This window comes from Sandaracinobacteroides sayramensis (assembly GCF_022014495.1).
GTDB classification, from domain to species: domain Bacteria; phylum Pseudomonadota; class Alphaproteobacteria; order Sphingomonadales; family Sphingomonadaceae; genus Sandaracinobacteroides; species Sandaracinobacteroides sayramense.
Window position 1 is genome coordinate 1 of sequence record NZ_JAKLSQ010000031.1, and the last position, 49,795, is coordinate 49,795.

Here is a 49,795-nt window from a genome sequence, read left to right on the forward strand (position 1 = left end):
TCCGCTGGCGCCGCGCTTGAGGAAAAAGCTGGACCCCGGGTCAAGCCCGGGGTGACGAAGGAGAGTATCGGGGGGGGGGGACGAAGGAAAGCAGGGGGCGAAGGAAAATATGCAGCCCGGCCTAATGCTTCTGCTGGGTCATCTTGTCGACCCAGGCGATGCCGATCGCCGAGACGATGAACATGCCGTGGATGATCGTCTGCCACATCACGCCCGTCTCGGTGACACGGCCCGTGGGCGTGCCCATGGCGCCGGCCTCGATGAAGGTGCGCAGCAGGTGGATGGAGGAAATGCCGATGATCGCCATCGCCAGCTTCACCTTCAGCACGCCGGCGTTCACATGGCTCAGCCATTCCGGCTGGTCCGGATGCCCCTTCAGCCCGAGGCGCGAGACGAAGGTCTCATAGCCGCCGACGATCACCATGATCAGCAGGTTGGAGATCATCACCACGTCGATGAGGCCGAGCACCACCAGCATGATCTGCTGCTCGGTGAAGGTAAAGGTGTGGCTGACCAGGTGCCACAATTCCTTCAGGAACAGAAGCACATAGACGACCTGCGCCACGATCAGCCCCAGATAGAGGGGCAATTGCAGCCAGCGGGAGCTGAAGATCAGCAGCGGCAGCGGGCGGAGCGGGGCGTTGGGGTCGGTCTCAAGCATCGGCGGCGCTTTTAGAGAGGGCGAAGGGATCGGGCAACCACTCCAGCCACCGCTGCATCTATTGGCGCAATCCAGGACTCATGTTAGAAATATGACTTGCTTGGTCTTGCACCGTCCATGGGGGAGAGTCGGGTGAGCCTGTCCTGGAAAACCGCCTTGCTCGCGGGAGCGGGGCTTTTCGCCGCGAGTTTTGCACCGGCATCAGTATCGCCTACCCTGCTGGCTGCGCTCGATCCCGGGCGCCTGGCCGACTGGACCTGCGGCTCGCGCGCCGCCGGCGCTTCTCTCGCCCGCGCGCTGCTGCTCGCCAGCGCGGCGGCCGCGCCCGCGAGCGAGCCGGCGGCCATTTCACTTTATCCTGATCTCGCCGCCTCGCCTTTCAAGGTGACCACGGGCGACCCGCAGGCCCGGCGCTATTTCAGCCAGGGGCTGCTCCTCGCTTACGGCTTCAACCATGCCGGCGCGGTTCGCTCCTTCCGCGAAGCCCAGCGCCTGGATCCGCAATGCGCCATGTGCTGGTGGGGCGAGGCAATGGCGCTGGGCCCCAACATCAACGCGCCGATGGACGCGCGCGACCAGACGTCCGCGCTCGTCGCGCTGGAGCGGGCGATGGCGCTGCGCCACCGCGCCGCGCCGCATGAGCAGGCGCTGATCGAAGCGCTCGCGCAGCGCTATTCGCGCGATCCCGGAGCCGACCGCGCCGCCCTGGACGCCGCCTATGCCGATGCCATGCTCGCGGCAGCGCGGCGCTTCCCCGCGGACGACGACATCGCCGTGCTGGCCGCCGAAGCCGCCATGGACACAACCCCCTGGAATTATTGGGAAGCGGATCGGAAAACGTCCGTCGGCCGCAGCGGCGAGGCTGTGCGGCTGGTCGAAGCCGTGCTTGGCCGCAACCCCGATCATGTGCAGGCGGCCCACCTCTATATCCATCTGCTGGAAGCCAGCGACCCGGCGCGCGCGGAAGCCGCCGCCGACCGCCTGGCCAGGCAGCTGGCGCCAAGCGCCGGCCATCTCGTGCACATGCCGGGGCATATCTATGCCCGGCGCGGACGCCATGCCGATTCGATCCGGGTGAATGTCGCGGCGGCGCGCGCGGACGAAGCCTATATCCGCCGCAACGGCGATCGCGGGCTGCTGGCCTATGGCTATTATCCCCACAATATCCATTTCATCGTCGCTTCGGCGCAAATGGCGGGCGACATGGCCACCGCCATCGGCGAAGCCCGGCGCCTGCGCACCGTGCTCGATCCGGCGACTTCGGCCGAGATCGCCTGGATCCAGGCGATCGACGCGGCGCCCTATCTGGCGATGGCGCAGTTCGCGCCGCCGGAAGAGATTCTGGCCCTGCCCGCCCCCGACGCGCGCCTGCCCTATGCCATGGCGATGCGCCACTATGCGCGCGCCATCGCCCATGCCCAGCTTCGCGACCGCGCCGCCTTCGAAGGCGAGCTGGCGGCGCTCGAACGGCTGCGCGATTCCGACGCCTTCGCGGGCATGATCGCGCAGGAGGTGCCGGTGCCGGACCTGCTGGCGCTGGCCGAAGCCGTCGCCCGCGGCCGGCTGGCTTCGGCCGAAGGCCGGCATGGCGAAGCGGCGGGGCACTATCGCCGCGCCGTCGCCATCGAAAGCGGCCTGCCCTATCAGGAACCCGCCTATTGGTATTATCCGGTGCAGCAGTCGCTGGGCGCGGCGCTGTTCCTGGACGGCCGCGCCGCCGAAGCCAGCGAAGCCTTTCGCGCCGCGCTGGCGCAAACCCCAGACAATGGCTGGGCGCTTTACGGCCTGGCGCGCAGCGAAGCCGCGCTGGGTCGCAAGGCGGAAGCGGCGGCGGCCAGGCAAGCTTTCGCAAAAGCCTGGCTGGGCGATCCCGACTGGCTGCGCATGGAGCGCCTTTGAAATCACGCCCGCAGGCCGGCAATCCGCCGACCGCAAGCCTATCGCTTGCGCCCCATCCGGCCGAACTTGCCTGCGCGCGTGCCGGGGCGGCCGGCGGCGGCCCGTCCGCGCACAGGGGCGGCGCTTTCGGTCTTGATCCCCAGTTCATCGGCTTCCAGCCGGCGGATCTCGTCGCGGATTCGCGCCGCCTCCTCGAACTCCAGGTCGGCGGCGGCCGCCTCCATCTTCTTTTCGAGATCGGCGATATAGGCCTTCAGATTATGGCCGACGAGGTGCGGCGTCTCCTCGTCGATCTCCACCGTCAGATGGTCTTTCGCCGAGACATGGGCGACGATGTCGGAAATCGCCTTCTTCACCGTGGCGGGCGTGATTCCATGCGCCTCGTTATAGGCGACCTGCTTCGTGCGCCGCCGCTCCGTCTCGGCCAGCGCCCGGTCCATGCTGCCGGTGCGGTGGTCGGCGTAGAGGATCACCCGCCCCTCGACGTTGCGCGCCGCGCGGCCGATGGTCTGCACCAGCGAGCGTTCGGAGCGCAGGAAACCCTCCTTGTCGGCGTCGAGGATGCAGACGAGGCCGCATTCCGGGATGTCCAGCCCCTCGCGCAGCAGGTTGATCCCCACCAGCACGTCGTAAACCCCCATGCGCAGGTCGCGGATCAGCTCGATCCGCTCCAGCGTCTCCACGTCGGAGTGCATGTAGCGCACGCGCAGCCCCGCCTCGTGCAGATATTCGGTCAGGTCTTCCGCCATCTTCTTGGTGAGGGTGGTGACGAGCACGCGATAGCCCTTGGCCGCCGTCGCCTTCGCCTCGGCGATGAGGTCGTCCACCTGGTCTTCGACGGGGCGGATCTCGACCGGCGGGTCGACGAGGCCGGTGGGGCGGATCACCTGCTCCACGAAGACGCCGCCGGCCTGCTCCATCTCCCAGTCGCCGGGAGTGGCCGAGACGCTGACCGTCTGCGGCCGCATCAGCTCCCACTCCTCGAACTTCAGCGGGCGGTTGTCGATGCAGCTCGGCAGGCGGAAGCCATATTCCGCGAGCGTCACCTTGCGCACCCGGTCGCCGCGCGACATGCCGCCGATCTGCGGGATGGTCACATGGCTTTCGTCCACGAACAGCAGGGCGTTCTCGGGCAGATATTCGAACAGCGTCGGCGGCGGCTCGCCCGGCAGGCGGCCGGTCAGGAAGCGGCTGTAATTCTCGATCCCGGCGCAGGAGCCGGTGGCGGCGATCATCTCCAGATCGAAGTGGGTGCGCTGCTCCAGCCGCTGATATTCCAGCAGCTTGCCTTCGGCTTCCAGCTCCTTCAGCCGCTCGGCCAGTTCGAATTTGATCGCTTCCGTCGCCTGCTTCAGCGTCGGGCCGGGCGTTACATAGTGGCTGTTGGCATAGACCTTCACGCTGTCCAGCGTGGCGATGCGGTTGCCGGTCAGCGGGTCGAACTCGGTGATCGCCTCGATCTCGTCGCCGAAGAAGCCGATGCGCCAGGCCATGTCCTCATAATGGCTGGGGAAGATTTCCAGCGTGTCGCCCTTCATGCGGAAGCTGCCGCGGGCGAACGCCATTTCGTTGCGCTTATATTGCAGGGCCACCAGCTTGCGGACGATCTCGCGCGGGTCGACCGTCATCCCCTTCTTCAGGCTGAAGGTCATGGCGGAATAGGTTTCCACCGAGCCGATGCCGTAGAGGCAGGAGACGGAGGCGACGATCAGCACATCGTCGCGCTCCAGCAGCGCGCGGGTGGCCGAGTGGCGCATCCGGTCGATCGCCTCGTTCACCGACGATTCCTTTTCGATATAGGTGTCGGTGCGGGGCACATAGGCCTCGGGCTGGTAGTAATCGTAATAGCTTACGAAATATTCCACCGCGTTTTCGGGGAAGAAGCCCTTGAACTCGCCGTAAAGCTGCGCCGCCAATATCTTGTTCGGCGCCAGCACCAGCGCCGGGCGCTGAAGCTGCTCTATCACCTTCGCCATGGTGAAGGTCTTGCCCGATCCGGTGACGCCCAGCAGCACCTGGTCGCGCTCCCCGGCTTGCGCCTGCGCCACCAGTTCGGCAATCGCCGCCGGCTGGTCTCCGGCCGGGGCATATTCGCTGTTCAGCACGAATCGCCTGCCGCCTTCGGCCTTTTCCGGCCGCTCGGGCCGGTTCGGCACATAGGTTTCGCTGAGCGGAATGTCGGCGAGGCTGGTGCGAATCGCGATGGACATGGCGGCGAATGTAGGCGTTCGCCCTTCGTTCCACCAGAGGGGCCTGTCAGGGAAGCGGGAAAGCGAGTTGCGGCAATCCGCACTCTCCCCAAATGCCATTCATGGGCCTAAAGGCGTTTCCATGCCCGCCCCGTTCGACATTCCCTGGTATCTCGGCATCGCGCTGTTCGTCGCCACCGTCGCGGCGATGGAGGTGGCGGCGATCCTCGGCCACAAATATGTGATGCACGGTTTTGGCTGGTTCCTGCACAAGTCGCACCATGTCGCGCGCCACGGCTTCTTCGAGTGGAACGATCTTTACGGGGTGATGGGGGCGGCGGCGGCCATCGGCCTGTTCTGGTTCGGCGTGGAGGAGCGCGGCGGCACATTCTATGTGTGGCTGGCATCCGGCATCACTGCCTATGGCGCCATCTATTTCGGCTTCCACGATGTGATCGTCCACCGCCGGGTGGAGACGGGCTATGTGCCCCGGTCCCGCTACATGAAGCGGATCGTGCAGGCGCACCGGCTGCACCATGTGGTGGAAAGCCGCGACGGCACCGTTTCCTTCGGCTTCATCTGGGCGCCGCCCATCGACGAACTGAAGCGGCAACTGGCCGAGAATGCCCGCACCGGCAAGGCCATCGTGCGGCAGAACCCCGTGGGCCGCAACATGCAGGGCCCCGCCTAAAGTTTTAAGTGCAGAAACTGGTTGAAGTCGCTCGGCTGATAGTCGGCGAACGCCTCGCCGTTCACGAAACCCCGGCGGCGATAGAGCGCCAGCGCCGGTTCAAACCCCATTCCGCTGCCGGTTTCCAGAGACAGCCGTTCGCAACCGCTGGCCTTAGCTTCGGTGATGATCCGCTCCAGCACAGCGGCCCCGGCCCCGCGGCGCAGGAAGTCGGGGTGCGTGCGCATCGATTTCACTTCGCCGCCGCCGTCGGCCAGCAATTTTAAAGCGCCGATAGCGGCGATCCGCTCGCCCTCCCACGCGCTCCACACGCGGATGCCGGGCGCCTGAAGGCCAGAAAGATCCAATGCGAAACTGTGCCCCGGGGGTGAACCGGCGTGCATGCCTTGCAGGTGAAAGTGCAGCAGCGCCTGCGTTTCGGCGCCCGAAAGATCGTCCGCCACGATGCGGAACGTCATTGCAGGTCAGGCGTCCACAGGCCGGTGCGGTCGGAAGGCGTCGAAACCCGGATGTTGCGCTTCCAGATCGCTTCGGGGGCGGCCAGAGCGACCGCAATCAGCTTGTCCCGCCGGCGGGTGCGGGTGCGGCCTTCCAGCGCGCTGGGGCCCTGCCCTCGCACCTTGCGGCCGATATCTCCATAAATCTGCGCGGCGGAAAGCACCGCCCAGGCTTGCCGGTTCCGCAAGCTGGGCACCCCGTGCGCGGCCGAGGCCTCATAGCGCTCGGCCAGATCCACCAACCGCGTCACCACCCGGTGCAGCGCCGCGCGGTTTTCCGGCAAGGCGTGCGTCTCGGCGGTCAGCCCTTCTTCCGCCAGCCAGTCGGCCGGCAGATAGCAGCGCCCGCGCTCGGCATCCTCCGCCACGTCGCGGGCGATGTTGTTCAGCTGGAAGGAAAGGCCCAGATCGCACGCGCGGATCAGCGTCGGATGGTCAGCGGGCGGAACCCCCATCACCACCGCCATCATCACGCCCACGCAGCCCGCAACATGGTAGCAATAGGTGAGAAGGTCGGCTTCCGTCACCACCGGCTGCCAGTTCACGTCCATGGCGAAACCGTCGATCAGGTCTTGCGCGTAACGCTCCGGCAGGCCGGTTTCGGCGGCCACGCGCGCCAGCGCATCGAAGGCCGGCTCACCGGTTTCCTCGCCGTCGAGCGCCTTGCTGGTATAGGCCTGCAAGCGCTCCAGCCGTTCGGCGGGCGTGCTGCCCCACTTTGCCCAGTCGTGCGCGCCCTCGCCCAGATACTGGCCGTCGATCACATCGTCGCAGTGGCGGCACCAGGCGTATAGCAAGGTCGCCCGGTCCCGCGTGGCGCCGTCGAACAGGCGGCTGGCCAGCGCGAAACTCTTGGAGCCCCTGGCGATCGCCTCATGGGCCGCGGCAAGAACGGCGTCCGTCATGGCGCCCCTCCTAGGCCTGCCCGGCCACGGCCTCAAGCCTCGGCCCGCCGTTCGAGGGCCATTGCGCCGGGTCGCCGGCGCCCAGATCTTCCAGCATCAGCTTGGCGGTGGCCTTGGCCGAGCCGACGACGCCCGGAATCCCCGCGCCCGGATGCGTGCCGGCGCCGACGAAATAGAGGTTCTTCAGCACCGAATCGCGGTTGTGGGTGCGGAAATAGGCCGACTGCCACAGCACCGGCTCCAGGCTGAAGGCGGAGCCGAGATGCGCGTTCAGCTCGGTGCGGAAATTCTCCGGGCTGAACCAGCTCTTGTGCACCAGATCGGCGGAAAGGCCCGGAATCAGGCGCTTTTCCAGATAGCCGAGAATCCTGTCGGCGTAGCGGGGCGCAACCTGGTTCCAGTCGAGCGGGGCCTTGCCGAGGTGCGGCACCGGGGAAAGCACATAGAAGCCGCTATGGCCTTCGGGCGCCATCGCCCGATCGGTCGCGGTCGAGTGGTGCAGGTAGAGCGAGAAATCGTCGGCCAGCGCCCCGCCGGAATAGATGTCGTCCAGCAGTTCTCGGTAGCGCGGGCCGAACAGGATCGAATGCTGCGGGATGTCGGCGCGGAAGCCCTTCAGCCCGAAGTAGATGACGAAGAGCGAAGGCGAAAAGCTGCGCCGCGTCATGGACTTCGCCATCTTCCGTCCGCGCGGATGGTGGCCCAGCAGCTCCTGATAGCTGTGCACCACATCGCCGTTGGAGGCGACGCTGTCCGCCTTCAGTTCCGTGCCGTCCGCCAGCGTCACGCCCAGCACATGCCCGGCCGCCGCCTCGATCCGGGCGACCTTGCGGCCGATGTGCACGGTGCCGCCCAGATCCTCGAACAGCTTCAGCATCCCCCTGACCAGCGCGTGCGTGCCGCCGCGCGGGAACCAGACGCCCCATTTCTTCTCCAGCGCGTGGATGAGGGCGTAGATGGACGAGGTCTTGAACGGGTTGCCGCCCACCAGCAGCGTGTGGAAGCTGAACGCCTCGCGCAGTTGCGGGTTTTCGATATAGCTGGCGACGACCGAATAGACCGAGCGCCAGGCCTGATATTTCATGAGGTTGGGCGCGGCCTCGATCATCGAGCGGAAGTCGAGGAAGGCCTCGTGGCCGAGCTTTTCATAGCCCTCGGTGAAGACGCCTTCGGAATAGGCCATGAAGCGCCTGTAGCCGTCCACGTCCTTCGGGTTCATGGCGCCGATCTGCGCCAGCAGTTGCGCGTCGTCGTTCGAATAGTCGAAGACCGGCCCATCCTCCCACATCAGCCGGTAGAAGGGGGTGACGGGGATCAGCTCGACATAGTCGGAGAGTTTCCGGCCCGAAAGCGCGAACAGCTCCTCGACGCAGCTCGGGTCGGTGACGACGGTCGGCCCGGCGTCGAACTTGAAGCCGTCCACTTCATAGACATAGGCGCGGCCGCCCGGCTTGTCGCGCGCTTCGACGAGGGTCGTCTGGATTCCGGCCGTCTGCAGGCGGATGGCGAGCGCCAGCCCGCCGAAACCGCTGCCGATCACCACTGCCGTTCGCTGCATGGACCCTTCAACCCTTCTGTCGTCTTCGTTCGCCGTCATGGCTGACGGGGCGGCGCGTGCAACAGGCCCCGGATCGCCCGCCCGATCGGGATGGGCGGTTTGCCGATCAGGATGCGCGCCTTGTCCGCCCATGTGCTATGGCCAGCGTAGAAGCGCGCGACAAGCCCGGCGTCGAGGCCATAGAAGCGTTCCAGCACCTGCCGCCGCTCGTCAGGGTAGGCGGCGCGGAACAGCATCTTCGTCAGCAGCCGGTAGAAGCCGCGCTCTTCCCAGGTGCGGATGGCGTAATCCCGCGCGGCGCGGTCGATGGCCGGGCCGGAGAGATCGGGCAGCGCCGACAGGTGCAGCGCCAGACGCACCGCATCCGGGAAGCTGTAGCCGGTGACGGGGTGGAACAGCGCCGCCGCCATGCCGACGGGGGCGACGCCGGGCGGATATTGCGCCAGATGCGCGCGGATGTCGCCGGCGATGGCGATCGGCAGCACGCCATCCTCGTCGCGGATCAGGCGTTTGATCTTCCAGCCCTGTTTCGCCGCGTAGCGCCGCACCCGCTCGGCCACCGCCTCGCGGTCGAGGTTGGCGCCGTCGGCGTAATAGGTGTCCTCGATCAGCGCCGTGGTGGGGGTGAAGGGCAGCGTATAGAGAAAGCGGTAGCCGTCCTCCTGGTCCACCGTCGCGTCCATGATGATCGGGCCGGACAGGCCGTGCGGCGCTTCCAGCTCCACTTCCAGCCCGACGAACTTCTGGTAGCCCAGCTCCAGATGCGCGGCCGGCCCCTGGCCGCGCGCGTCGATCACCGCCCCGGCCTTCAGCACCTTCTGGTTGGCGAGCGTCACCCGCGTCGGCTCGACCGTGACGACCGGCACGCCCAGCCAGCGGCGCTCGGGCGGCAGCGCTTCCAGCAGCGCCGCGTGCAGGCGTTCCGACGTGGCGGACTGGTAGGCGGCCGGCAACTGCCGGCGATAGCCGGGGAAGCGCACTTCATAATCCGGCCAGCGATGGGCGATGAGCGGCGCGGCGATGGCCGCGCCTTCCGGCGGCACATCCTTTTCGAAGCTGGACCAGGTGTGGTTGCCGCCGAAGCGCTCGCCCGCCTCCACCAGCCCCACGCGCACCTCCGGCCGGCGCCGCCTGAGCGCCAGCGCGATCAGCCCGGCGGAAAGGCCGCCGCCGACCAGCAGGATGTCGGCGTCATGGGGTGGGCAAGATGTCACGGCGTCTGCCTCTAGCGGCGCCCGGCGCTTGCCGCTAGGTGCCTGCGATATGCAACCGCCACAGACCGCGCTGATCGTCTCGCTCGTCGGCATGTGCCTGATCGTGGCGCTGCGCTATCTGGCGGTCTCCGGCCTGTTCGCCTGGAGCGCGAAGCGCATCCGCCCCGATGTCTATGCCCCGGCCGATCCGAAGAAGGCGGCAAGGCTGGCGAAGCAGGTGCGGCGCGAAATCCTCTGGTCGCTGTCGGCGGCGGTGCTCTACGGGCTTCCGGCCGGGCTGGCCGCGCACCTCTGGGCGACGAAGGGCTGGACGCGCATCTATGGCGATGTAAACGCCTGGCCGCTCTGGTGGATTCCGGTTTCGATCCTCCTCTATCTCGCCATCCACGACGCCTGGTTCTACTGGACGCACCGGGCGATGCACCATTGGCCCTGGCTGTTCAAAAAGGCGCACGCCGTGCACCACGAAAGCCGCCCGCCCACCGCCTGGGCGGCGATGGCCTTCCACCCCTGGGAATCGCTTTCCGCCGCCTGGCTGATCCCGGCGCTGACCTTCCTCATCCCCATCCATGTGGCGGCGCTGGGCGTGGTGCTGACGGTGATGACCTTCTTCGGAGTCACCAACCATATGGGCTGGGAAATCCTGCCCGCCCGCTGGGTGCGCGGCTGGCTGGGGCGGCACCTGATCTCCGCCTCGCACCACCATGTCCACCACGAGCGCTACAACAGCAATTACGGCCTCTATTTCCGCTTCTGGGACAAGCTCTGCGGCACCGACAGGGGCCTGTCGGAAGAATTGATCGTGGCGCGGGAGAAGTCCAGGTCGAGAAGCCATGGAAGCAATTGATCTGTTTTCCGTCATCCCGGGCTTGACCCGGGATCCCGCTTCTTGCTTCCGCCGGCCGGAAAGCTGGACCCCGGGTCAAGCCCGGGGTGACGAAGGGAAAAGCCTCGACTGACGATGGGAATATGAGTCCTAGAGCGCCGCAGCCGCGATAGCCGCCGTCACCGCGTCGATCCCGGCGGTGGCGTCGATCCGCACGAAGCGCGGGTCCTCTTCCGCCATCGCCGCGAAACCGGCGTGGACACGGCGGTGATAGTCCAGCGACAATTGCTCGAAGCGCTGCTCCTGCGGCAGCGTCGCATCCTGCGCGGCGGCGCGCTTGGTGGAGCGCTTCAGCCCCAGTTCCACCGGCACGTCCAGCCACAGCACCAGATCCGGCCAGAGGTCGCCGGTCGCAAAGGCGTGCAGCGACAGGAGCGTCTCCAGCGGCACGCCCTTGCCATGGCCCTGATAAGCCAGCGTCGAATGCACGAAACGGTCGCAGAGCACCGTCCGCCCCGCCTCCAGCGCCGGGCGGATCAGCCTTGCCACATGGTCGGCGCGGGCCGCCGTCACCAGCAGCACGTCCGTCTCCACCGTCCAGCGGCCGGTGGCCCCCTGCACGAAGAGGGCGCGAATCTCCTCCGCGCCCGGCGTACCGCCCGGCTCGCGGGTGACGACGACGGTTTCGCCGCGCGCCTTCAGCGCCTCGGCGAGGCGAGCGATCTGGGTGGATTTGCCGGCCCCCTCCCCGCCTTCGAAGGCGATGAAGCGCCCCGTCACCTGACCAGCCTCGCCTCGCGGTAGCCGGCGGCCTGCACGTCGAACAGCACATTGCCGGCCTGCGCTTCCTGCAACGGGCCGATCCGCACCCGCCAGAGGCCGCCGGGCGCCGGATGCGCGGCGGCCGGGCCGAAGTCGGTGAGGACGGAGGCGAGCGCCCGCGCCCTGCCCTCGTCCGAAAGCGCCGCCACCTGGATGAAGCGCGCGGCCGGATCGGCGATGGCGCCGGGCGGAAGCGCGACCGGGATCGGCGAGGGCGCGACCGGAACCGGCGCCGCCACGAAATCGGAAGGCGGCGGCGGGGCCACTGGCGCCGCGCTGGCGACCTGCACGGCGGATTGCCTGGGCGGTTCCGCCCGCGCCCAGTCGCCTTCGGGGAAGACGCGCTTCACCCGCACCCGCGCCAGCCCCGGCCGGTCCACGCCGAGGATTTCCGCCGAGCGCTTGGAAAGGTCGATGATGCGCTCGCCGACGAACGGCCCCCGGTCGTTGATGCGCACCGTCAGCTTGCGCCCATTGTCCAGATTGGTCACCTCCACCCAGCTTGGCATGGGCAGGGTCTTGTGGGCGGCGGTCACATCTTCCTGGTTGTAGATCTCGCCATTGGCCGTCGGCTTGGCGTGGAAGGTGGGGCCATACCAGCTCGCCACCCCCTCCCGGTCGTAATTGCGGTCGTCCTCGGGGAAATAGCGCACGCCGAACACTTCATAGGGCGTGCCGATCTTCACCCCGGGCACGGAGGGCTGGGACGGCTTCGCGGGCGGTTTCGGCGCCGCCACCTGCGGCTTCGGCTGCGAGGCGCAGGCCGCCAGCAGCAGGCCAAGCCCCAGCGCCAGAAGCCGGCCGGGGCGCGGAAGCTCAGCGGAAAGCGGGCTGGAGCGCATTGCCGAGCAGCGCCACCGAAAGCGCGTAGAAGTTGGAGCAATTATATTCCATGATCGCGCGATAGCTGCGCGTGGCGAGGAAGGCGCCCTCGCCGGCGCCGTCCGGCTCGATCAGGCTCATCTCCACATCGTCGGCGGGCCAGACGGCGTTCAGCGGCACGAAGCCCTTCGCCTTCCAGTCGCGGGCCGGCAGCCAGACGGAGTGGCGCTCCAGTGGGCGGATGCAGCTTGTGGGCTTGACCGGATTGGCAACCGTCGCCCGGTCGAACCCCTGCGGCACGCCGACGCGGAAGCCCCAGGGAACGCCCGGTTTCCAGCCGTTCTTCGCCAGATAATTGCCGATCGACATGAAGGTGTCGGCGGTGGAATTCCAGATGTCGGCCTTGCCGTCGCCGTCGCCGTCCGCCGCATAGGCGAGGTAGGAGGAGGGCAGGAACTGCGACTGGCCGAAGGCCCCGGCCCAGCTTCCCTTCAACTGATCGCGCGAGACCCGGCCCTCGCCCACCATCCGCACCAGCGAATCGAGCTCGCGGGTGAACAGCGCCTCGCGCCGGCCGTCGTAGGCAAGGGTGGCGATGGCGGACGGCAGGTCGAAGCCGCCCATCACCCGGCCATAGCTGGTTTCCATGCCCCAGATGGCGACGATGATTTCCGGCGGCACGCCCGTCTGCCGCGACACCTTCAGCAGCGTGTCGCGGTTGGCCCGCGCCCGGGTGAGGCCATCGTCGATCCGCTGCTGCGTCAGTTGGCGGCCGAGGTAATCGGCGAAGATGTTGCGCCGGCCGCTGTCGTCCGGCTGGTTGCGGTCGAGCTGCACCGCGCGCGCGCTGTAGGTGGCGTTCGACAGCGTCGCGTCCAGCCATTCCGGCTTCAGCCCGCGCGCGACGGCGCCGGCCTTGTAATTCTGCAGCCAGACGGGAAAGCCATCGGCCGGCGAGGTGACATCGGCCCGGGCCGGCGTCGCCAGCAAAAGAGCGGCTGGCAGCAGGGCGGCGGAGAGAAGAAGGCGGCGCATGGCCTTCCTCTGCCACAGCGGGACTCGCGCGGGAATCCCCTTTTGCCGGCAAATGCTTCGCCGCCTGGCTCGGAAAACGGCTCGTCCCGCCTGAGGCTCCGTCCGTCCCCTTTGTGCGCCGCAGCAGGGCGGGACGGGCTAACATGCGCGCGATGGCCCATTCCGAAACCCTGTCGCCGGCCCCTGCCCTTTCCCCCCTTGCCCCGCCGCCACGCCTTGCGCTCGACCGGATCGCCCTGTTCCTGGATTTCGACGGCACGCTGGCGGAAATCGTGCCCACACCGGACGAGGCCCGGCTGGACGCCGCGCTCGGCCTGACGCTCGCCCGCCTGTCGGAACGGCTGGACGGCCGGCTGGCGATCCTCTCCGGGCGGGACGTGAAGACGCTGGCGCGGCTGACGGGGCTTCCCGGCCTCCCCATGGCCGGCGTGCACGGGCTGGAACGCCGACGCGCTGGCGGCCGGCTGCAGCGGCCGGCGCCCGCGGGCGGAATGGAAGGCGCCCGCATGCGCCTCAACGATCTGGTCGCCCGCGAGCCCGGGCTGCTGCTGGAGGACAAGGGGCTGTCGCTGGCGCTGCATTATCGCGGCGCGCCGGGGCTGGCCTCCGTCGCCCACAGCCGCGCCCGGCTGGTGGCCGAGCAGTTCGGGCTGGCGCTGCAGACCGGCAAGATGGTGATCGAGCTGCGCCAGCCCGGCGCCGACAAGGGCATGGCGCTGAACGCCTTCATGGCCGAGCCGCCGTTCGCGGGCGCCCTGCCCTGGATGCTGGGCGACGACGACACCGACGAGAGCGCCTTCGCCGCCGCCGTCGCCGCCGGCGGCGGCGCGGTGCGCATCGGCCCGGCCCGCGCCGGCACGGCGGCGACGCATGGCCTGGCGGACGTGCCGCAAGTGGCCCGCTGGCTGGAGGAACTGGCCCGATGACCTCCGCCACAAGGTCCGGCACAGGTGGGCTCGGCACAGGGGAGCCCGGCTGGGGCACGCTGAACCTCGCCCCCATCGGCAATTGCACCGTCGCCGCCCTTGTCGACCGGCAGGCCCGCTTCGTCTGGGCCTGCCTGCCACGCCTCGACGGAGACCCTTTCTTCCCCGCCCTGCTGCGGGGCGAGGACCCCGCCGGCGACGGCAGCGCCGGCCACTGGTCGATCGACCTCGACGGCTACGCCTTCAGCCGGCAGGACTATGTCCGCAACTCCGCCGTGCTGCGCACCATCCTCGTCTCCGACCGGGGCGACGAAGTGGAGGTGGTGGATTTCGCCCCGCGCTTCGCCCGGCAGGGGCGCGTCTACCGGCCGACCGCCTTCGTCCGGGTGATCCGGCCGCTGGCGGGCGCGCCGCGAATCCGCGTGCGGCTGCGCCCCATGGCCGACTGGGGGGGAAGCCTGCCCGAAATCACCTCCGGCTCCAACCATGTCCGCTATCTGGCGAGGCCGCAGCCGATGCGGCTGACGACGGACATTCCCGTCGGCCACATATTGGACGAGCGCTGGCACCGGCTGGAAGGCCCGCGTGTGATGTTCCTGGGGCCGGACGAGCCGTTCAGCGGCGACCTCTCCCATGGCATCCGCCAGATGTACGACGCGACCGTCGCCGACTGGCAGACATGGGTGCGCGGGCTGGCCCTGCCGCTGGAGTGGCAGAAGGTGGTGATCCGCGCCGCGATCGCGCTGAAGCTCTGCGTGCATGAGGAAACCGGCGCCATCGTCGCGGCGCTCACCACGTCCGTGCCCGAGGCCGCCAATTCCGGCCGCAACTGGGACTATCGCTACTGCTGGATCCGCGACGCCTATTACACCGTGCAGGCGCTGAACCGGCTGGGCGCGCTGGACGTGCTGGAAAATTATCTGGGCTTCCTGCGCAACATCGTCGATTCCGCCGCCGGCGGGCATATCCAGCCGCTCTACGGCATCGGCTATGAAGCCGCCCTTCCCGAGAGCATCGCCCCCGCCCTTCCCGGCTATCGCGGCATGGGGCCGGTGCGCGTCGGCAACCAGGCGCACGAGCATCTGCAGCATGACGCCTATGGCCAGATCATCCTCTCCTCGGTGCAGGCCTTCTTCGACGAGCGGCTGTTCCGCCCCGGCAACCTTGCCGATTTCGAGGCGCTGGAGCAGGTGGGCGACCGCGCCTTCGCGCTGCACGACCAGCCGGACGCCGGGCTCTGGGAATTCCGCACCCGCGCCCGCATCCACACCTATTCCGCGCTGATGTGCTGGGCCGCCTGCGACCGGCTGGCGAACGCCGCCGGGGTGCTCGGCCTGCCCGAACGGCAGGCGCACTGGGCAGCGCGCGCCGACACCGTCCGCGCCCGGATCGAGGCCGAGGCCTGGAGCCGGGAAATCGGCAGTTTCTCCGCCAGTTTCGGAACAGCGGAGATCGACGCCAGTTTGCTGCAGATGATCGACCTGAAATTCCTGGACGCCGCCGACAAGCGCTTCACGGGCACCTTCGCCGCTGTCGAAAAGGCGCTGCGCCGGGGCGACCATATGCTGCGCTACATCGAGCCCGACGATTTCGGCCAGCCCGAGACCGCCTTCAACTTCTGCACCTTCTGGCTGATCGAGGCGCTGCACCTCTCCGGCCGGACGGAGGAGGCAAGGCGGCTGTTCGAGACGACGCTGGAGCGGCTGACGGCGAGCGGCCTGCTGTCCGAGGACAGCGACATCGAGACCGGCGAATTGTGGGGCAATTTCCCGCAGACCTATTCGCTGGTCGGCCTCATCAACTGCGCCGGGCTTCTGTCCCGCCCCTGGACCTCCGTCCGATGACGGGGCGAAGACGGCTGGTGGTGGTGTCCAACCGCGTGGCCGCGCCGCGCGCCGGCAGCCCCGGCAACCAGGGCGGGCTGGCGGTGGCGCTGGAATCCGCCCTGAAGCAGACGCGGGGCATCTGGTTCGGCTGGTCCGGCGAAACGGTGGACGAGTTCAACGGCCATATCCGGCTGGAGCGCAACCAGGGCATCACCACCGCCACCATCGACCTGACGCCCGAGGATGTGGCGAGCTATTACGAAGGCTATTCCAACCGCACGCTCTGGCCGCTGTTCCACTACCGCATCGATCTCGCCGAATACGACCGGCAGTTCGAAGCCGGCTACGCCAGCGTCAACCGCCGCTTCGCCGAGACCCTGGCGCAGTTGCTGGACCCGGACGACATCGTCTGGGTGCACGATTATCATCTGATCCCGCTGGCGCGGGAATTGCGGGCGCTGGGCGTGTGCAACCGCATCGGCTTCTTCCTGCACACCCCCTGGCCGCCGGTGCGCCTGCTGACCACGCTGCCGGACCACCGCCAGCTCGTGGAGGCGCTGTTTTCCTACGACCTCCTCGGGTTCCAGGCGAGCGAATGGCTGGACAGCTTCACCGACTATGTGACTCGCGAGGCCGATGGCAGGCTGGGGCCGGACGGCGAGGTTGCGGGCTTCGGCCTGAAGACCGAGGCGGCGCTGTTCCCGATCGGCATCGACGCCGCCGCCTTCCGCCGCGCCGCGCAAAGCCCGGAGGCGCGGGCGATGGCGAAGCGCATGCGCACCTCCATCGCCGGCCGGCACATGCTGGTGGGGGTGGACCGGCTGGACTATTCTAAGGGGCTGGAGGAGCGCTTCCTCGGCTATGAGCGCTTCCTGTCCGAAGACCCGGAGTCGCTGAACCGGGTGTTCCTGCTGCAGATCGCCCCGCCGTCGCGCGAGGGGATCGGCAGCTATCAGGAAATCCGCGACAAGCTGGACCAGCTTTCCGGCCGTATCAACGGCGCCCATGCCGAGGTGGACTGGGTGCCGCTGCGCTATGTGAACCGGGGCTATTCCCGGCGGGAGCTGGCGGGCATCTTCCGCACCGCCCGCGTCGGGCTGGTGACTCCGCTGCGCGACGGCATGAACCTCGTCGCCAAGGAATATGTGGCGGCGCAGGATGCCGCCGATCCGGGGGTGCTGGTCCTCTCGCGCTTCGCGGGCGCCGCCGAGGATCTGGCGGAAGCGCTGCTAGTGAACCCCTTCAGCCAGGAGGACATCGCCGATTCCATCCGCCAGGCGCTGGCGATGGAAAGACCCGAACGCATCCGCCGCTGGGAGGCGCTGATGGCGCGGGTGGAAACGAACGACGTAGCGCACTGGCAAAAGGCCTTCCTCAGCCGGCTGGCCGGATAAGCGCCGCCGGGAGAATTCCGGTCTGGCGCCGGCCGCCCCATATCGCTATCCCGCTAACCGCTTGCCCCCGCGCCGGGCCGGCGCATGGACAGGTGGCCGAGTGGTTTAAGGCAGCGGTCTTGAAAACCGCCGTGGGGGTGACCTCACCGTGAGTTCGAATCTCACCCTGTCCGCCATTTCAGTCCCTGAGTGGGCACTGAGTTTACGCCACTTCCCGCCACGAGCGTCTATAGCAGCCGGGACTTCGATCCCATGATCCTGACTTCGCCTTCTGCGACCTCAACGCGCTGTGCGAGCGCGCGCATGTGGTCCCGACGATAGCCGCCGCCTTCCGGCCGGATACGTTCGCGGGCGGTCGTGGCGAACTTGCGCAGCATCTGCGGCGTCACGGTTTGTCGCGTCAGTCTCGGATCAGTTGCGCTGCCGCCTCGCCGGCACTGTCCATATAGCTTGGGTCGCGGTGGAGCAGGACGACGGCGAAGGCGCCATCCAGCAGCAGCAGGACCTGGCGCGCCAGCAGGCGGGCGTCTTCTGGCAGGCGAGATTCCTCGAACACCGAACACAGCCAGTCCTCGACCCGCTTCTTGTGGGCGCGGCCAGCCAGGATCGCAGGATGTCCCGGCAGGTGGATGAGTTCGACCGAGGTGCGCAGGAAGCCGCACCCTTTCCATTTCGGATGCCGCGCGGAAGCGGAAAGCTGGCGGAAGATGCCTTGCACCTTGTCGGCCGTAGTCCCTTCGGTTTCTGCGAACCAGCGTTGGAACAGGGCGAGATTGGGCTGATCGCGCGTTTCCAGATACGCGGCGATCAGATCGTCCTTGCTGCGGAAGTGATAGTAGAGCGTCCGCTTGGTGAGCCCGGACTTCTCGGCAACGGCGTCGACGCTGACGGCGCGGATGCCATCGGCGTGGAACAGCTTTCCAGCGGCGTCGAGGATACGCTTTCGGGTGGGGACATCGGTTCTGGCCATGCCCCAATGTATACCGACCAGTGAATATACTCAATCGGCCGCTGCATCTATCGTATCGGCATGCGAAACCTGTCTTCACATCCCACAGCCATGGAAGGACGACCGGTCGAAATCGTCTGCCGGGACGGAGTTCGGCTTTCCGGCCATTTCTGGCGTGCCGGGCGCGCCAATCCCATGGGGATAGTCATCGTGAATCCCGCGACCGGAGTTCCGGCGCGCTATTATGGCCGTTACGCCCGCTTCCTTGCAGAGCACGGATTCGATGTTCTCACCTACGACTATCGGGGCATCGGATCGTCGAGGCCTAAGACCCTGCGCGGTTGCGGTTATCGCTGGCGCGACTGGGGCGAGCAGGATTTTGAAGCAGCCATAAGCTTCGCCGAGCATCATGGCCGTGGCGGCAAGCTGGTCGTCGTCGGGCACAGTATCGGCGGTTTTCTGCCCGGCCTCGCGCCCAGCGCTCACCGGATTGACCGAATGCTGACGGTCGGTGCGCAATATGCCTGGTGGGGTGATTACGCCTCGCATCGCCGGCTTGCCCTGTTCCTCAAATGGCATGTGGCGATGCCCGCATTGACATTTGCGTGCGGCTATTTCCCCGGCCGCCGGCTGGGTTGGCTTGAAGACCTGCCGGCGGGCGTCGCTCTTGAATGGAGTTTTCGCAGGTCGCGTTTCGAGCGCAGCCATCCGCGCGCGGAGAGAAGTCGCGCGCTGGACCGCATGTCGGCCGTTACAGCGCCGATCCTGGCGGTGGCTGTTTCCGACGACGAGCTTGGAACAGCGGCCGCCATCCGCCGCGCGCTTAACTATTATACAGGGGCCGCAAGAAGCGCGGTCCTGCTTCGGCCGCCAGACTACGGCCGCGACAGGATCGGCCATTTCGGCATGTTCCACGACAGTCACGCCGCCGGCTTCTGGCTCGATACGCTCTTGTGGCTTGGCGATGGTCGCAATCCCTGGCCAGGTCACGTCATCCATCCCTGAAACGGAGGCTGTCCATGCACCGTCTTTACCATTCGCCGGGAGCCTGCTCCCTTGCCGTCCACATCGTGCTGGAGGAGATCGGCCAACCCTATGAGGCCGAAATCCGTTCGGCCAGGAATGGCGAGGGCACGACGACGGCGGACTATCTGGCACTCAATCCGAAAGGCCGCGTGCCGGCGCTGACAGGCGTCCCCGGCGGCTCCGGTGGCGCATCGGACCTTTTGACCGAAGCGGTCGCCATCCTGATGTTTCTGGCCCGCCGCAATCCCGAAGCCAGATTACTGCCCAGCGATCCGGCCGGCGAAGCACGGTGCCTGGAATGGCTGAGCTGGATGTCCGTCGATCTCCACGGCATCGGCTACGGCCAGCTTTGGCGTCCCCATCGGTTCGTGCCCGACGCCGCGCTCCATGAAGCGGTAAAGACCAGGGGAATGGAGAATATCCGCACGGCCCATGACCATATCGACCACATCCTGTCCGATGGCCGTGATTGGGCGGTTCCGGGCCGATACACTGTCGTCGATGCCTATCTTGTCGTGTTCTGGCTCTGGGGCCGTCGCATCGGCCTCGACATGGAGGCGGAGTGGCCGAACTGGGGGCGGCTGATGCGCAAGGTGCTGGAACGGCGGGCGGTGAAGCAGGCGCTCAGGCAGGAAGGCATCGCCTGAGATCAACAGGATGAGGCCCGATCCGGGAGTCGTGCCGGAGTGAGATGCTCGAACAGGCGCCGCGCGGCAGGGGTCAATTGCGCGTCGCTGCGAATACAGGCGGACAATCGGCGCGTCGCACAATCGTCTGCAACCGGATCAGCCCTGTCGTTTTCCGCCATGGATTTCCGATCTGCCTTCTGTCGCTTGGATGCGAAATGGCGCGCGTGTCTCGACATGCTCTCGTTTGCCCTTCCTGCACCCCCCATCCAGGCATGCGGAGACTGAACCACCCGTATCGGCCCGGAGAACCCGCACCACGCATCCCTAGGCTGCGGCGCGCTTCACCATCTCCCTTTTGGTTGGGAGGCCATGGAGACGGCGCCGCAATAGTCTCCTGCATCGCGTTCTCACATTGGGGTGTCGGCATGGCAAAATCTGTTCTCTTCGTTCTCACATCGCACTCGGATCTCGGCGCATCCGGCCAGAAGACCGGCACCTGGCTGGAGGAACTGGCCTCCGCCTACTACCGTTTCCTGGACAGCGGCCATGAAGTCGCCCTCGCTTCCGTGTCGGGCGGTGCGGCGCCCCTTGATCCGGCAAGCCTCGAACAACCCTGGCTGACCGAGGCCGGGGTTCGATTCCAGTCCGACCCGGCCGCAAGCGGCGCGCTGGCGTCGACCGCTGCCCTCGCCGACATCGATCCGGCGCAGTTCCACGCCGTCTATTATGTAGGCGGTGCCGGGGCGGCCTGGGATTTCCCCACCGACCCGGACGTTCGCCGCGTGGCGGAAGCCGTCTACCGCCAGGAGGGTGTGGTGTCCGGCGTCTGTCATGGGGTGCTCGGGCTGACGACCGCGCTCGATCCGAACGGGCATCCGCTTCTGGCCGAACGCCGGGCGACGGGCGTCAGCAACAAGGAAGAAGAATTGACGGGGTTCGACAAGCTGGTTCCGGTGCTGCCGGAAGCGCGGCTGGTGGAACTGGGCGCGAGCTACAGCGCCGCAGCCGAGCCGTTCGGCGCCCATGTCGTCAGCGACGGCCGGGTGGTGACGGGGCAGAACCCCGCTTCGGCGCCGCTGGTGGCGGAAACGGTGATCGGTCTGCTGGCGGAACCGTCCGCCTGATGCCAGACTGACCGAAACAGCAAATCCTTGGGGGGGGTAGGAGCAGACATTACGCGGGAGGGAAGCGATGACGAGGATTCTCAGCCTTTCACAGCCGTCGGCGGGCCTTCAGGCCGCGCCGACGGCGGCGAAGCTTCGCCCTCCCCGCCGGCAGGCCTTTCACATCGAACGCCCGCACATCCTGGCGGAAATGCAATCGCCGCCAGGGGCGGTCACGCTGCTGACCGGCCCGCCGGGCTGCGGCAAGACGACCGCGCTCGCCGACCATTTCGCCCTGGGCAAGGCGCAGGGGCGGCGCATCCTGTGGCTTTCGCTGGGGCGGCAGGAAGACGATGTCGAAGGCATGTGCGATTCGCTTCTCCTCGGCTTTTGCGGCGGAGAGATCGGCATGGAGGCGAATCTGCGCCCGCCGGAAAACACCGACATCTATGTGGACGGGCTGGAAGCCATCCATGATCCCGGTGCGCTGGCGCTGATCGAAGGCTTCCTGCTGGACGTGCCGGCCAGCAGCCGCTGCTATGCCTCGGTGCACAATCTGCGCGGAGGCGAGTTCCATTACGGCCGCTTGCGCGGGCTGGTCAGGAGCGTGCCGCACGCCCTGTTCCGGCTGTCGGATGCGGAGGCGATGCAGATGCTGGGCCCGGAATGGCACCCATGGGACATCCAGAAGCTCAACCAGATCTGCGATGGCTGGGCGGCCGGCCTGCGCTTCATGGCGCTGGACCCGGCGGCGGCGCGCAAGCTGCTGAACGACGATCGTGGAAAGGCTTCCATACCGGTCGAGATGGCGGGCTATTTCGACGATGTCGTCTGCGCCTCGCTGAGCGAGGAGGAACTGGCGGCGCTGATGGACGCCAGCGTTCTGGAGCGCTTCACCGCCGAGGCGCTGACCGGGGTGCCGGATTGCCGCTGCACCTGGCGGCTGATCGAGGATCATGTCCGATCCGGCATATTCGTGCATTATCTGGACGAAGCCCGCCGCTGGGTGGCCTTCCACCCCGCCTTCGGCCGGCACATGCGGCATCGCCTGCGCTGCCTGGATCCGGCGCGCTTCGATTCCCTGCAGAAGTTCGCCGCCTCCTGGTTCCAGAAGAACGGTTTCGCGGTGGAGGCGATCCGCCACGCCTCGCAACTGACCGATCCGGTGCTTTCCGCCCGGATCATGGAGGATGCCGGCGCGCTGCTGGCGGAACTGGGCAACGGCCCGTTCCTGAACTGCGAAAAGCCGATTCCGGTCGAGCAGGCGGCAGGCCTTCCGATGGCCTTCCTCAGCCAGATATATCTGCAGGTGCGCACGGGGCGAATCGTGGAAGCGCGGCAGGCCTTCGAGCAGGTGCGCACCCTGACCCGGGGTTTCACCGATTTCGGCCAGGGAACGAATGCCGGCACGGAGGCGGTGTTCGCCCGCATCATCGAGACCGTCCTCGACATCACCGAGGATCGCGCGGTCGACAATGAGCGGATCGCCACGCTCGAGGACATGCTGACGCGATATGTCGGCACCAACCCGGTGACGGCGGCCAGCGTCGCCTCGCTGCTGGCCATCTCCTATATCGAGCTGTGCCGATACTCCGAGGCCGCGACCGTCTGCGACATCGGCATGAACGCGCTGCGCGAGCTCGGCTCCACCAAGGTGGCGATCTTCCTCAGGATCCACCAGGCCGCGGTCGCCCTTGCCTGCGAGACCGTCAGCAAGGCCGTGCTCTATATCGAGGATGGCTGCCGGCTGGCGCATGCGGAAAGCGACTTCGGCCGCTATGAAGTCCTCACCACGCAGATCCTGCGCGCGGAACTGCATTATGAAGCGAACGAGCTGGAAATGGCCCGGGCGCTTCTGGACCAGTCCGTGCCCGAGCTGAACGGAATCGGCGGCTGGCTTTCCCTGCGCGCGTCGGCCTTCACGGTGGCGGCTTCCATCGCCGGGATGGAAGGCGGCTATGAAGCGGCCGACGACTGTCTCCGCCAGGGCGAGCAGTTCGCGCGCCTCATGAACCTGCCCCGGCTGGAGCAGTTGCTGCTGATCGCGCGGATGCGGGAATACACCCGCGCCGGCATGTGGCGCGAGGCGACCGCGCTTCTGGAGCGGGCCGACTATCGCAACCTCATCGACCGGGAGAATATGTCGTTCGCCGAGCTGCGCTTCCAGCTTCCGGCCCTGCTGGAAACGGCGCGCTTCCTGGTGGAGCTGGGGCGGCCCACCGAGGCCGCGGCCTATCTGGAGCGCGTGAACAAGGCCTTCCTGGAGGAAAGCGACGTTCGGCTGCGCTTCACCTTCCGGCTGCTGGCGATGCGGATCGCCTTCAGCGTCAGGCGCTACAACGCCGCGGTCGAGCATATGCTGGTGGCGCTGGAGCTTGCGGTGAGAGCCGGGCTGCTGCGCCGCGCCGTGACCAACCGGGCGGCGATACTGGAGGTCTACGACTGGTCGGTGCGCAACGGCCGGAAGCATCCCGTGCCGGTCTCGCGCTTCGTGAACGACGTGCTGCGCGGCGCCGACGCCAGCGAATGCGGCAGCGTCATCCTCAACCGTCGCCCCCGGCATGGGCCGGCGGCCGTCACGCCCAATTTCACGCTGAGCCCGCGCGAAACGGAAATCATGGTGCTGATCGCCGAAGGCTATATGACCAAGGAAATCGCGACGCGGCTGGTCATTTCCGAAGGCACGGTGAAGACGCACCGCAAGAAGATCCATGAGAAGCTGGGCGTTCTGAGCAAATCGCAGGCGATCGCCCGGGCGAGGGAGTTGCTGATAATCTAGCCTATCCACCCTTTCGCCGAGTGGCGCGGGTGCCGCGCCTCCTCTTGTCATCGCCCGCATGGCAAGAAGCAGCACGAACCTCGACCCGATGGCGCTGGGACGCAGCCTGTGGCAACGGACGGCGCCCCCCTTCGAGCGGGCGGGCGGGCATTTCCATGAGGCCGCCGCGGAAGTCGCCATTGTCGGCGGCGGCTACTCCGGGCTCTCGGCGGCGCTGCATCTGGCGATGGACGGGCGCGACGTGGCGCTGGTCGAGGCGGAGGAACCCGGCGCCGGCGCTTCCGGGCGCAACGCGGCCGGATGGCTTCCGCAATATCTGGACCGGACCCCGGCCGATGTCGAGAAGCTGCTGGGTGGGGAGCGCGGTCGGGCGCTCAACGCGATGATCGCCGAATCCGCGCGGCTTGTGCCGAAAATCGTCCGCCGCCACCGGATGCAGATGGACATGCGGCAATCCGGAATCCTCGTCGCTTCCGGAGAGCCGGCGCAGGCCGGGGCCGCGCGCGAACTGGCCGCCGCGTGGAACGCGCGCGGCGGCGCCGTGCGTTTCACCGGCACGGCCGAGGTGCAGCGCCTCGGGGGCAGCGACCGCTTCGCCCATGGGCTGATGTTCGAAGAAGCGGGAACGCTCAATCCGCTGGCCTATGCCCGGGGGCTGGCCCATGCCGCTTCGCTTGCCGGCGCCCGGCTTCACTGCGGCGCGCCGGCGCTTCATCTGCACCCCGCTGGCGATGGCTGGCGGCTGGAAACGGCGGCCGGGCGCATCCGGGCCCGGCATGTGCTGATCGCGACGGAGGGCCATGAAGCCAATGACAGCCTCTGGCCCGGGCTTTCGCGCGCCTGCTATCGCCTGCCGATGGCGGTGGTCGCCTCGGAGCCGGTTCCGGCGCTCGTCAGCCGGCTGATGCCGGCGGCGGTGCCGATCGCCGACGGCAACAAGGCCAATCCGCTTTGGATCATGGCCGATGCCGAAGGCCGCCTCGTCGCCTCCCTGCCGCCGCCCCGTTCCGACGACCTTGCCGCCGGAGCAGTCGCCCGGCATGTCGAGGCGAAGCTCAACCGCCTGCACCCCGGGCTTCCGGCCATTCCATGGTCGCGCTTCTGGATGGGGCATGTGGCCCTGTCCGCCGAGCGTATCCCGGCGCTGCGCGAACTCGCCCCCGGCGTGCACGCGATCGGCGGCTACTCCGGGCAGGGGATCGGGGCCGCGACGGCCGCCGGCCGGGAATATGCGCGCCTGATCGCCGCCGGCGGCGACCCGGCCGCAAGCCGCCTGCCGCTGCTGCCGCTTTCCACGGTGCCGATGCGGCGCGCCGTCCCCTGGCTCTACCGCCATGTCCTGGCGCCGCTCGGCCGGGCAACCGACCGGAGCTATCGCCGGCCGCCGGCCGCCGCCGTGGAGGACTGACCCTGACTGGCCGGCGACGGGCCTCCCCCCCTCCCGCCGGCCGTCCCCCCTTTGGTTGGCTTTCTGGGCCTCGCCGCGCACCTCATGTTTTGCCCATCGACAAAGGCGATGAGGGTAAAGCCATGCACGGAACCGGTAGCGACGAGAAAGACAGGATCTACCCCCGCGAGCCCATTCCGGTCGCGGAACGCAGGCGCGTCACCAGCACGGAGGTGCCGCACGAAGGGCATGGCGGGCTTTTCAGCCAGTCCTGGTTCCCGATCGCGCTGTCGTCGGAAGTGCCGGTCGGCGCCATCGTCGGCAAGGACTTCCTGGACGGCCGGGTGGTCGTCTATCGCGGCGCCGACGGCGTGGTGCGGATCCAGAGCGCCTATTGCCCGCACATAGGCGCCGACCTTTCCGTCGGCACGGTGGTGGAGAACCGTGTGCAATGCGCCTTCCACCGCTGGGAATATGATGAGAACGGCATGTGCGTGAAAACCGGCGCCGGCCTGCCGCCGCCGCGCGACGCCTGCCTCTTCACCTTCCCGGCGCAGGAACGCTTCGGGATGATCTATGTGTTCAACGGCACCGAGCCATTGTGGGACCTGCCGGATTTCGAATATGCCGACGACGAGCTCGTCGCCAGCCCGTTCGTCTCCGAGCTCTACACCTGCGACCCTTGGATCTTCGCCTCCAACACGCCCGACACCCAGCATATCGCCGTGGTGCACGGCTTCCGCTTCAAGGCGAACGACCCCTCCGAGGCGATCAACTGGGAAGAGTGGGGCTTCCGCATGAAAATCGACGCCTGGCACCAGAACGACGAGGAACTCGCCTGGGAAGCCGGCATCTACGGCAGCAGCATCTTCCTGCAGCAGGGCCTGACCGACGGCTGGTGGATGGGGATCGCCGCCGGCTTCTCGCTGCCCCGCCCCGGCACGCACCATGTGTTCCTGTCGGTGCTGGTCCGGAATGTGGAGACGGAAGGCGGCAAGAGCATCGCCGAACGGCTGGAATATGGCCGGATGCTGCTGGCGCGCACGGCGGCCGAAGACAAGCCCATCCTGGATTCGATCCACCACCGGGTCGGCTATCTGACGAAGGCCGACACGGCGTTGGCCAAATATTTCAATTTCATGAAGAAATACCCGCGCGCGCACCCTTCGCGCGACTTCATCAACTGATCTTTGCAACCGAGCGAAAGCGACAGCCATGCCCATCGACGCGCCCGACGATATCAAGCGCATCATCAAGGAACGCAGCGACATCTTCGAACGCCATTTCGCCGCCGGCGACGCCGCCGCGCTGGTGCGCGACTATTATGTGCCGGATTCGATGGCGCCGCTGGTCTCGGCCGGCGACGGTCCGGCGATCCTTGGCCATGCCGCGATCACCAGCCTGTTCGAAGCCTTCACCGCCGGCTTCGAGAAGGCCCGGCAGGTGCCGCGCTTCATCAGCGCCGGCACCGACCTCGCCTATGAAGTCTCCAACTCCTATCTGACGCCCAAAGGCGGCGGGGACGAGGTGGAGTATCGCTATGTCGCCACCTGGCGGCGCTGCGACGATGGCTGGCGGGTGGAGGCGGACTTCTTCGCCCCCGGCCCGCTGGTCTAGCCGCCATGGCCGAGTTCGAGACCGCCGCCCGCTTCGAGGCGCCGGCCGCCGCCATATGGCCGTTTGTCAGTTGGGACGGCATGCCGTGCCTCGTGGAGGGCGGCTTCTTCACGGCGGCCGATTTCCCGGCCGGCCCGGAAATCCGCCCCGGCGCGCTCCGCCGTGTTTCCACGGCCAATGGCGTGTTCGTGGAACGGCTGGAGGAATATCGGGCGGAGGATCATTATTACCGCTACCGCCTGATCGACACGGGGCCTTTCCCCCTCACGGACTATGTGGGCGTGGTGGTCGTCACGCCGGCCGGTTCCGGCTGCTGCCTGAAGTTCGGCCACAGCGCCACGCTGGTGGATACAGACGCCGCAAGCTGGCGGGAAAGCTGGCTGGCGATCGAAAACCAGGTGTTCGACTTCATCCGCGGGCGTCTTGCCTGAACGGGCGTTTGCCGGCGGGCCAGCCCGCCGGCAAACGCCGCTTCAGGCTTCTTCCGCCCGCAAGCGGTCCAGCGTGCGGCGGACGAGAATCCCGGCCTGGTCGGTCTTCAGGATCAGCGGCTGCATCTCCCAGAAATCGCGCCCGGCCATCCGCGCCTGCACGGCCGCGATCATCGGCTCATCCTCTTTGCGGAAGGCGTGCTCGGCGATAGCCTCCAGCGCCTTCGTCACCTCGTCGTTGCCCGGCGCGAAGGTGCGGAACAGCAGGTAGCGGTAGACGCTGTTCGCCTCGTCGACCGGAGTCAGCATGTGCACGCTGCCCAGAAAGCCCCCCTCCGCGCGCGGGCGCCCCGTCAGCGTCACCCCCACTTCCAGATAATAGGCGCCCGGGGCGTCCCAGCGCATCTCGTTCCAGTAGTCCACCCGGTCGCCGGCCTGCACCACAGCCGGCAGCACGAACAGCGTCGGCGCGGCGCCATCGGGGTTCCAGCGGTTGGAATAGAGGCGATTGCCTTCCTGCCAGGTCCGCAGCGTGCCCGTGGCGATGGATTCATTCCCGAGCGTCGTCGGGTGCAGGAACTGGCCGTGGGTCAGGTCCATCAGATTGTCGAGGATCAGCTTGTAGTTGAGCGGCTGATGCATGATTTTCTCGCCGGACATCGTGTAGATGTCGATCTGGTTGAGCCAGGGGAAATCCGGGATCAGGCTTTCGTCCGCCCGCTCCGGCTCGCCCATCCAGATCCAGATGAAACGGTCGCGCTCCACGACCGGATAGGACCGCACCCGCGCCGCGCCCAGCCGCTTGCCGGGGTCGAAGGGGTTGTGGGCGCAGCGCCCCTCGGCGTTGAAGCGCAGGCCATGATAGGGGCATTCGATCGTGTCGCCGACGATCTTTCCCATGTGCAGCGGCGCGAAGCGGTGGGGGCAGGTGTCGGAAAGGGCGATCGGCTGGCCGGCCTCGCCGCGGAACAGCAGGATATGCTCCCCGATGATCCGGGCATGGAAAGGCTCGCCACGCAACTCGCTGCCCCAGGCGGCGGCATACCAGCAGTTCCTGACGAAACCCATCCCTTTCCCCTTTTCCTGTAGCCCTGCCGGCCGGCGGCGAACGCCGTTTCCGGGAGGATGATCCAGATTTTCCGGCAAGGCTGCCGCCGCCCTCGCCTGCCGTCCACTAAACCAAAGGGAGGAGCCGGCTGCCGGCGAACCTCTCCCCCTTTTTGTTGACTGGAGCGCTCCACTTTCCGGTGGCGTCATTGCCGGCATATTGCTGCGCGGCATCATCCGAAGGGCATCATAAGCTCCGGGGATGCAGAGGCGGGCAAGGGGAGGTGTCGGAAAAAACGCCAAGTCAGGGAGAGCTGGGGTGAATCATATCTGGATTTCGTCGACCGCAATGGCGCTTGTGGTCGCAACGGCGCCCGCGCATGCGCAACCGGCAGGTGGCGGGGAAACCGACGGCAGCCGGAACGCCGAGCAGGATCTGGTGGTGACGGCGCGCAGATGGTCGGAAAGCATCCGCGAAATCCCCGACACCATCCAGGCCTTTTCCTCCGCCTCGCTGGAGCGCGCCGGAGTCGAATCCATCTCCGACATGACGCAGATGGTCTCCGGCTTCCGGGTGGTCGAAGCGCAGCAGCCCGGCGTCGTTCTCATCAACATCCGCGGCATCGGCCAGGTCAGGAACGGCGAATCCCCGATCGCGGTGGTGGTGGACGGCGTGCAGCAGAATTCGCCCAACCAGATCACACAGGACCTGCTCGACGTGGAGCGGATCGAAGTGCTGAAAGGCCCGCAAGGCTCTCTCTACGGCCGCAACGCCATCGGCGGCGCCATCATCATCACCACCAAGCCCCCCGCCGAGGAATTCGGCGGCAGCGCCGAGGCCGGCTATGCGCAGGGGAATGAGTTCAGCGCCCGCGCGACGGTTTCCGGCCCGCTCGGGGAAAGGATGGGCTTCCGCCTCGGCGGCAGCTACCTGAACCGCGACGGCCAGATCTACAACAGCACGCTCGACACCAAGGTCGATTACAACGAAGTCTGGGCGGTGCGCGGCAGCCTGGTCGCCAATCCGGTCGACGCCGTCACCGTCGACCTGCGGGGCAGCCACTACAATCAGGAAGCCGGCGCCTCCTGGTATCGCCCCGGCCCCGCCAATGCCCCGCGCGAGCCGGTGATCGGCAACCTGCTGGGCTGGGCCGAGCGCAAGCTGACCGACATCTCCGGCAAGGTGGAAGTCGATCTGGGCGGGCCGACGCTGACATCCATCACCGCCTATTCCAAAGTGAAGTCCGACCTGTTCGAGGAGCTGGACTGGGAGCCGCTCGATCTCGTCGCCGCGACCCAGCTTCTGGATGTGGAAGCCTGGAGCCAGGAGTTCCGCCTGACCTCGGACGACAGCGGGCCGCTGCGCTGGATGGCGGGGCTCTACTATCTGGACACGAGACGCTTCCTCGACACCACCGTCTATATGCAGCCCGACCTCACCGGCCTGCCCGCCCCGATCGCCGCCTCCCGCCTGGCCACGCGCGACCGCAACCGCGCCTATGCCGCCTTCGGCCAGCTCACCTACAAGCTGACGGATGCGCTGGAGCTGACCGCCGGCCTGCGCTACGATATCGACCGGCGCAAGCAGCATGACCTGACTCCGCCCACGCCGACCGCGCCGACGCAGTTCAAGGCCACCTACCGGTCGCTGCAGCCGAAATTCTCCCTCGCCTACAGCTTCGACGACGGCACCCTCGCCTATGCCACGGTGGCCAAGGGCTTCCGCAGCGGCGGCTTCAACTCGAACGATGTCGTCACCCGGGAATTCCGCAAGGAAGAGCTGTGGAGCTACGAGCTGGGCTTCAAGACGGCCTTCGCCGACAACAGGCTGTATCTGAACGGCGCCCTGTTCTTCATCGACATTTCCGACCGGCAGGTGGCGGGCCTCGACCTGACGACCGGCCCGGCGCAGTTCATCGCCAACCCCATCCCGCGCTCGACGGTGCGCGGCGCCGAGATCGAGCTCAACGCCCGCCCGCTCGAAGGGCTGGACCTGTCGTTCGGCGGCAGTTTCCTCAGCACCAGGATCAACGAATATGACCAGTCGGTGTTCGCCGGGACGGCCGCCAACGGAGACTTCACCGGCAACCGGCTGAACCAGGTGCCGCGCTATTCCATCAACGCCGCCGCCCAGTATACGGCGGAACTGGGCGGCCGCAGCCGCCTGATCTCCCGCATGGACGTGACCGGCTGGGGCGGCGATTATTATTGGGAGATCAACAACGCCGACCTGCAGAACCCGGTGTGGCTGTTCAACGCCCGGCTGACCTGGGAAATCGGCGACGTCTCGGTGACGGCCTTCGCCCGGAACCTGTTCAACCGCCGCTACGACCTGGAGTTCGTGCCGGTCGAATTCGCTGGCACGGTGACCGGCGAGGATGTCGGCGGCGCCGCGCCGCCGCGCCAGCTCGGCGCCAGCTTCAAATTGCTTTTCTGAACCGGCAGGAAGGACGAACAAGATGGGACTGCTCATTCTGGCCGAACGGATCGAGGCCCCGGCGGACGCGGTGTGGCGCTATGTCGGCTGGCACGGCGTCGCCGAGCTCGACCAATATTCGGGCGGCCTGTTCCGCAGGATCGAATTCCATGGCGACGAGCCGTCGGTGGGGATCGTGAAGATCATCCACCCGATCGAAGGCCTGCCGATCCATGAGCGGATGGACGCTTTCGACGCCGGGACCCGCACCTATCGCTACAGCCTGCTGGATGTGGGCTCGCTTCCCGTCACCGATTATCGCGGGCTGGTGAAGGTCACCCCGGCCGGGCCGGACGCCTGCCATCTGAAGATCGAATGCCAGTTCACGGCGGTGGGCGTGACGGAGGAGGCGTGGAGCGACACCTGGTTCGCCATGGAGCGCGGCCTGCTGGCGGAAATCCGCGCGCGGGTGGAAAAAGCGCCCGCCTGAGCCCTTCCCTTCCGCCTGCCGTCGCCCCGGCGCGGCCGTCATCCCGGCAAGGCTGTCACCAGGCAAGGCTGTCAGAAGGTCTTGGTGACCGTTGCCGTCACCTGCCGCGCCTGGCCGAAGAAGCAGCCCATCGGCCCGGTGCAGCGTCCGGCGTAGCGCTTGTCGAAGATGTTGCTGCCGTTCACCCCGAAGCGCCAGCCCGGAATGCTGTAGTGCAAGGCGGCGTCGAACAGGGTCACGCCCGGGCTGGTATAGACGTCCGGCGTCCAGACGGAGGGGATATTGCCCGGCGTTTCGCTGAGATGGCGGATGCCAAGGCCACCGCCGGCGCCGGCCAGCGTTCCCGTGGATTTGGTGTAGTCCACGAACAGCGAGGCCTTGTGGCGCGGCTGCGCCGGCAGGCGCGCGTCCTGCTCCAGCACGATGTTGCTTTCGGTGATCCGGGCGTCGGTGTAGCTGTAGGAGGCGTTCACGCTCAGCTGCTCGCGGATGCGCGTCACCAGCTCCAGCTCGAAGCCCTTCGATTCCACTTCGCCCGTCTGCACCTTGCCGCCAGGGCGGTTCACCTGATCGGGATCGTCGGTGACGACGTTCGACTGCCGGATATGGAAGACGGCGGCGGTGGCGAACAGGCGGATGTCGTCGCCCAGCCCGCGCGCGTCATATTTCACCCCGGCCTCCCACTGGCGGCCGCTGGTGGGGGAGAAGGCCTCGCCCGCGAACGTCGCGCCGACGACCGGCTGGAACGACGTTCCGTAGCTCAGATAGGGGGCGATGCCGCTGGCGTCGTCCACATAGGTGAGGCCGGCGCGCCAGGTGAACTTGTTCTGCTTCTTCTCCAGATCCTTGGTGTAGTCGCTGATCCGGGTCCAGTCGTGGCGGGCGGAGAGCGTCAGGATGAAATCGCCTACCTTCGCCTGGTCCTGCACATAAAGGCCGGTCTGCCGCAGCCGCTGGTCGCTGAAGATGGTGTTTAGCTCGGGAACGGCGATCGGCGCCTGGCTGTAGACGGGGTTGAACAGGTCGATCGTCGGCACGTTCATGTCGAAGGCGAAGGCGGCGGTCTCCCGGTAGTTGCGATAGTCCAGCCCCACCAGGAAGCGGTGCTCGACGATTCCGGTCTCCAGATTGCCGTCGAACCGGCTGTCCACCGCAAACTGGGCCACATCGTCCTGATAGGGGTAGTTGGCGCGATAGACGGTGCGGTTGTCGGCATCCAGCGCCGTGCCATAGATGATCTGCTGATATTCATGATATTCGCTCCAGCGCAGATTCTGCGTGAAGCGCAGCGCGCTGGAAAAGCGGTGCGTCAGCTCATAGCCGGCGGACCATTGGCGGCGGCGGTAGAAATTATAGTCCGGCTCGCCCAGGTTCACACCGCGCGGCACCCTGCCCACCGGGTTCGGAAACAGCACGCCCAGCGCCGGCAGGAAGCCGTTGGTGTCGCCCTCGATCTTGTCCCACTGGTAGAAGCCGAGCCCGGTGATCTTCGTGTCCATCCCCAGCTCGTAGCTGACGGCCGGCGCCACATAGGCGCGCTTCGCCGTCACATGGTCGGTCTGCCCGTCGCGGTCGCGGTAGAGGCCGGTCAGCCGCGCCGAAAGCCCGTTCGCGATCTCGCCCGTCACCGTGCCGGCGGCCTGCTTGAAATCGTCGGTGCCATATTTCACCTGCACCTCGCCGCCGGTGCGGGTGGAGGGGCGGCGGCTGGTGAGGTTGTAGATCCCGCCCGGTGGCGTGGTGCCGTAGAGCACGCCCGACGGCCCCTTCAGGATATCCACCGCCTCGAAGCCGTAGAGCTCGGCGCCGACATTGGCAATGGTGGCGCTGATCGGCGCGCGCAGGCCGTCGATATACTGGTCGGGAATGAAGCCGCGCAGCGTCAGGAAGTCGAAGCGCATGTCCGGCCCGTAATTCTCGCCGACGATGCCGGCGGTGTAGCGGACCGCCTGCTGCACGTCGACGAAGTTCAGCAGGTCGATCTGGTCGCGGGAGATGACCGACACCGACTGCGGAGTCTCGATAAGCGGCGCGGTGGTCTTGCTGGCGGTGATGGCGCCTTGCGGCACGAAGCGGCGGGCGGTGACGACGATGGCGCCATCGTCCTGGCGCACCGTCTCGATCCCCACACCCTCGTCGCTCGCGGCCGCTTCCGCCTCCTGCGCATGGGCGACGGCGGGGCCGACGAGGGCGACGCCCGCCAGAAGCGCGGCCATGAAGCCCAGATTTCTGCAAAGAACCGGCATTTGCGCAAACTCCCTGATCGTCCAGCCCTTGTCGGCCCGGCTGGCGCCTGCCACTGAGGTAAGTGATAATCAGTTGCAACAATCTGGCCCGGGATATGGCCTGAATCAACCAGAATATGGCCCGGGCTGACGAGACGGCCGGGGATCGGCAGAGCAGGAACGATTTCGATGACCAGCAACGCCACCCTTGCAGATGCCGCGCCCGCCGCGCCGGAAAACTGGTCCCCGCGCGCGCTCTACACCGTCGCCTGCCTCGGCATCACCGCCGGCGTGCAGATGAGCGACATGGGCCTGCAGGCGCTGTCGCTTTCGTCCATCCAGCAGAGCTTCGGAATCAGCGACTCCTGGCTCGGCGCGCTGCAGGGGCTGGCCGGCGTGCTGGTGGGCAGCGCCATCGCCATTCCGCTGGCCCGCTTCGCCGACCGCTTCTCGCGCAAGCGCGTGCTCCTCTGCCTGATCGCCGCCTCCACGGCGATGATGGTGCTGAGCGCGCTCGCCCCCAGCTTCCCGCTGTTCTTCCTCGGCCGCTCCGCCGCCGGAATCACCGAATTCGCGATGATCCCGCTCGTCTATTCGATGATCCCCGACCTCGCGCCCGAGCGGCACCGGGTCGCCACCAACCTCAGCTTCGCGGCGCTGATGGCGCTGGGCGCCAGCGGCGGCTTCTATTTCGGCGGCGCCATCATCGCCACGGCCGACGGGCTGTTCGGCCTGCCGATCGAGCCCTGGCGCAAGGGCTTCCTGCTCTTGTCCTTCGCCGGCCTGCCGCTGCTGCTGCTCGCCGCCTTCACGCTGGACCCAGCGCGGCGCATCGTCAGTTCGGACCCGAAGACGACCGGCGCGCTGACGCTGTTCCTGCGGCAGCGCTGGCAGGCGGTCGGCCTGTTCGTCGGCGTGGCGGGGGCGCTGATGGTGGCGGTGCAGGCGCTCAACCAGTTGATCACGCTGGCGCTGGAGCGCGAGTTCCACGCCGAAGTCGCGCGGATCGGCCAGGCGATGGGCATGATCGTGCTGGTGACGACCATCGGCTGCCTCCCCATCGCCTGGTTCCTGGACAGGCTGCTGTCGCGGCGCTTCGGGCGGGCGGCGCGGCCGCTCATCATGGGGCTGAGCGCCGTCGCCGCCATTCCCTTCGCTTTCCTGCTGCTGGCCGCGCCAACGCTGGAACAGGCGCTGATGGCGGTGGCGGCCTTCATGTTCATGACCTGCACGGCGAACGCCCTCGTCCCCACCATGCTGCAGGATCTGACGCCCGCCACGCTGCGCGCCCGCAGCTTCGCGATCTGGAGCTTCGTCGTCTCCATCTTCAGCGCCACGGGGCCGCTGCTGGCCGGCACGCTGTCTGACCGGGTGACCGGCAACCACCTGCTGAACGCCATCACCCTGACGGCGATCCCGGCGCTGGCGATTTCCGCCACCTGCGCCGTGCGCTCGTTCCTCAGGGCGCGGGCGGAGGGGTAGCGCCGCCGACGCAGTGCCGGGCGAAGGCCCAGAGAGTGGAGACTTCGGCGAAACGGCTGTCGAGGTCCCCGCTCGACTGGTGGCCGCTGTCGGGGTGGAGCCACAGCAGGGCCGGGCTGCCGCCGGCCGCGCGATGGCGGATGTTGGCGATCAGCTTCCCCGGCTCCCAATAGGGCACGCGGTCGTCCTTCAGCCCTGCCGTGCACAGCAAGGGCGGGTAAGCGCCGGGGCCGACATTCTCGTAAGGGGAAATGGAGGCGATATAGTCATAGGCTTGCGGGTCCGAGAGCGGATCGCCCCAGTCGGGGCGGAACAGCGGCACCAGCGGGTGTTCGGCGTCGCTCATGGTGTTCAGCATGTCGACGAAGGGCACCTGCGCGATCACCCCGGCCCACATCGACGGCTCGATGTTCATCGCCCCGCACACCAGCAGCCCGCCGGCCGAGCCGCCATGCGCCACGATCTTGCCCGGCGCGGCGAGGCCGGCTTCCTGAAGGTGCCGGGCGCAGGCGATGAAGTCGGTCATGGAATTGCGCTTCCGCATCCGCCGCCCTTCCAGGAACCAGCGCCGGCCCTTTTCCGAACCGCCGCGCACATGGGCGATGGCGTAGCGGAAGCCCGCGTCCACCAGCACGGTCGCCGGCAGGGAGAAGAGCGGCTCGCTGGAGAAGCCATAGGCGCCATAGCCCGTCAGCAGCAGCGGCGCCGGGGCGTTCTCCATGTCCCGGCGCGACAGCAGCGTGATCGGCACCATCGCCCCGTCCAGCGCCCTCGCCTCCAGCCGCTCGACGACATAATTTTCCGGGTCGAAGCCGCGCAGCCTTTCCTGCCCCACCGTGCGGCGGGCGCCGGTTGCAAGCTCGATGTCGATCCAGCGCGGCGGGTTGGCCGGCGTCTGATGCACGATGCGCACCTGCCCTGCCCCATATTCCTGCGCCGGCAGAAGCTGGATGGCGTAAGCGGGGTCGTCGAAGCCGATCAGCTTCTCGGCGCCGTCGGCCTGCATCAGCACCAGCCGGTGCAGGCCGTCCACCCGCTCCAGCCGCACCAGCGCTTCGGCGAAGGGCAGGATGGCGACGATCTGCACGCCTTCGCGGTGCGGCACCAGTTCGCCCAGCGCCTCGAAGCCGCTCATCCCCAGCGCCAGCAGCTTGCGGTCGATGGCGGCGTCTTCGTCCGTCAGCAGCAGCAGCATTCCGGCCCATTCGTTCACTTCATAGGTCACGCCCCGCCGGCGCGGGCGGACGACCATCGGCTCGGCCTCTTCCGCGTCGGCGGCGATCAGCCGCACCTCGGCCATGTCCGGCCCGGCCATGGTCAGCGCCACGAAGCTGTCGGCGGCGGTGCGGGCCACATGCAGGAAGATCGCCGGATCCTGCTCTTCATAGACCAGCGCCGCCTCGCCGCCTTCCACGGGCGTGCGGTAGACACGGGTGGGCCGGCTGTGCGCGTCCCGCCAGATCCAGAACAGATGGCGGGAGGACGGCGAGAAGGTGAAGCCGCGATAGCCGAAGGCGTCGCCCTCCACGAGGACGCGGATCTCGCCCGTCCGCATGTCCAGCCGGCAGATGCGGTGTCGGTCGTTGCCCACCAGATCCTCGGCCCAGGCGAAGTAGCGGTCGTCCGGGCTGTGCTGATGCTCGATCGCCCGGTAATAGGCATGGCCCTCGGCGCGCGCCGCCTCGTCGAACAGCAGCGGCTCCTCTCCTGTGGCCGAAGTGCGGGTGAAGATTCGATGCGCGCCGCCCGCCGGAATCCGGAAGCTGTAGCGCCACCCCCTCGACGAGACCGGCAGCGGAATGTCGATTTCCGGCGCCAGCGCGTGCATTCGCGCGTTGAAATCGGCGGCGAGCGGGGCGAGCGGCCGCAGCATCGCCTCCGCATAAGCCATCTCGGCCTGCAGATGCGCGCGCAGCCTCGGCGGCAGCCCCTCCATCGTGCGCGAGCCGGACTCGGGGATGAACTTCATCCAGGCATAGGGGTCGTTCCGCTGCCGCCCCAGTTGCACGATCTCATGGTCCAGGCGCGGTGCCTCGGGCGCGGCGATGCCCGGCCAGACGGGTCGGGGGGCGGAAGGCTCGGGAAGTGCAGGCATGGCCACCATCGTCAAAGGGATTTCAGGCCCGCCCGCATAGCATGGCGCGAGCGCCGCGTGACGCCATTCGGGCCGAACTTCCGGCCGGCAGGGCCAATTTCGCGAGTCTCTTGCAATTATCTTGCAATAGCATAAAAATGGCCCGTTCCACCCAGAGCGCCCCACATCGTCGAAATCAGGCCATGAAGCACAGCAGCGACATTCTCGGCAGCGATCGGCCCGTGCTGGCGCTTCACGACGAATATCCGGCCGGCTTCGTCGACCCGATGCACCGCCACCGGCATGTGCAGATCCTCTACGCCTGCACCGGGATCATGGCGGTGCGCACCGCGCGCGCCAGCTATGTCGTGCCGCCGAACCGGGCCTTGTGGATTCCGTCCGGGGTCGATCATGAAGTCCGCTGCCGCAGCGCCGTCTCGCTCCGCACACTGTATCTCCGGCCAGACGATCTGCCTCCGAACAGCATGGGCGGCGCGGCGCCGAGCCGGGTGTTCGAAGTCTCCGCCCTGCTGCGGGCGCTCATCCTGGAAATGGGGGAGCTGGGCACCGACTATCCGCTGGAAGGCCGGGCCGGGCATGTCGTGTCGCTGCTGCTGGACGAGATCGACCGCATCCCCGGCACGCGGCACGAGCTTTCCATGCCCGGCGACCCGCGCCTGCTGCGGGTCTGCGGCAGCCTGCTGGAGCACCCCTCCGACCCGCGCGACATAGACGAGTGGGCGCGGGTGGCCGGCATGGGGCGGCGCACCTTCACCCGCTCGTTCAAGCGCGAGACCGGCGTCGGCTTCGCCATGTGGCGGCAGCAGGCGCGGCTGATGGAAGCGATGGCGCTCCTCGCCTCGGGCACGCCCATCGCCCAGGTGGCGTTCGAGGTAGGCTATGACAGCCCCAGCAGCTTCAGCGCCATGTTCCGCCGCGCCTTCGGCGTGTCCCCCAGCCGCTACAGCTGATCCCTTTCCAGCACTTCAAGGCACCGGCGCGCAGCACCCCGTCGCCCGGGAAGCAGCAGGGCAAGGTCCATCCGGCGCCCATCCGCACGGCCTTTACCCTGTCGAAAGGGCGCCGTGCGGCCGCGCATGCCTCGCTATCCGCGGGATGGCGCTTCGCGCGAAAGCGCCGCCATCCCGACGAGACCCACGCCGCCTCCGCGTCCAGCTTTCCCCTTCGTCCCCCCGGGCTTGACCCGGGGTCCAGCTTCCCCGCCAGCGTCGGCAAGAAGCGGGATCCTGGGTCAAGCCCGGGATGACGGAAAATATATCCATTACGTCTATGAATTCTCAATCCAGGGGCAAGGGCTTTCGCCTGCCTTACTCGCCGAACCCGGCGAAGGTGACCGTGACGATGGTCGGGATCTCGGTGCGAACCTGCGGCCGCGACCGTTCGGCAAGCTGGGCCGCCTCGTTGACGATCGCGCTGGTCGCGGCCGAGGCGGCATTCAGCGCTCCGACATTCACCGCGGGCACCTGCGGAATGCCGACGGCGTCGCCCGACACCTCGATATTGGCGGCGTTCACGACGCGCAGCGCGGCGATGTTGATGTCGCCGACCACGCGAATGCCGGCGTCGCCCGCATTCACCTCGCCGAAGAAGGCCAGCAGGTCCATGCGGCTCGGACGCCGGTCGGGATCGCGCCCCTCGAAGGCGTCGAGCACACCGATGCCGGCGCCGGTCGACAAGCCGAACACATTGATGCCGATGCGCCCTGCCACATCGCTGACGAAGCTGAGCGGCACGTTGCTGACATTGGTCTTGGCGCCGATGCCGGCGGTGATGTCGCCGTTCGACGTCCACATCAGCACGTCGCCGCCCTGCAGGGTGAATATCCGCGAGCGATCCAGCGAGATCGTGTTGTTGGCCAGCAGCGAGATGTTCCCGCCGCGCCGCGTGAGGACGCCGGCGCTGTCGAGCGCGATATATTCCGCCAGCGGATTGCCGAGCGCGATCTGGCCGTAAGGCGCGATCAGATCGATCGAGCCGCCCGAGCGGCTTTCGATCATTCCCGTGCGGACGAAGATATCCCCGCCCAGCGGATTCATCGACCGATCGAGGTCGGCCGCGGCCGGGAACATGAGGTGCAGCGCGGAATAGCCGCGGGTATATTGCTGGAAGCGCCGGCTGGAGGGGTCGTTGTAGTCGATGCCGGTCTCCCGCAATTCCTGCAGCAGCACGTCGTTCAGGAAATCCCGCCGCGCCGTTTCCGGCAGGCTGGCGAACAGCGCCAGGCGATTGTCGGCGGTCACCTCATCGAAGCCGCGCCCGGCCAGCCAGTCCTCCAGTTCCTTCTCGTAGGTGTGCACCACCTTGCCCTGGTTGGTGGGGTGGGACAGGCCGAATTCCGGGTTGGCGAGATTGGCCGGGTCCAGATACAGCGCGGCGAAACCGGCATGATCCGCGCCTTGCGCGGTTCCCGCCAGAAGGTTGATGTCCGCGCCCACATCGGCCAGCGCATGGTTGGTCCGTATGGCATTATAGGGGTCGGACGCCAGCGAAGCGGCATTGCCGAGGCTGCGGACCGCGCTGCCGTTGCCGCTGAGCGGATCCCAGTTGCGGCCGGCTTCCACCCACAGGTTCCCGGCGCCCAGGATGGTCATCCGGCCGCGGTCGACGATGATGTCGCGGCCGGCATGGACGGTGGATATCCCCGCCGCGTCCGCATGGGTGATTTCCAGTATCGGGCGCAGCAGATCGGTTCCCGCATAGATGTCCACGGGCTTGGGCGAAGTCAGTATCCACGAGCTGTAGATTTCGGCGCCGTTGCGGATCGAGCCGGCAAGGGCGACGATGCGCAGCGGTTCCGGGTCGTCGGCATGCAGCAGTTCGTAACCGCGATAGAAATTGTTGCCGACCGTGGCGTTGGTGTCGCGCCAGGGGTCCAGCAGGATGGACACGGTGGTCACGCCCTGTGCCGTCAGCGGCGCCAGCGCATTGCGGATATAGGCGGTGCCGGTGTCGTCCAGAACCAGGTTGTTCATACGCAGGTCGATATCGCCCGCCGCCAGCAGTCGCAGCGTGCCGCTGGGGGCGGCGGACAGGCGGATATCGCGGCTGTTCGGCAAGGAGATATCGCCGGACAGCGCCGCCAGTTCGAAGGTTCCGGGGGCATAGGTGGAGACGGCGAGATAGCCCGTCGGGACGGACGGCCCCGTCGGCGGCTGCGGCGGCCGGATGCGGAAGGCGGCGTTGCGGTTGTCGCGGGTCAGCGCGGTCGCCGCCCAGGCGTTGTTGAGATAGGAGACGTCGCCGCCGGCCGACAGGCCGGAGATCGCCGCCCGCGCGCTGTAGCCGACGAAGGCGGAGCCGGTGGCGGTGGTGGAGGTATTGCCCGTGCCCGTGGAGCAGGCTCCGGGCAGATTCTCGCAGAGCTGCGGCTGCATCATCAGGTCATAGACGCCCTCGATCGTCACATCGCGCGCCGCGCGCAATTCCACCACGCCGTCCATCAGCCCGAACAGCGGGTTATGGCCACGTTTCTGGGTGCCGGGGTTGGTGGCAAAATAGTTCTGGACGACGATGTCGGCGATCTGCCCTTCGCCGATCGCTCCGCCCGCGGCGATGCGCGCATCGCCGCCGCCCAGCACGAAGGCGCCGCCGCGCAGGTCTCCGCCGGCGCGCAGGGCGAGATCGCCGCCGCCGCGCACCACCAGATCGGAGGCGTTGCCGATGCCGCCGACGGCGCTCGTCAGATGGCCGGTCGTTGGCAGCGCCACGGCGAGATCGACGACATCCCGCCCCGCCCGGACATCGACATTGCCGCCGCCGAGCGCGCCCACCCCATGCTGGAAGTTGCGATAGACGATCGACCAGCTCGTCTGTTCGCGCAGGATGCTGTTGCGCGGGTCGCCCGTCCAGTCGGCGGCGCCATGGCGGAACAGCCAGGCGGACGGCGATTGGGCGACCAGCGGCGACACGATGTCGCGCCCCGCCTTCAGGGAGACGTTGCCGCCCAGCGTCGGGAACTCGCCCAGCACCCGGTCGCTGTCGTTGACCTTGCGATCGACATAGGCGCTGGTGTCGAAGCCCGGGGCCGCCGCCGTGCGGCGGCCCGCGGTGTAGGTCACCGATTCATTGCCAAGCTTCAGGTCGCGCCCGGCCCGCACGGCGATATCGCCGGTGCCGGTGCGCACGATGCGGCCGGTGCCGGTGAAGGGCGGAAGATCGCCCGGGAAGGTCAGGCCGCCCGGGAAGGCATCCGCCGGCACGACATATCCGGCCGGAAGATTGCCGTTGATCGCAACCAGCGTCACCCCGGCGGGAACGACATTGTAGGGAAAGCCCCACGACCCGTAATACCATTGGCCAGTCGACGACTGGGCTGCGCTGATCGACGAGGGCATCTGCCAGGCGGCGGCGGGCGTGACCGGCAAAATGTCCGTCAGCGCCCGAGCCCTGTCGAGCGGCTGGCCGCCGGCGATGACGGTCGGCGGCAACCGCTCGATCAACTCGCCAAGCGCGATATCGCCGCCCGCCTCCAGCCCGATATCGAAGGATTGGCCGTCGGCCAGGGCGGCATCTGCCGCGGTGCTGGCGAAGCCGTCGGAGACATTGGCTTCGATGCGCAGGTCGCCGCCGGCTTCCAGCCCGAAATACCCGCCGCCCGCAATGCGCGAGAGATCGACATCGGCGGCGACCAGCAGGTCGCCCCCGGCGCGCACGATCACCCCCGCGCCGCGATCCCAGCCGGCGGGCGCCGTGCCGGAAGCCAGCCAGGCGCCCGCGTCGCCCACGAAGGCGTCGACCAGCGCGGCGTCCACCGTCGCGGCGTCATAGACGCGGCTTCCCACCAGCAGCTTCTGCCGCGCGCCGGTGACGGTGGCCGAAAGCTCGACGCCGGCCGTCCGGTCCGCGCGCACGATCAGCCGGCCGCCGCCTTCGCGGCCGCCGCCAAGCTCGATCGAGGCGCCGGGAGCCAGCACCGCCCGGCCTTCATCGGCCGCCAGCGTGACGCGCCCGGANCTTCATCGGCCGCCAGCGTGACGCGCCCGGAAGCGCCGCCGTCAGCGCGCGCCTCTATGCGGCCGGTGGACGCGAGGGTGACGTTGCGCCCGGCCAGATGGACGATGCCGCCATCGCGGTCGGCGGCGTCGGCATTGGCCCGTATCGCCCCGGCGATGGTCACATCGCCGCCGCGCGTGACCAGGGTGACGTCATGCGCCAGGATCTCCTCGCCCGACGCCAGGACGATATCCTGCGCCCCGAGCCGGATGTCCCTCGCCGCACGGAAATCGCCGGCATTCAGCAAGGCGTTCAACAGCGCGAAATCGGTCGTTTCGGCCTCGAGCAGGAAGCTGCCGCCGGCCTCCCCTGCCGCGCTGCTGGCGGACAGCGTGCCGGCGAAAGCGGCCCGGCCGCCGGCCGAGACGTCGACGAACCCGGCGGCCCCGCCGCGCGGATCGGCCGAGACATCGATGCGGGATCCTTCCAGCGCGCGGATGTCGCCGCTCGCCGTCAGCTGCACATAGCCGCCGGGCGCGAAGCGCGCGGTGTCGCGGAAGTCCCTGGCCGCGCCCGAGACGTCGAGACGCGCCGCCGCGCCCAGTTGCAGCGCGCCGCCGGTCGCCTCCAGATGGATCGAGCCGGCCCGCGCCTCGACGACGCTGTCGATCAGCACGCCGCGCCCGGCCAGCAGCAGGCGGCCCCCGAGCCCGGGCTCGCCGTCCGATCGCCGTTGCCCGTCGTCGGCCCTGAACGCCAGATCGCCATCGGCGCGAATGGCATGGTCCGCCGCCGTCGCGACTTCCACATGGCCCACGGCCAGGTCGACGCCGCCCGCCACCCGCAATGCGCCGCTGTTCGACAGGCGGATCTCGCCGGCCCTGCCGCCCAGCAGCGCGAAGCCGTCCAGGGCGATCCCGCCGCCTTCGAGCAGCAAGCTGTCGACGTCGAGCGTGAACCGGCTATCCCCGGCCGCTCCGCCCGCGCCGGCATTGCCGCTGTTGCGCAGGTGGAAGCTGCCGGCGACCAGGGCCACCTCGGCGTCCCGGCCTTCGATCCGTGCGCTGTCGAGCGTCAGGCTGCGCAGGCTGGTGGAACCGTCGGCCAGCCGCCCGCCAAGCGCGACATCGCCGAAGAAGGCGATCGCCTCATGGCCGCGCAGCAGCAGCTCGCTCGATTGCGCCAGCTTCTCCAGCAGTTCCGAGCCGAGCGCGGTTCCGGCTTCGCCTTCGGGCGCCTCGCCCAGCAGGATGCGCCCCGACGCCAGATCGAACTGCGCGACATCGAAGGTGGCGTCCGCCGACAGGTCGAAGCCCGCCGATGCGTCGATCGACAGGGCGCCGCCCGTCGCCAGGCGCACGGCATCGCCGATCGCGAGGCTGCCGCCCTCGCCCCGCGCGCCGCCGCGCACCAGCCCCACCCGCTCGTTGGAGGACAGCCGCAGCAAGGCGCCGTCGCCGCTCAGCATCAGAGTGGAACCGTTGGTCGCCGCGCCGCCGCTGGCGCGCAGGGATGCGCCATCGCCGATGGCGATCTCTCCGGTGGCCGCCAGCAGAAGTTCATTGCCGCTGTACTGCGTGCCCGGCGCGACCAGAAGGTCGCTCGCCGTCGTGGCGATCGTATGCCCGGCCGTTTGATAGCTGGTGCGGGGGCGATTGCCGCCCAGCAGCACGCTGGCCGCGCCCAGCGCCTCGATCTGGCGGCTGTCGATGCGCAGATAGCCCTCGGGGGCCACGCCGTTCGTGACCAGTGCGATCTTCGTGCCCGATATATCCAGCTCGCCGGCCAGGCCGTCGGCGGCGCCGAAACGGCCGCTGCCGCTGAAGTCGAGGCTCTGCCGGGCGTTGATGCCGATGCTGCCCGCGTCGGCCAGCGTGCGCACGACGAGACCCGCCGCCTGCGCCTGCGCCGCCTTGCCGGCGTTGAAGGACAGGGTCGCAAGACTGCTGTACTGGCGCCATGCAGGCGCATCCATCACCTGCCAGACGGACCAGAAGGGATCGCGGACAGACGTGCCGGCGACGGCGCGATAGCCGCTCGCCACCACAGACCCGTCGTCCAGGCGGACCGCGGCGGCCGGGCCGCGCAGCGTCCCCTCCAGCGGGCGGACGAGCAGGCCGCCCTCCAGCATCGCATAGGCGGTCGGCAGCAGGGTGTAGTAGCCGGCCGCCAGGCCCGGCACGTTCTGCAGCCACACCGTGTCGCCCACCGTCAGCCGGTTGTCCGTCTCCTCGCCGTCGATCAGCGGCATGGGCCGGGTGCCGAAGGAAGGCAGGATGGCGAAATAGCCGCTGTCGGACCTGTCGGCGAGGATGTTGCGCGTCCCGCCCGTGCCGGGCAGGAAGCTCCAGCCGATCAGGTCGCCGCCGCCGGACACGTCGACGACCGCCCCCGCGTCGACCGTCACATCGGCGCCTTGCAGGTCGATCCGGCGCGTGAGCGCGGCGGAAGGCGCCCAGAGCCCGGCGAAGCGCTGCTCCTGGTCCAGCAGGCCGACGGGAAGCACCGCGCCTTCCAGCGATACGGAAGTCAGGCTGCCGGGCGCCAGGGTGAGCCGGCCGGCCACCGCGTTTCCGTCCGCATCCAGGCTGTCGATCGCTTCCAGCCGGATTTGCCCGGCGGGCGCGCGCAGCACACCGGCCTGCACGATCTCCGGCGCGCGCAACGTCAGCCGGGCGCGATATTGCAGCGGCACGGGGGCGGCATTGCCATTGCCGCGCACGGTGATGGATTCGCCCGCGCGGATCAGCACGCCGGGGTCGCTGTCCTCCCGGTCGTAATGCCTGCCGTCGGCGCTGCCCCAGCCGATATCCTGGCCATTGGCGGTATAGACCTGCGCCGCCTCCAGCAGCAGCGACCCGCCGGTGGAAAGGCCGGCGTGAACCTGCGTGGTGGAAGCGGTCGAGCCTACAAAGCGGATGTCGCCATCGGCGATGAACTGCACCTGCGCGAAGCCGGCGTCGGCGCAGGTGGCGCAGTCGAAGCGGCTGAAGCCGTAATGGTCGATCAGCCCGGCCCTGATCGTGAAGCTGCCCGCCAGATCGGTGTCATAGGCCGGCACGGCGATGTCGGTGGCGTAATCCCCGCTGAAGCGGCGGCCGCCGAACTGCACATAGGGCGCCGCGATCTCGACCGCGGCCGCATCGCCGGCCGTGCGCAGATAGCTGTCGGACATCAGCTCGATCGAGTGGCGCGCCGTCAGCGACACCGGCCCGTCGAAGACGAGGCCCCTTGCATTGGTGGAGCGGATGAGCAGCGTGTCGGCGCCGGAGCCGTTGATCCGGTCGGCATAGATGGTGATCGCGTCCCGGCTCAGAACCGTATCGGCAAGGATCGGGGCCGCATCCGGGTCGATCGACTGGCGCAGGGTGATCCCCCGCCCGCTTCCACTCGCATTGACGACGACCAGCGCCCCGCCGCGTCCGGTTTCGCCGCCCGCATTCAGGCGCAGATCGCCGCGCACCTCGCCATCCGAGACATGGACGATGACCGATCCCGCCGCGCCATGGGTCTCGACCGCGGTGGTCGACGCCCGGCCCGTGCCGCCGGGGAAATCGGTGACGCCGGCAAAGCCCGACACATCCAGCACCGCGCCTTCGCCGACCAGCAGGCGGCGGGCATTGCTGGTGCCGATGCCCGACCCGCTGTCGTCGTAATTGGACAGGCCAAGATGGATCGTTCCGCCATCTGCGACCGAGCGCATGGCGAGGCCATTGGCGTAGGCGATCCGTTCATAGCCGGCGGCCAGCAGCCGCGCCGCTTCGCCGATGCGGATGCTGTTGGAATCGCTATATCCCGGATTGGCCGAACCAATCGTGATATCGCCGCCCGGCGTCGCGATGGTGCCGCCGACATAGATGTCGGCAAAGCTGTCGAGCCGCACCGTCGATTCCGGCGTCAGCAGGATATTCGCCCCGTCCTCGATCGTCAGCTTGCCGGGCCGGGTGGTGCTGGAAAGCGCAAGGCTGAAGGGGCGGCCGGAGATGCTGTTGCGCACCATGCTGCTGCCGCCTAGACGGGTCTGGATGGTCGACAGGTCGATATGCGTCGCCTGCCGCTGGCTTTCGGGCAGGTCGAGCGAGGAGAGGAGCGACACGCCGGAACCGGCCACCCCCGCCAGCGCGGCGAGATCGGCGCCCGTCGCCACGTCGCGCAGCCGGCCGGTCAGCGCCAGCGTGTCCACCTCCGGCGAGAGGGTGACATCCGACTTGACCGTCAGGCCGCGCGACCCCGCCAGCGCGAAGCTCGCGAAGCCCTGATGCGCGAAGTTCGATCCGAGCAGCTCGCTCGCGAACGGCACGGCGATGTCGTTCGCAAAGATCGTGCCGGCGTCGATGGTGCTGCCGGCGGCGACGATCACGGCGCGATCCAGCACGCTGCCTTTGAGAGCCGTTTGGGCGAGCGGCGAACCCAATTCATAGCCATTGGGGAAGATAGCGCTCGGCAGCTTGTCACCGGGCTGCAACTGGCCACCGAAAGAATTGATATACGTCCCCGCCGGTATCGTGGAACCCGAATAATAATATCCGGCTCCCCACCATTGGCCGTCCTCTCGCAGTTCGACAGCGGCCGCCATCCAACCTGACGGCAATGTCCAGTCGTCCTGAAGATGCAATGGATCTTGCGGGCGATAGACATTAACATTCGGACTACCGGAGTAAGCCGTGTCAGGCTCCAGCTTCGAGATATAATAGGTCGCATCGGCGGGGAGCACGTCGCCGGCCGGGATCACCACCGCGCGGGGCAGGCTTAGCGTGCGCGGGAGCGGGGTGCCGGCCTTCAGCACGCCATCGGCGATCTCCGCCAGTTCGCCCCAGTCGTGCGGCGATCCGCCGAGATCGCCCGAAGCGAACAGACCCGGCCGGACGAGCTGGAAATTATTGTCGATCGCGATGTCGGCGGTCAGCACCGTGCCCTGCTGGATGACCGTGCCCAGAGGCACGGTGTAATCCGTGTCCAGCACCGCCCCCTTGGGCAGGAGCAGCGGAACATTGCCACTGAGGGTAAGACCATCTGGGAATATGCTGGCTGACAGACGGAAACCCGCAGGGAAATTCCCTTCCAGATAGATGAGCGCCATGCCCGCTGGCAGAACGGTGCCCGAGCCATACCACTCCCAATTCGCATCATAGGCACTAAGACCGTCAGGAACGGTCCAGCTATCGCCGAGGATGATCGGATTATCCTCGTCGTAGAAAGAGACGTAGCTGCTTCGAGCGGCAATGACGCCATCGGGCGGAATCATGTTGCTGGATTGGACGCCATCCACCGGCAGCGGCGTGCCCGCCTCGATCACCAGTTGCCCGGTCAGCACCAGATCCTTCGGCGCCGCCGTGCCCGCTTCCAGCACGCCGCCGGCGATCGCCGCCAGATCGCCCCAGTCGTCGGCGACGATCAGTTCCTGCCCGCTGTCGATCTGCAAGGTGCCGCCCTTGCCGGGCGCGATTCCGCGCAGGGTTCCGTCCAGCACCAGCCTGCCGCTGGACGCGCCCGCGTCCGCCGGCGAACCGCGTTCGGCGCCCCAGGCCGTGTCCAGCAGGATGCTGCCGGCATCGCCCAGTTGCAGAGTGCGCCCGTCGGTCGCCAGATGCGCCGCCCCCGACACGTCGATCAGCGAACCCCGCTCCAGACTGATGTCATAGCCGATGATTCGCACCGATCCGCCGTCGATCACCGGCGCGGTCAGCGCTTCGCCGTTCAGCGCTTCCAGCCGGTTGTTGCTCCAGCGGCCGGACACGTCGATCACCCCGGTCTCGCCCAGCCGGGTGCCCGGCCGGATTGAATCCGGCATGGTCGCCCATGTGCTGCCGTCGCCCGAGAGGCTGGGGATCCACAGCGTTTCCAGCGACACGCTGCCGCCCGTGGCGCGAAGCGTGCCGTCGATCTCCGCCCGCCGGCCGATGAAGCGGAAGCTGCCATAGTCGCCCAGATCGACCGTCACGCCCTCGCCGATCGTCAGCACCCCGCCCTTCAGCAGCGGCGCCCCCAGCGCATTGGAAGTGGCGTCGCCGCCGTAGATGGTGACATTGCCGAAATTCGCGCCGTCGAACCAGCTTGTCGGCAGCACATGCTCATAGCTGGCATGGCCGGCGACCTGCGAGCCGAGGCCGACGCGCGCGGTCAATTCGCTATCGGCGGTGAAATCCGCGCCCAGCACCGGCGCCCGGTCTGCGATGCTGACATTTCCGCCCAGCAGGGTGCTCTGGAAACGGGAGATGACCAGCGTGCCCTGCGCCGGCCGTTCGCGCCAGATGCGCGTGCTGTCGGTGATGCCCGCGCCGGCCGGCGCTTGCGTTTGATATTCCCCCTGCACGATTCCGGCGCGCACCTCCCCCTCGAAGATGCGGGCAAAATCGTCGGTGCCGTTGCTCATCCGGTTGACGCCGAGGATCAGCGACCCGGCCGACCGGCCTTCCGTGTAGCCCCGCTGCCAGCTTCCGGTGGAAACCCGCGCGAAGGGGTTGCGGAACGTCTCGGTGACGCCCCAGCGCTCATGGTTGACGACGAAGTCGCCTTCCAGGCCGACATATTTGACTCCGGCGGTCGCCTGCTCGATCGGCACCAGCCGGCCGAAGGCGTCGATCAGCCGCGTGCGCCGCACGAAGCCATCATTGTAGACGACGCTGCCGCCGGAGAGGTCGATCGTCGATCCCTCGCGCGCGATGATCTCCGGCGCCGACAGCAGCAGCTTGCCGCCGCTGGTCATGAACTGGTCGGCGGTGCGGCCGATGAGATCGTACCAGCCGGACAGATCGGCGAAGCTGTCCTCGCTGTCGTCCAGGCCGCCGCCGAGGCGGGCGTCGAAATACACCGTTTCGCCCCGCAGCGAGCCCTCGCGCGCCACGGGATTGTTAGCCAGCTCGTTGGCGCGCAGTTCCGCGCGCACGCTGTTCTGCTCCATCTCGATCTCGATGCCGTTGAGGCCGGAGACGTCGATGGTCGCGCCGCTGCCGATATAGAGGCGGCCGAGCGGATTGGCGGTGACCGTATTGCCGGACTGATATGGCCTGACCAGCAGCGAGACGTCCGCGCCCGGCGCCCAGAGGGTCGATCCATCCTCGAAAGTGATCTGCCCGGCGGTCATCTGCACTCTCGAGACGCGGAAGCTGTCGCCCACCGCCTTCTGCCCGCTGTCGTCGGGCAGGATCGACATATGGCTGCCGCTGCCGATAGTGATGCTGCCCGTGAAGCGCCCGGAACCGATCGGGTCCGACTCCTCCCGTTCGGGAACGCCGCCGCCGATCAGCTCGCGCATGTGGCCCGAGGTCCAGTAACCGATATAGCCGGTGTTCGCGTCCAGGATGATCGAGCCGGGCCGCTCGACATCGGTGGTGACCGCGATCAGCCCGTCCTGCCGCACCGTCTTCCCGGTGACATAGGCATTGCCGCGCGCGGCTTCGATGATCCCGCTGTTGCGCGCCTCGCCCCCGCGCGTGACCAGCGCGGCATAGCCGGGGAAGCGCAGCGCCGCGTCGGTCCATGATCCGGTGGCCGAGACGACCCGCCGCTGCGCGCCGTCGAACAGCGCCATGTCGCGGCCGGCGGCCAGCAGCACCTGCCCGTCCGGCGCGCGGATGGCGCCCTTGTTGGTGACGTTCCGGCCCAGCAGCACCGCCTGGCCGAGCGGCGCCACCTCGATCCGGGCGCCGGCCTCGACGGTGACGCCGTCATAGGCTTCGAAAGTCTCGTCCGGCGCATAGGAGCTGTCGTAATCGAAGACTCCGCCGTCGCTGAATGTGATCGGAAAGCTGTGCAGGTCGGTCGGATTCTGCGCGAATATCCCGTCCTTGAACCGCTGGTCGCGCGCGGCGATCCGGGCCTTTTCCCAATCGAGGTCCGATGCGTCGGCTGGTCTTGTATACTCGACTGTTCCTGCGTGGATATCGAGTGAGGAAGCGATGATGGACCGGACGTTGACCTGC

33 protein-coding genes and 1 tRNA gene are annotated in these 49,795 nt (G+C 67.9%); 19 read left to right on the plus strand and 15 right to left on the minus strand.

Annotated features, from left to right (window positions below; genetic code table 11):
- Positions 1–121: 121 nt before the first annotated feature.
- Complete coding sequence (locus L6Q21_RS16610) at positions 122–661, minus strand: TIGR00645 family protein (RefSeq protein ID WP_237831870.1); 540 nt, start codon at positions 659–661, stop codon at positions 122–124.
- A 117-nt stretch (positions 662–778) separates the two neighbouring features.
- Between L6Q21_RS16610 and L6Q21_RS16615 the strand changes: the two genes are divergently transcribed.
- A complete protein-coding gene (locus L6Q21_RS16615; protein WP_237831871.1) occupies positions 779–2,560 on the plus strand; it encodes a hypothetical protein in 1,782 nt (593 codons plus the stop codon).
- A gap of 38 nt (positions 2,561–2,598) precedes the next feature.
- On the opposite strand, the gene uvrB is transcribed toward L6Q21_RS16615, so the two are convergent.
- On the minus strand, positions 2,599–4,770 hold the full coding sequence (gene uvrB / locus L6Q21_RS16620) for an excinuclease ABC subunit UvrB (protein ID WP_237831872.1): 2,172 nt from the start codon (positions 4,768–4,770) through the stop codon (positions 2,599–2,601).
- A 121-nt stretch (positions 4,771–4,891) separates the two neighbouring features.
- On the opposite strand from uvrB, the gene L6Q21_RS16625 reads away from it, so the two are divergent.
- A complete protein-coding gene (locus L6Q21_RS16625; protein ID WP_237831873.1) occupies positions 4,892–5,440 on the plus strand; it encodes a sterol desaturase family protein in 549 nt (182 codons plus the stop codon).
- On the opposite strand, the gene L6Q21_RS16630 is transcribed toward L6Q21_RS16625, so the two are convergent.
- Genes L6Q21_RS16630 through crtY form a run of 4 tightly spaced genes read right to left on the minus strand, consistent with a single transcriptional unit; the run spans position 5,437 to position 9,614 of the window.
- Positions 5,437–5,898 carry a GNAT family N-acetyltransferase gene (locus tag L6Q21_RS16630; RefSeq protein ID WP_237831874.1) on the minus strand — a complete coding sequence of 154 codons (462 nt, stop codon included), beginning with the start codon at positions 5,896–5,898 and terminating at the stop codon, positions 5,437–5,439. The genes L6Q21_RS16625 and L6Q21_RS16630 overlap by 4 nt on opposite strands.
- Complete coding sequence (locus tag L6Q21_RS16635) at positions 5,895–6,842, minus strand: phytoene/squalene synthase family protein (RefSeq protein ID WP_237831875.1); 948 nt, start codon at positions 6,840–6,842, stop codon at positions 5,895–5,897. The genes L6Q21_RS16630 and L6Q21_RS16635 overlap by 4 nt, the downstream gene beginning before the upstream one ends.
- A gap of 10 nt (positions 6,843–6,852) precedes the next feature.
- On the minus strand, positions 6,853–8,400 hold the full coding sequence (locus L6Q21_RS16640; protein ID WP_237831876.1) for a phytoene desaturase: 1,548 nt from the start codon (positions 8,398–8,400) through the stop codon (positions 6,853–6,855).
- Positions 8,401–8,435: 35 nt separating this feature from the next.
- Positions 8,436–9,614: a lycopene beta-cyclase CrtY gene (crtY, locus tag L6Q21_RS16645; protein ID WP_237831877.1), complete on the minus strand. Its 1,179-nt coding sequence runs from the start codon at positions 9,612–9,614 to the stop codon at positions 8,436–8,438.
- Between the two features lie 49 nt (positions 9,615–9,663).
- Here crtY and L6Q21_RS16650 point away from each other — a divergent pair, with 49 nt between their 5' ends.
- Positions 9,664–10,461, plus strand: a complete 798-nt coding sequence (locus L6Q21_RS16650) for a sterol desaturase family protein (protein ID WP_237831878.1) — start codon at positions 9,664–9,666, stop codon at positions 10,459–10,461.
- A gap of 129 nt (positions 10,462–10,590) precedes the next feature.
- Here the strand turns inward: L6Q21_RS16650 and tmk are convergent, their stop codons facing one another.
- The 3 genes from tmk to L6Q21_RS16665 are packed head-to-tail and all read right to left on the minus strand — an operon-like array spanning position 10,591 to position 13,119.
- On the minus strand, positions 10,591–11,220 hold the full coding sequence (tmk, locus tag L6Q21_RS16655) for a dTMP kinase (RefSeq protein ID WP_237831879.1): 630 nt from the start codon (positions 11,218–11,220) through the stop codon (positions 10,591–10,593).
- Positions 11,217–12,104: a septal ring lytic transglycosylase RlpA family protein gene (locus L6Q21_RS16660; protein WP_237831880.1), complete on the minus strand. Its 888-nt coding sequence runs from the start codon at positions 12,102–12,104 to the stop codon at positions 11,217–11,219. Before L6Q21_RS16660 ends, tmk begins: the two co-directional genes overlap by 4 nt.
- Positions 12,079–13,119 carry a lytic murein transglycosylase gene (locus L6Q21_RS16665; RefSeq protein WP_237831881.1) on the minus strand — a complete coding sequence of 347 codons (1,041 nt, stop codon included), beginning with the start codon at positions 13,117–13,119 and terminating at the stop codon, positions 12,079–12,081. Before L6Q21_RS16665 ends, L6Q21_RS16660 begins: the two co-directional genes overlap by 26 nt.
- A 143-nt stretch (positions 13,120–13,262) precedes the next feature.
- Here L6Q21_RS16665 and otsB point away from each other — a divergent pair, with 143 nt between their 5' ends.
- From otsB to L6Q21_RS16685, 4 genes are all read left to right on the plus strand, one after another.
- Positions 13,263–14,045 carry a trehalose-phosphatase gene (gene otsB, locus L6Q21_RS16670; RefSeq protein ID WP_237831882.1) on the plus strand — a complete coding sequence of 261 codons (783 nt, stop codon included), beginning with the start codon at positions 13,263–13,265 and terminating at the stop codon, positions 14,043–14,045.
- The gene (locus L6Q21_RS16675; protein ID WP_237831883.1) at positions 14,042–15,889 is read left to right on the plus strand and encodes a glycoside hydrolase family 15 protein; all 1,848 of its coding nucleotides are present in this window, start codon (positions 14,042–14,044) and stop codon (positions 15,887–15,889) included. Before otsB ends, L6Q21_RS16675 begins: the two co-directional genes overlap by 4 nt.
- Positions 15,886–17,265: an alpha,alpha-trehalose-phosphate synthase (UDP-forming) gene (locus L6Q21_RS16680; RefSeq protein ID WP_237831884.1), complete on the plus strand. Its 1,380-nt coding sequence runs from the start codon at positions 15,886–15,888 to the stop codon at positions 17,263–17,265. Before L6Q21_RS16675 ends, L6Q21_RS16680 begins: the two co-directional genes overlap by 4 nt.
- Before the next feature lie 86 nt (positions 17,266–17,351).
- Positions 17,352–17,441 (plus strand) — tRNA-Ser (locus tag L6Q21_RS16685).
- 51 nt (positions 17,442–17,492) lie between these two features.
- On the opposite strand, the gene L6Q21_RS16690 is transcribed toward L6Q21_RS16685, so the two are convergent.
- Both L6Q21_RS16690 and L6Q21_RS16695 read right to left on the minus strand, forming a co-directional pair.
- Positions 17,493–17,642, minus strand: a complete 150-nt coding sequence (locus tag L6Q21_RS16690) for a hypothetical protein (protein WP_237831885.1) — start codon at positions 17,640–17,642, stop codon at positions 17,493–17,495.
- Between the two features lie 23 nt (positions 17,643–17,665).
- The gene (locus L6Q21_RS16695) at positions 17,666–18,235 is read right to left on the minus strand and encodes a TetR/AcrR family transcriptional regulator (RefSeq protein WP_237831886.1); all 570 of its coding nucleotides are present in this window, start codon (positions 18,233–18,235) and stop codon (positions 17,666–17,668) included.
- Positions 18,236–18,409: 174 nt separating this feature from the next.
- Here L6Q21_RS16695 and L6Q21_RS16700 point away from each other — a divergent pair, with 174 nt between their 5' ends.
- The 8 genes from L6Q21_RS16700 (at position 18,410) to L6Q21_RS16735 (ending at position 27,186) form a co-directional block, all read left to right on the plus strand.
- A complete protein-coding gene (locus L6Q21_RS16700; protein WP_237831887.1) occupies positions 18,410–19,219 on the plus strand; it encodes an alpha/beta hydrolase family protein in 810 nt (269 codons plus the stop codon).
- 14 nt (positions 19,220–19,233) lie between these two features.
- A complete protein-coding gene (locus L6Q21_RS16705) occupies positions 19,234–19,887 on the plus strand; it encodes a glutathione S-transferase family protein (protein ID WP_237831888.1) in 654 nt (217 codons plus the stop codon).
- Between the two features lie 407 nt (positions 19,888–20,294).
- Positions 20,295–20,993: a type 1 glutamine amidotransferase domain-containing protein gene (locus tag L6Q21_RS16710; RefSeq protein ID WP_237831889.1), complete on the plus strand. Its 699-nt coding sequence runs from the start codon at positions 20,295–20,297 to the stop codon at positions 20,991–20,993.
- A gap of 67 nt (positions 20,994–21,060) precedes the next feature.
- The gene (locus L6Q21_RS16715; protein ID WP_237831890.1) at positions 21,061–23,751 is read left to right on the plus strand and encodes a LuxR C-terminal-related transcriptional regulator; all 2,691 of its coding nucleotides are present in this window, start codon (positions 21,061–21,063) and stop codon (positions 23,749–23,751) included.
- A 58-nt stretch (positions 23,752–23,809) separates the two neighbouring features.
- Positions 23,810–25,159, plus strand: a complete 1,350-nt coding sequence (locus L6Q21_RS16720) for an NAD(P)/FAD-dependent oxidoreductase (protein WP_237831891.1) — start codon at positions 23,810–23,812, stop codon at positions 25,157–25,159.
- Between the two features lie 122 nt (positions 25,160–25,281).
- The gene (locus tag L6Q21_RS16725; protein WP_237831892.1) at positions 25,282–26,325 is read left to right on the plus strand and encodes an aromatic ring-hydroxylating oxygenase subunit alpha; all 1,044 of its coding nucleotides are present in this window, start codon (positions 25,282–25,284) and stop codon (positions 26,323–26,325) included.
- A gap of 28 nt (positions 26,326–26,353) precedes the next feature.
- Positions 26,354–26,755 (plus strand): YybH family protein, encoded by a 402-nt coding sequence (locus L6Q21_RS16730; protein ID WP_237831893.1) that lies wholly within the window; start codon positions 26,354–26,356, stop codon positions 26,753–26,755.
- Positions 26,756–26,760: 5 nt separating this feature from the next.
- Positions 26,761–27,186, plus strand: coding sequence for an SRPBCC family protein (locus L6Q21_RS16735; RefSeq protein ID WP_237831894.1), 426 nt, complete (start codon positions 26,761–26,763; stop codon positions 27,184–27,186).
- A gap of 42 nt (positions 27,187–27,228) precedes the next feature.
- Here L6Q21_RS16735 and L6Q21_RS16740 read toward each other — a convergent pair whose 3' ends face one another.
- The gene (locus L6Q21_RS16740; protein WP_237831895.1) at positions 27,229–28,254 is read right to left on the minus strand and encodes an aromatic ring-hydroxylating dioxygenase subunit alpha; all 1,026 of its coding nucleotides are present in this window, start codon (positions 28,252–28,254) and stop codon (positions 27,229–27,231) included.
- Between the two features lie 328 nt (positions 28,255–28,582).
- Between L6Q21_RS16740 and L6Q21_RS16745 the strand changes: the two genes are divergently transcribed.
- Together L6Q21_RS16745 and L6Q21_RS16750 are read left to right on the plus strand one after the other, a co-directional pair.
- Positions 28,583–30,670, plus strand: a complete 2,088-nt coding sequence (locus L6Q21_RS16745; protein ID WP_237831896.1) for a TonB-dependent receptor — start codon at positions 28,583–28,585, stop codon at positions 30,668–30,670.
- A 22-nt stretch (positions 30,671–30,692) separates the two neighbouring features.
- A complete protein-coding gene (locus L6Q21_RS16750; RefSeq protein ID WP_237831897.1) occupies positions 30,693–31,139 on the plus strand; it encodes an SRPBCC family protein in 447 nt (148 codons plus the stop codon).
- A gap of 71 nt (positions 31,140–31,210) precedes the next feature.
- Here the strand turns inward: L6Q21_RS16750 and L6Q21_RS16755 are convergent, their stop codons facing one another.
- Positions 31,211–33,355 (minus strand): TonB-dependent siderophore receptor, encoded by a 2,145-nt coding sequence (locus tag L6Q21_RS16755; RefSeq protein ID WP_237831898.1) that lies wholly within the window; start codon positions 33,353–33,355, stop codon positions 31,211–31,213.
- A gap of 198 nt (positions 33,356–33,553) precedes the next feature.
- Here L6Q21_RS16755 and L6Q21_RS16760 point away from each other — a divergent pair, with 198 nt between their 5' ends.
- Positions 33,554–34,846 (plus strand): MFS transporter, encoded by a 1,293-nt coding sequence (locus L6Q21_RS16760; RefSeq protein WP_237831899.1) that lies wholly within the window; start codon positions 33,554–33,556, stop codon positions 34,844–34,846.
- On the opposite strand, the gene L6Q21_RS16765 is transcribed toward L6Q21_RS16760, so the two are convergent.
- Positions 34,824–36,941 (minus strand): S9 family peptidase, encoded by a 2,118-nt coding sequence (locus tag L6Q21_RS16765; RefSeq protein ID WP_237831900.1) that lies wholly within the window; start codon positions 36,939–36,941, stop codon positions 34,824–34,826. The two genes, L6Q21_RS16760 and L6Q21_RS16765, sit on opposite strands and share 23 nt — an antisense overlap.
- A gap of 182 nt (positions 36,942–37,123) precedes the next feature.
- Here L6Q21_RS16765 and L6Q21_RS16770 point away from each other — a divergent pair, with 182 nt between their 5' ends.
- Positions 37,124–37,891: an AraC family transcriptional regulator gene (locus tag L6Q21_RS16770; RefSeq protein WP_237831901.1), complete on the plus strand. Its 768-nt coding sequence runs from the start codon at positions 37,124–37,126 to the stop codon at positions 37,889–37,891.
- Between the two features lie 357 nt (positions 37,892–38,248).
- On the opposite strand, the gene L6Q21_RS16775 is transcribed toward L6Q21_RS16770, so the two are convergent.
- Positions 38,249–41,854, minus strand: a complete 3,606-nt coding sequence (locus tag L6Q21_RS16775; RefSeq protein WP_237831902.1) for a filamentous haemagglutinin family protein — start codon at positions 41,852–41,854, stop codon at positions 38,249–38,251.
- Between the last annotated feature and the right edge of the window lie 7,941 nt (positions 41,855–49,795).

Coding starts and splice junctions, on each gene's coding strand:
- L6Q21_RS16625 (WP_237831873.1), top strand. CDS start 4,892: ATGCCCGCCCCGTTCGACATTCCCTGGTATCTCGGCATCGCGCTGTTC.
- L6Q21_RS16740 (WP_237831895.1), bottom strand. CDS start 28,254: ATGGGTTTCGTCAGGAACTGCTGGTATGCCGCCGCCTGGGGCAGCGAG.
- L6Q21_RS16640 (WP_237831876.1), bottom strand. CDS start 8,400: ATGCAGCGAACGGCAGTGGTGATCGGCAGCGGTTTCGGCGGGCTGGCG.
- L6Q21_RS16635 (WP_237831875.1), bottom strand. CDS start 6,842: ATGACGGACGCCGTTCTTGCCGCGGCCCATGAGGCGATCGCCAGGGGC.
- L6Q21_RS16730 (WP_237831893.1), top strand. CDS start 26,354: ATGCCCATCGACGCGCCCGACGATATCAAGCGCATCATCAAGGAACGC.
- L6Q21_RS16615 (WP_237831871.1), top strand. CDS start 779: ATGGGGGAGAGTCGGGTGAGCCTGTCCTGGAAAACCGCCTTGCTCGCG.
- L6Q21_RS16680 (WP_237831884.1), top strand. CDS start 15,886: ATGACGGGGCGAAGACGGCTGGTGGTGGTGTCCAACCGCGTGGCCGCG.
- L6Q21_RS16675 (WP_237831883.1), top strand. CDS start 14,042: ATGACCTCCGCCACAAGGTCCGGCACAGGTGGGCTCGGCACAGGGGAG.
- L6Q21_RS16695 (WP_237831886.1), bottom strand. CDS start 18,235: ATGGCCAGAACCGATGTCCCCACCCGAAAGCGTATCCTCGACGCCGCT.
- L6Q21_RS16690 (WP_237831885.1), bottom strand. CDS start 17,642: ATGCTGCGCAAGTTCGCCACGACCGCCCGCGAACGTATCCGGCCGGAA.
- L6Q21_RS16715 (WP_237831890.1), top strand. CDS start 21,061: ATGACGAGGATTCTCAGCCTTTCACAGCCGTCGGCGGGCCTTCAGGCC.
- L6Q21_RS16660 (WP_237831880.1), bottom strand. CDS start 12,104: ATGCGCTCCAGCCCGCTTTCCGCTGAGCTTCCGCGCCCCGGCCGGCTT.
- uvrB (WP_237831872.1), bottom strand. CDS start 4,770: ATGTCCATCGCGATTCGCACCAGCCTCGCCGACATTCCGCTCAGCGAA.
- L6Q21_RS16765 (WP_237831900.1), bottom strand. CDS start 36,941: ATGCCTGCACTTCCCGAGCCTTCCGCCCCCCGACCCGTCTGGCCGGGC.
- L6Q21_RS16665 (WP_237831881.1), bottom strand. CDS start 13,119: ATGCGCCGCCTTCTTCTCTCCGCCGCCCTGCTGCCAGCCGCTCTTTTG.
- L6Q21_RS16650 (WP_237831878.1), top strand. CDS start 9,664: ATGCAACCGCCACAGACCGCGCTGATCGTCTCGCTCGTCGGCATGTGC.
- otsB (WP_237831882.1), top strand. CDS start 13,263: ATGCGCGCGATGGCCCATTCCGAAACCCTGTCGCCGGCCCCTGCCCTT.
- L6Q21_RS16735 (WP_237831894.1), top strand. CDS start 26,761: ATGGCCGAGTTCGAGACCGCCGCCCGCTTCGAGGCGCCGGCCGCCGCC.
- L6Q21_RS16750 (WP_237831897.1), top strand. CDS start 30,693: ATGGGACTGCTCATTCTGGCCGAACGGATCGAGGCCCCGGCGGACGCG.
- L6Q21_RS16700 (WP_237831887.1), top strand. CDS start 18,410: ATGGGGATAGTCATCGTGAATCCCGCGACCGGAGTTCCGGCGCGCTAT.
- L6Q21_RS16710 (WP_237831889.1), top strand. CDS start 20,295: ATGGCAAAATCTGTTCTCTTCGTTCTCACATCGCACTCGGATCTCGGC.
- L6Q21_RS16630 (WP_237831874.1), bottom strand. CDS start 5,898: ATGACGTTCCGCATCGTGGCGGACGATCTTTCGGGCGCCGAAACGCAG.
- L6Q21_RS16745 (WP_237831896.1), top strand. CDS start 28,583: ATGGCGCTTGTGGTCGCAACGGCGCCCGCGCATGCGCAACCGGCAGGT.
- L6Q21_RS16720 (WP_237831891.1), top strand. CDS start 23,810: ATGGCAAGAAGCAGCACGAACCTCGACCCGATGGCGCTGGGACGCAGC.
- L6Q21_RS16755 (WP_237831898.1), bottom strand. CDS start 33,355: ATGGCCGCGCTTCTGGCGGGCGTCGCCCTCGTCGGCCCCGCCGTCGCC.
- L6Q21_RS16760 (WP_237831899.1), top strand. CDS start 33,554: ATGACCAGCAACGCCACCCTTGCAGATGCCGCGCCCGCCGCGCCGGAA.
- L6Q21_RS16770 (WP_237831901.1), top strand. CDS start 37,124: ATGAAGCACAGCAGCGACATTCTCGGCAGCGATCGGCCCGTGCTGGCG.
- L6Q21_RS16705 (WP_237831888.1), top strand. CDS start 19,234: ATGCACCGTCTTTACCATTCGCCGGGAGCCTGCTCCCTTGCCGTCCAC.
- L6Q21_RS16725 (WP_237831892.1), top strand. CDS start 25,282: ATGCACGGAACCGGTAGCGACGAGAAAGACAGGATCTACCCCCGCGAG.
- L6Q21_RS16610 (WP_237831870.1), bottom strand. CDS start 661: ATGCTTGAGACCGACCCCAACGCCCCGCTCCGCCCGCTGCCGCTGCTG.